Raw genomic sequence first — 57,671 nt, 5'->3', positions numbered from 1 at the left:
GAAAAATCATGGGACTCAAGCAGCTCGCTGATTTTGTTCTCCAGATGAATGACATTATCCATCGAAGATGGAACAAGCGCATTATTCTTGATTGCACTGAGGTGTTTGGTCGCAGAAAAAACGGGTGCGGTCAATACAGATGAAATTGCAGGCAATACGAAGATGCATCTTATAGCGTTTTCAAAAGATATTTGCATGATAATCCTCGCTTTAATTGATTCGGCTATTAAAATTTAGAGCGAGTAAAATATTCCCCATGGTAAAAATTTAATATCAATTATCGCTCAAAAATGTTGCTTGATTTCTGTCATACCAAACCCTATCGTTATGCATCAACCTACATAACGGTGGCTAATCGTGCGTGAATTCTCGAAAAAAAAATCCAATAAGAAATTAAAGAATCTCGGTTCCGGGCTGTTATTAGCCTCACTCATTCTGGGTAGCGCATCGGCTGTTGCGGCGGATAATATTAACGTCACTTATGCCGGTTCGATGGGCGTGGTGATGGATAAATATCTGGGGCCTACCTTCGCCAAACAGCATAACCTTAATTACCAGGGCCAAGGTCAAGGGGCTTACGGAATGGCGAATCTGCTGGCTTCAAAAAAAGTGGTCGCTGACGTATTTGTTTCTATTACACCCGGCCCGATTGAGGTCTTGAAGAAGGCTGGTTTGGTCGATACTTCGATGCCGGTTGCCAGCACGCGCATGGTGATCGCCTATAACCCAAAAGGGAAATTTGCGCAGCAGTTCGAGGCTATTAAAGATAACAAAGCCGGGGCTGCACCTTGGTGGAAAGTGCTGCAAACGCCGGGCCTGCATTTTGGTCGCACCGACCCGGCGACCGATCCGCAGGGTCAAAATATTATTTTCACCATGATGCTGGCCGAAAAGTACTATCATCAGCCGGGCTTGACCAAAAAAGTGCTGGGCGAGACGACCAATCCTCAGCAAGTTTTGGCTGAAGGGGGCTTGCTGACGCGTCTTGAGGCAGGGCAGGTCGATGCTGCTTCGGGCTACGAAAGTGCCACCCGTTCCGCTAAACTGCCTTATATCGTGTTGCCGGATGAAATTAACCTCAGTAACCCGGACATGTCGGCGCAGTGGTACGATACGGTAAGCTTCACCATCAAAGACAGCGCGGGCAAAGATAAAACACTGCATACTCAACCGCTGGTGTTCTATGCTGCGGTGTTGAAAAATGCCCCTAACCCTGCGGCCGCGAAAGAGTTTATCTCGTTTATGAAGAGCGCCGAAGGGCAGAAAATATTCCGGGAAAATGGCTACGACAAACCCAAGGGCCATGATTACTAAGCAAAACAGCCTAAACATAAGGTAACGCCGGATGATCAGTCTGTGGCTGGCCATTCCGGCCCTTGCCCTATTAGCTATTCCATTTATCACGCTTATTTCCATTACACCATGGCGAGGTTTCCATCTCGCCTATGGTGACTGGCATTCGGTCAGCATTTCATTGGGGCTGAGTGCGGTTTCCATCCCGATTATCATCATTTTGGGCATTCCGCTGGCCTTGTGGATGGCGCGTAGCCAGAGCCGCTGGCGTTCGTGGGTTGAGGTTGCCGTCATGGTGCCTCTGCTCACTCCGCCACTGGCGATGGGCATCTTGCTGGTCTCAGTTTATGGACCTTATGGCAGTGTTGGCGAGGGGCTTTCCCGTATTGGTGTGTCGCTGACCAATAACGCGGGCGCTTTTGTGTTGGCGCAGGTCTATGGGGCATTGCCGTATTTTGTGATGTCGGCCCGCGCTGCGTTTGAAGGCGTCCCGGCAGATGTTGAAGAAGCCGGCAAAACGCTGGGTGCCTCGCGCTGGAATATTCTGACTAAACTCACATTGCCTATTGCTGGCAGAGGGTTAGCCACCGGATTGGCGATCGCCTGGGTCAGAGTGATCGGCGAATTTGGTATTGTGATGGTGTTCTGCTATTTCCCACAGGGCATCCCGGTAAAACTGTTTATCAACCTACAGAATGACGGCGTTAACTCTGTATACACACTCATGTGGATATTACTGATCACTACCTTGCCTTTCCCGCTGTGGTGTTTTTCTCGCATGGGTAATCGCCGTAAGGGGAATATGACTCTGGCCGAATAAATTAATGTGAAATAATATTAATTAATAAGATTCCTATTCTCGGCTTCATTAGGGTTGATTTTTTTAAATGTTAAGCGACCTGTATTTTTAAGGCATTTCACCTTAATTTATTATTAATTTCCTTAATTACCTCCCCATTAAAGTCTTCCATATCAATTACTTATTTAAAAGGTTTTCTTTATTAAGCCGACGTTTAATATTTCATAACGAAAGTTGCGTTATTATTGCTCATCGAAATTATTTTACTAAATATAAAGAAGACTGTTTTATGCGTAACTTTAGAAAAACACCTCTGGCTCTGATTATTGGGCTTTGCCTGCTCGCATCTCCGGTATTGGCAGAAAATTCCCTACCCGGTGTCACATCCGAGAACTCTATTGAACAACCCTCCGGATTCAGCGGCTGGTGGTCATCATGGAAAAATGATGTCTCCACTACCTGGAGTGCGCCGCAACGGCACGACCTGTATTTGCCAGTCATTACCTGGCATAACCGATTGACCTACGATCGTGCTCATACAGACAACTATAATGAGCGGCCGTGGGGCGCAGGCTACGGTATTTCTCGCTACGACGAGAAAGGCGACTGGCATGGCCTTTATATTATGGCGTTTAAAGACTCTTTCAATAAATGGGAGCCGATTGGCGGTTACGGTTATGAGAAAATCTGGCGACCGTTACAGGATCAGGGATTTAAATTAGGTCTGGGATATACAGCTGCGGTTACCGCGAGGAATAATTATAATTATATTCCGATACCGCTGGTGCTGCCGCTTGCCTCAATCGGCTATGAGCGTTTGACCTTACAGGCGACCTATATTCCGGGAACCTATAATAACGGCAACGTGTTCTTTGCGTGGCTACGATTCGATTTTTGATCATGTCTTCTGTTAATACAGCGCTGTGAGCTAGATCCCTCTCTGCCACAGCCTGATCCCTTATGCTTGATTTTCCTTGTTTTACTTAGCTTTAACCCGTTATAAACATGAGAAGTCATTTATAACATCAGGAGAATCATGTGAAAAGATCGACCCGTCTTGCACTTTTAACTACCCTGGCATGCGTAATCTCATCCACTCTGCCTGTGATGGCGGCAGAAAACAATCTCGAGCTGGAACAGGTACTTATCTTCAGCCGTCATAGCATTCGTGCTCCTTTGGCCAATTATAATAATGCGCTGGGTAACGCGACCACGCACACTTGGCCGGTGTGGAGCACTGAAGGTGGCCTGCTAACGCCGAAGGGCGGTAAGGTCGAAGAGCACGTGGGTCAGTATTATCGTCTGTGGCTTGCGCAGAACAAACTGTTGCCAGCCAAAGGATGTCCACAGGCGGGTGAAGTCTTTACCTATGCCAACAGCCTGCCGCGGACCATCGATACCGCGAAGCATTTCCTGGTCGGGGCGTTTCCCGGCTGTGAACTTCCGGTGGTTAATCGCGTCGAGGTCGGCAAGATGGACCCCGTGTTTAACCCGATTGTTACCGCTGAAGTTACTGATCAATTTAACCAGGCAGCGATCGATGCAACCAATAAGTCTGCCGGTGAAGGTGGGCTAGATGGGATGAATAAGCGCCTGAAAGCCAATTACGCGCTGATTGAAAAGATCCTCGATTATAAAAACGGGAAAACCTGCCAGCAGGATAAAGTCTGCGATTTGGCCTCTCAGCCTTCAAAACTGGTGCTCAGTCAGGGTAAAGAGCCAGGTATTTCTGGTCCGCTAGGTTTAGGTAGCGGCGTCAGTGATGCCTTCATGCTGCAATACTATGAAGGCTTGCCAGAGAAGGACGTTGCCTGGGGGCAGGTTAAAACCCCAGAGCAATGGCGTCAGGTAGAAGAATTCAAGAATGCCGCGCAGAAAGCCCTGTTTAGCTCGCCGCAAGTGGGAAGAAACACTTCTGCCACCACGCTGCAATTTATCTCTGGCGTGCTGGATAAGTCGCAGGCGAAAACTGCCGATCAGCAGGCTGGGCAGAAAGCTCGTGTGACTCTGATGGTTGGACACGATTCAAATATTGCAGCCTTTGTCTCGGCGCTGAAGATTAAGGATTTCACTCTGCCGGGCCAGTATGAGCGCACGCCAATCGCCGGAGCAGTGGTTTTCCAGCGTTGGCATGACAAGAAAACGGATAAAGATCTGATTAAGATCGAGTATGTTTATCCAACGGCGAAACAAATTCGCAACAACAGCACGTATAGCTTAAAGCAGCCGCTGCACAGAACTGTTTTACAATCTGCAGGCTGTCCTATTGATAATAAAGGTTTTTGTTCATTTGACACCTTTAATCAATTGTTGCAGGAAACTTTAAAAAACCAAGTTGTTAACTAATAAATCATAAGAGGTCTTATTTTATTACATTTTAATAACAATCTTATGGGCAATTAGATCTACACTGGTTCCAGTGATACCCCAGAAGAAATAAAGAAAGACTCTCTCTGATAGACCAGTTTGTTCTGCCCGTACCTCTGTGCGGGCTTTTTTTTGCCTGTCGATCAGGCCATGCTCTGCGCCTTTATTACCCCAGATAACAATATCCTGCGAGCCTTTACCGCTTAAATCTTCATCTGAAACTGCAGCAGTTTCATCACGGTGGGCAGCAAGCGCGAAAGTCATCACAGCCGTTGCGGAAAGGCTGACCGATTACTGAGTTTCGATCGGGTAATCTTCGTTAATATCACCCCATTCAGCCCAGGAACCGTCATAAATCAGCACATCTTCGAACCCAATAAGATGCAGGCCGAACAGCAGTGCGGCGGCGGTAACGCCAGAACCACAGCTGGCAATGGTCGGCTCGGCGATATTCACACCCAGACGATCGAAAGTTTCTTTTAGCGCCTGAGGCGATTTAATCTGGCCATCCTGCGTCAGTTCGGTAAACGGCACCGATAGGCTGCCAGGAATATGGCCGCCGTGCAGGCCCGGACGCGGTTCAGGCTGCTCGCCTTTAAATCGGCCCAGCGAACGCGCATCGATAATCTGCGTTTTGCCCAACGACTGTTTAACCTGCGCCGCAGTGACGATAACTTCACGCTCAAGTTTCGCGTGGAAAGAGGCTGGTTCGAGGGTGTTTATGCCACTTTCAGTGATTTTCTGTTCTTTTACCCAGGCGTTTAGGCCGCCGTCGAGAACTCGCACGTTAGTTGCGCCAAAGCGGGTCAGCATCCACCAGACACGTGGTGCGCTGAACAAGTCACCTTCGTCATACAAAATAATCGTGCTGTCATTGCTGATACCGCGCTCACTCATTGATAGGGTGAATGCTTCGGCGCTTGGCATCATATGCGGCAAGCCGGTGCTGCAATCCGAAATATCATCGACCTCGACGTAAATTGCTCCAGGAATGTGTGCTTCCTGATATTTACCATAAAAATCAATGGGAGGTGTGATGCCAGGTTTTGATTTACGGCAGTCGATAACGATAAGACCAGGCTCGTCGAGATGAGAAGCCAGCCAGTCGGTTGAAACGATAGATGAACTCATTAGTTCCTGATCCTGTGATAAAAGGGTTTAGGGTTAGACCAACTTTTGCGGCAAATCGCCGGGTATCAGCGAGTAAACCCAGGCATCCTCGGGCGTTCCCTGATAGTAAAGGCGATTGCGGTGACAGCCCTCGTCAAAGGCACCGGATTTTTCAGCAACTCGACGGCTGCGCTGATTTTTGGCCAACGCCACGATTTCCAATCGCGTCAGGCCCAGCTCTTGAAAAGCAAAGCGAGAAATAGCCTGCACGGCGGTCACCGCCAACGAACGGCCAGTAAAATCGCTGCGTATCCAGTAGCCTATATTGGCAGTTTTATACTCTTGAACGATACGGTTTAGCGCTATAGAGCCAATTATTTTGCCGCTGGCAACGTCAAACAGACAGAAGCGGTATTCCAGTCCACGCTGACGTTTAACATAAGATTCAATCAGATAGGTGCGGCTGTCTTCGAGACTATAGCCCGTATCGCACCAACTCTCCCAAGCGGAGATTTCCTTGACTGATGCCTGAATCGCCTCGAAATGCAGAGGCGCTTCAAGCTCGGTAGGAACGCGAATTTCAATATGCTCATCCCGAAAGATCAGACGGCTTGTCATATTATTATCTCCTGATGATCGATTCCCGCAGGGTAAGAATTAGACTCACATATTCAAGCAGATAAAGTCAATCGGGCATCGGTAAGCCAATACTCTTTTCTAAATCAAACGGTTGTTCCACCAGTATTACCAATTTTAATTCATTATTTCCGGCTGGGAAAAACGTTTGCTGGCGATAGCGTACCGCGCCTTTTATCGGATGCATAAAACGCCGTTCGCCGCCTTCACGCGACAGCACTTCCTGCTGCGCCCACCATTGATTAAATACGCTGCTTTCATCTCGCAAACTCAATACCAGCTGGCGGATGTCCTCTGAATGGGCAAAATGGCTGGTTTCGGCGCGGAACTCAGCGACAATGCGCTTGGCTCGCGCATCCCAGTTTACCAGCAGCGTGCGAGCAAGTGGATGCAAAAACATAAAACGTAGCAAGTTAGGCTGCGGATCCTGTTCCAGCCAGCCGTGGAACAGTTGCTCGGTCTGGATATTCCACGCCAGCATATTCCAGCAGCTATCCAGCAGGTAGCCCGGGCAGCCAAGCTGGTGAACACACTGTGCCAGATATTCGTCGGGATTCACGCCTGTCGCCCGGGCCTGAGGATCCTTAATCCCCGCCAGACTAAACAAATACTCCTGTTCTGCCGGTTGCAAACGCAGCGCTTGTGCCAGACGGCCCAGAGTGGCGGCAGAGATAGACACTTCGCGTCCTTGCTCGATCCAGGTATACCAAGTGGTGCTGATACCACTAATCTGCGCCAGCTCCTCGCGGCGTAACCCGCTGGTGCGTCGGCGCGGTGACTTTGGCAGCCCCACCATCTCCGGAGTGGTTCTTTCGCGATGCGCGCGTAAAAATGCGCCCAACGCCTTGGGGCCAGTTAACGGGTCAATCGTTGACATCATTACACTCGCTAATTTATCAGGGGGGTAACTCATACCAGTATAAATGGTCATATTGTACCCGTATATAACGCGGTATAAAGTTAAATTCTGTTGCCCACACGTAGAGAAAGGAAATTTGAAATGGAAAATAAAAACAGCCATGCAGAAAGTGTCAGTCAGCAATTTAGCCCGAATGCCAGTAACTATTTAACCAGCGCGGTACATGCGCAGGGGCCAGACCTGATTAAGCTGGAGGCGATACTGGCATCTTATCCGCAGGCAGTGGTGGTTGATTTGGGATGTGGTGCAGGGCATGCCAGTTTTAGCGCGGCGAAAGCGGTGAAGAAAGTAGTGGCGTATGATTTATCCGCCGAGATGCTGGCAGTCGTTAAGCAGGCTGCCGTCGATAAGCAATTAAATAATATCGAAGTAAAGCAAGGCTATGCCGAATCGTTGCCATTTGAAGATGAAAGTGCAGATATCGTGATTAGTCGCTATTCCGCTCACCATTGGCACGATGTCGGCCAGGCGCTGCGTGAAGTTCGCCGCATTTTAAAGCCCGGCGGTAAGGTAATAATGATGGACATCGCCTCGCCGGGTCATCCGATTCTGGATGTCCATTTACAGACCATCGAGAAATTGCGTGATACCTCTCACGTCAGAAATTATTCTACCGGTGAATGGCTGCAAAAATTTAATGACGCAGGATTACGAATTGAAGCCCTGAGCAGCGGCAAATTACAGCTGGAATTTAGTAGCTGGGTTGCCAGGCTGAAAACGCCTGAGCATTTTGTGATAGCCATTCGTGAATTGCAAAAAGTGTCTTCCGAAGAGGTAATAGAATATTTTTCCATTCTCGCCGATGGGACTTTCCAGGCCGATACAGTCTTTATAGAGGCAAAGAAAATCTGATAGTGGAAGATTCTGCTATTAGCGGGTTCTCAGACCGATGAAGATAAATGAAAAACGGGTCGTACTTAGACCCGTTTTAGTTATTTAACTGATGTTATTTCTTGAAAAGTTTGCTGCCCAGTGCAACGACTGCCAGCACAATCGCGCCAACCAGCATACCGACCACTAAATCGGTTGCACCGGTTATCAGCGAATTCACCCAGCCCTGATGTCCTGCTGTCAGGCTTTCAAGCAGGCTATGCATGAATGGCAGCCCGTGACTGATAATGCTGCCGCCGACCAGGAACATGGCGAAAGTCCCGACGACAGAGAGTGTTTTCATCAGCAGTGGCGCGGCGTTGACAATCCCGCCGCCGAATGCGCGTACCGCACGCATAAATCCGCTTTCACCATTGAGTTTGCTCAGATAAAGCCCGGCATCGTCGATTTTTACAATGCCAGCAACCAGCCCATAAACCCCCAGCGTCATGACGACGGCAATGGCGACCATCACCATGACCTGATCAATAAACGGCGCGGATGAAACTGTGCCCAGCGAAATTACGATAATTTCGGCCGAGAGGATAAAGTCGGTGCGCACGGCGCCTTTAACCTTTTCCTTTTCAAGTTTGGCAACGTCTTCCGGTGATTTGGTGGCGGCATTTTTTTTAGCTTTCTCTTGTTGTTCCGCAGCCTTGTCGTGAGGCATTAATTTATGCGCCACTTTTTCAAAACCTTCATAACAAAGATAGGCACCGCCGACCATCAACAGGGGAGTGATGGCCCATGGCGCAAAGGCGCTGATTAAAAGAGCTAAAGGTACCAGGATAGCTTTGTTGAGTAATGAGCCTTTCGCAACGGCCCAGACGATGGGTAACTCGCGGTCGGCCTTGACCCCCGATACCTGCTGGGCGTTAAGTGCCAGGTCGTCTCCCAGCACGCTGGCCGTTTTTTTGGCTGCTACCTTACTCATTGCCGCGACGTCGTCGAGAATAGAGGCAATGTCATCGATAAGTGCTAACAGGCTGGTTCCGGCCATAAAGTTCCCTTTGGTTAAAGAATTTGGTTATCTGTTTATTGTTGTAAAAGAATCATAACAGCGTTTGCTATAGGGAGTCGATTTGTGCGAATCTGAACGCGCAAGTCAACTGTATAGTTTCTTCATTTTCTCATTCTGCACCATTAAAGCGCCTTTTTATTACATTCTAACCAGCTGTTTCAATTTATGTAATGTTTGTTAATCTTTTCTCCTCATTTTCATCATAAATCTTAATTATCTTTACTCTCAATTACGCCGGCTTTCGATTAATGATCGATAATTAATACATGTGAACGTGAATGCACGTTCTGAAAATTAAGCATCATCGAAAATTTTATCGATAGAATAAATTCAAAAAATAAGGCGCATATCATGAAACTATTACCTCTGTTTGCAGCAGCATTGATTAGTACCGCTTCTTTTTCGGCATTAGCCGCCAGTGAAATTAGCGCAGCTCAGGTACAAACTCATAATTATCAATCATTGGGCGTTGTAGACGTTCGTCAGGACAATACTTCTGACTTCAATCTTAAAGCCGCAGTGAATGAAAAAGCCAATCAGGAAGGGGCCACACACTATCGTGTAATCGGTGTGAGTACTCCGGGTGACTCAAGCCTGGCGCGTGCCAGCGTTGAGCTTTACCGTTAATCAAGGCTTTTAAAAATACACCGTCGAGTGTGGGGATACCCTCAAATAGAAGTTGCGCCAGCGGCTTCTGTCCTCTGTGTCTCACTCGACGGTTCCCTACCGCCTAAACGTTCTGAAAATTTTCCAGATTATTAATCAAAACTCCGCTATATTTCCTTCATCTTGCCAAAATTCCAAGATTGATATTCTGTATTGCCCATTTTGTGGAAATTTCCAGCCTGAATTGGCGATAACAATTATTTAAGATTGGCTTCTCACTTCTACATTATTCCGGAATTTTCTTGTAATACAGGAATTAAGACGTTTCTTATTTGAATAAAATAATTAAAGTTTTTTTTAAAATAAACAGTACAAATAATTATTCCTTAAGAATTTTTCGGTGTGATAGTGGTCTACTTCTCCAGGGGGTTATAAACATGCTGAATGCTACAAGACTAACTATCAATGCAACGAGATTAACTATCAAAAATCAATTTTCCTACTTGCAGAAATTTATCTCTTCACCCCGCACATTCGGGACGCTCGCGCCATCATCGCCTTGGTTGTGTCAGGCTATGGTAAATCAGCTCGACTGGAGCAAGACCCTAAAGATTGCAGAATTCGGTGCGGCAGACGGCGTGCTGACCAAACGTATTCTCGATAAAATGCGCGCAGATGCGCAATTGCAGGCCTTTGAAATACAACCGAGTTTCATTCATCAGCTGAATAGAATCGACGATCGCCGTTTGCAGGTATTGGGTTATTCCGCTGAGCATCTTGAGGGGGAGTTTGACGCCATCTTCTGCTGCCTGCCTTTACTGTCTATTCCAACGCGAATTAGCATGAAAATTTTGCAGCGTGCGCAACAGCGGCTTAAAGAGAAAGACGGTACGCTGATCCTTTTCCAGTACAGCCGCCTTTCTGAAAAGATGCTGTCCCGTTATTTTACCTGGAAAAAAATTCGTGTAGTTAAAAACTTTCCACCTGCTTTGGTCTATGTATGTAAGTCTTTATAATTAAAGGAGTAAGTGGTGTAATTTTTTCTTTACATCATGTTTACAGGGATTGCCAATTTATTTTTTATCGGTATGATGCCCAGCAGGTTAAAAGATGTCCCAGGCACATAAGGATAGCGGTGATGACGCAACCCATTTTCATGATCGGCGCACGCGGCGCAGGTAAAACCACAGTCGGCAGGGCTCTCGCTCAGGCGTTGGGCTATAATTTTGTCGATACGGATATTTATTTGCTGCAAACTTCGCAACTGAGCGTTGCGGAGATCGTTGCTCGTGAAGGTTGGTCAGGCTTTCGTCGTCGTGAAACGCAGGCGCTGCAAAATATCAGCGCGCCGCATACCGTGGTTGCCACTGGCGGCGGTGTGATCCTTGCCGAGGAAAATCGTCTGTTTATGCGCGAAAAAGGCCAGGTTATTTACCTGCGTTCGCCGGCCAGCACTCTGGCGCATCGCCTTGAAGACTCTCCTCAAGAAGATCAGCGACCAACATTGACCGGCAAACCAATTAACGAAGAAATTTCTCAGGTTTTGCACGAGCGCGAAGCATTTTATCAGTCCGCTGCGCACTTTGTTCTTGACGGTACGCATCAACCTTCAGTGGTTGTTGATGACATTCTGGATGCGCTGGCGCTGCAAATCGCTCGTTAAGTTTCGCTTTATCCCGCCTTTTAGGAGGCTTCCTAGCCTCCTGCTCCCGTAATAATCCCCTGTTGTCTATACTTAAATACACGTGATTCATTACAGGAGTTCCCTATGCCGTCAAAACCACCGTATCCACGCACTGCTGAAATCATCGCAGTCGAGAAAGGTCTGCCAGGTCAGACTGAAACCTGGTATGAGCTTCGCGCCGACCATCCAAAGCCCGATACGCTAATTAGCGAGCATAAAACCAAACAAGAGGCTGAGGATTCAAAACGCCGTTATGAAGACGACAGTATCAGTTAGGTTTACAGCACTGCCGAGCCTTTCCCCGGCAGTGCTTTCTCTTTCCTGTCAATAAATCTCTCATTGCTAACTTTTTGCTTTCTGAATGAAAGCCATTAACCAGCGAAACGTTTCTCTGAAATACAGAGTAACCATCTGCCCAGACTTGGCTTGAAAACATTTTCCACTAATTTTAGGTGATTCCTTAAGCAAAATTTCCTCCAAAGCCGTGGTGTTAAATATCATCCACTGGTTTCATTGACCTGTTAAAAAATAAACAACTTGACGATAAAACGTATCAGCATTAGTTTTTAAGTTATCTTAACCAGGAACTGAGTTCCTAATAATGGAACTAGTCTGTGACAACATTAGAAAATGCTTCCGCAGTGCTTAAGCTTTTTGCGCAAAAGGGGATCAGACAGGGTCATCCCGGTCTTTCCTTCAGCGATGTTGTCGAGCAGTTGGGCCTGCCGAAAAGTACCGTGTCACGGCTGTTGATGACTATGGAGACTCAGGGGCTGCTGGAAAGAGATCCGGAAACGCGACTTTACAAGATTGGGCGATTATTGCTTGCGGTAAGCAGCCATTATCTCTCAACGCCGCTGGTCGATGCCTGCTCGCCTTATATGGTGCAGTTAAGCAAACAGACCCAGTGCACCGGCTATATTTCGTTGCTGGAAGGCCAAGACATTATGGTCATGCGTATGTTCCCGGGGCGCACTTATTTACAAGTAGTGACGCCAGCCGGAAGCCTGTTACCAGCAGCTGAAACGGCAATTGGTCGTGCAATATTAGCGCGAGAGACTGATCAGCAGATTATCGAGCGCTATCAGGCTGGCTATCAGGTTAATTCCCCAAATTCGCCGCAAACGCTGGATGAGTTACTGACCTGGTTGGCCGAAGTTCGCGAAACCGGCTGGTCATCGGCTAATAATGAAACTTTGCAGGGGATCAGTACGCTGGCCACCAGTATTGCCAACAAGCATCGCAGTGAAACGGTAGGACTGTGTTTGTCCTTCCCATCACCTTACGAGGGCGATGCTGTGCCTGCTGGAATACGCGAAGGAATAATGACTGTCACCCGACAGATTGCAGAAAAACTCGGTGATGAATATTGGCAATAGACCAATAACGGACCGATTAAAACAATAATAATAGTTTATAAAAAAGCGCAGATACTTAAAGTAATCTTCGCGCCAACACTAGGGAATCATTGCATTTTTCGCCAACATCAGGGGATTTTATGACAGGCAATACCGGCAGTGAGAATAAGGTGACAGACGGAAGTTATAATCCGTTAAAAGAAATCGGCACGCTGGCAGTAATGGTTCTACTTTCTATTCTGGGTGCGATTATTGGCGTCCAGCTTATTACCACTCTCGGCGTTACCCCCAATACTTCCATAATTGGTGCGCTGTTTGCCATGCTGTTGGCGCGCATCCCGTTAAAAGCTTTTCAGCGTTATCGCTCTATTCATACCCAGAATCTCGCACAAACCGTGATCTCTTCGGCCACTTTTGGCGCGGCTAACAGTTTGCTGATGCCAATCGCTATCCCGTACGTGATGGGGCAGCCGCAGCTGATTTTGCCGATGTTCTTCGGCGTTTCGGTCGCTATGCTGCTTGATGCCTACCTGCTATATCGCATGTTTGATACCAAAGTGTTTCCGGCGAGCAATGCCTGGCCACCGGGCGTGGCAGCGGCAGAGGCCATCAAAGCTGGTGACAAAGGCGGGCGTCAGGCGTGGTTGTTAGTGGTCGGTGTGGTTATCGGCCTTGGCGGCGCGATGCTAAAAATTCCGATGGCTGCCTTTGGTACCGCGTTTATCGGCAATATCTGGGCGCTGGGTATGTTCGGAATCGGCCTGTTGATTCGAGCCTACGCGCAACCGATTGCTGGTGTTGATATCAATGCATTGTACATTCCACACGGCATGATGGTCGGTGCAGGATTGGTGTCATTATTTCAGGTGATTCAAGTCATTCGCAGCACCCGTGCCGATGCCAAAACCACCTTTACCCAATCTGGAACTGAAGTGCGTAAGGCTCTGGGTCTTGGCGCTATTGGCTATATCGCGATTGCTGCCCTGCTGGCGTTGGCGGGGGGTATTTATACCGAAATGTCGGTGACAATGCTGGTGTGCTTTATTTTCTACGCTGCCTTTGCGGCTTTCTTCCACGAGCTAATTGTCGGCATTGCGGCAATGCACTCAGGCTGGTTCCCGGCCTTCGCCGTGGCATTGATTACCCTGATTATCGGCATCCTCATCGGCTTCCCGCCGGTCGCGCTGTGTATTTTGACCGGCTTTACCGCCGCGACCGGCCCGGCATTTGCCGATATGGGCTTTGACCTTAAAGCCGGATTTATTCTACGCGGCTATGGCAAAGACTTGCAGGCTGAATTGGCCGGACGCCGTATCCAGCTGTTTGCCGCGTTAATCGCTTTCATTATTGCCATCCCAGTGGTTTGGTTTGCCCACATCGGTTATTTCGCTCAGGATTTAGTGCCGCCGGTCGCGCGTGTTTACGCCAAAACCATTCAGGCAGGAGCACAGCCGGGCATTGCCCACAGTCTGCTGATTTGGGCGATTCCAGGTGCCATTATCCAGCTGATTGGCGGACCCAAACGCCAGCTCGGCGTTCTCTTGGCTACGGGCTTGCTTATCAACAGCGTGATGGCGGGTTATGCCGTGGTGCTGGGGATTGTGCTACGCATCTTGATTATCCGTATCTGGGGCGAAAAAGGCCGCACGCCAATGGAAATTCTGGCCGCGGGATTTATCGCCGGAGATGCGTTGTACAGCTTCTTCAGTTCGATTTTTACCACCAAAACCAAATAGATACTCAGAATATTGCGTCAACACCAGGGCTCATCAGAGCCACATAAATAAGACGGCTTTCTAAGAAAGTCGATAATACGCGGTTGTTTCGATGTTGCGCCTTGGGCGTCAGCCGCGCCGATTTAGAGGAAAATGACATGAGTTTGCTCCAGACCCTTACGGTTTTTGAATTGATCGATAACGCCCACGTCACTGGTCAGGACGTTGTGAACCTGTTTGCCGATTACCCAGGGATCACCGCCAGCACTCATCGTGTAACGGGTACAAAAGGCGCGACCGATTTCGTTCATATCACCATTCCGGGCAGCGCCGGTAAAAGTCAGGGCGGCAATGCGCCAACGCTAGGAATTATCGGCCGTCTTGGCGGGATTGGCGCACGTCCAACCCGTATTGGCGTAGTGTCGGATGCTGACGGCGCAATTGCGGCGATTAGTAGCGCGCTCAAGCTGGCAGAGATGCAGCGTAAAGGTGACATATTGGCAGGCGATGTGATAGTCACAACGCACATCTGCCCAAATGCCCCGACCCGTCCGCACGATCCGGTAGACTTTATGGACTCGCCGATTGACGACGTGACCATGAATGACAATGAAGTTGTTGCGGGTGTAGATGCAATTCTGTCGATCGATACCACCAAAGGCAACCGCATCATCAACCATAAAGGCTATGCGCTTTCTCCAACGGTGAAAGAGGGCTATATCCTGCGCGTATCTGAAGACTTGCTGCGCATTATGGAAATGACCAGCGGCCGTCCGGCAGTGACCTTCCCGATCACCACTCAGGACATCACGCCTTATGGCAACGGGGTTCATCACCTCAACAGTATTTTGCAGCCTTCGACCGCGACCACCGTGCCAGTTGTTGGCGTGGCAATTACCGCCGAGTCAGTCGTGCCAGGCTGCGGCACCGGCGCAAGTCATGAAACGGACATTGCTTTAACGGTTAAATTTGCCGTTGAAGTTGCCAAAGAGTTTGGGCGCGGCACCTGCCATTTCTACGATGCCGAAGAATATCAACTGCTGTTGTCGCTATATGGAAGTTTGCGCCACCTGCAAAGTCGAGACTAAAACCATGCTCAAATCCTTCGCTACGCTGACCATCGGGCAGGCACCGCGCACTGACATTATGCCGCTGCTCGATAAATATCTTCCTCGCGACAAAGTGACGCACACAGGGTTGCTGGATGGCTTGACTCGCGAGCAGATCGAGCAACGTTTTGCTCCCGAGCCGGGAGAGGACGTGCTGGTATCGCGCTTGCTTGATGGAACTCAGGTTCGGCTGGCGTCGTCTCGCGTCGAGAAAGCCTTACAGCTGAAGATCGACTGGTTGGAGAGTGAAGGGTGCGAGACGATTTTGCTGCTGTGCACCGGTGAATTTCATCATCTCAAGGCTGACAAGGCGATACTGCTGGAACCGGATCGAATTATCCCACCGTTAATCAATGGGATAGTCGGAACACATCTGGTTGGCATAGTCGTGCCTGTTGCTGAGCAGATTGAGCATCAGGCGGGAAAATGGCTGAAGTTGGCCAAAAAGCCGTGCTACGCCACGGCTAGCCCGTATCAGGCCAATGAACAAACACTGATCGAAGCCGCTTTATCTTTGAAAGAGCAGGGCGCTCAGGTGGTATTGCTCGACTGCATTGGCTATCACCGCCGTCATGCAGACATTATTCAGCAACATATTGATGTTCCAGTGTTGATCTCAAATTCGCTGGTGGTGAAGCTGGCAGCCGAATTATTGAAGTAGCCACAATCTTACTGGCTAACCCTGGCAAAATTATTTAACAGTTAATGGACCAGAATCGCACCTGCGCCACCTAAAATCAATCGGTCAGTACGCGCTTTGCGGGCTGTATCGACAGACGCTCATCCCGCAATAAAAATCAGTGACAGAAGCTTGCCTCTACCCATAATATGGGGCTTCTGTATTTTGAATATTTATCGCGAAGGACCAATCTTTATGTTGAAAAATAATGAGTATTTCGAAGGCAAAGTTAAGTCGATTGGTTTCGACAGCGACAGTCTTGGTGCGCTGAGCGTGGGCGTGATGGTTAAGGGTGAATACACCTTTGGTACCGGAAAACCGGAAGAAATGACTGTGGTAAGCGGTTCGTTGACCGTGCTTCTGCCAGGTTCAGACGGTTGGCAAACCTTCACGGCGGGGGAGACTTTCTACGTGCCGGGAAACAGCGAATTTAATCTGCAAGTGCCAGAAACCAGCTCCTATCTGTGCAAGTACTTGTCCAAGTAAATCTTGCGGTTGAGTTGCAGGTGTTGCGTGCAGGATTTAGCTTCGCGCAACACCTAAACTCCTAATCGGCATGAGAGCAATAAGGTGAAAGCCTTTGCTATCACCTCATCAGCCGCTGTTCATGATTCTTGCTGCATTCGATCCTTGCTGCAATCTTGCCTTAACGCTGGGCTTCGCCACCCAAAGCTTCGATCAGGTTGCTTATCAATGCCGCCAATTCGCCGGTCATCAGGATAAAGTCTGCATCGAAACGCGCCGCAAAGTCTTCACGGTCGATATCTTCATTCTGCTCGCGGATTGTATCGGCAAATTTCAAACGCTTGATACTGCCATCATCGGCCAGAACGACTTGAATACGCTCCTGCCAGTCAACCGCCAGCTTGGTGACCAGTTTGCCATTCTCGATGTGATTGGCAATTTCGTCGCTGACCAGTGCTTGCTTCTTGCAGCGGATCACGCCGCCTTCTTCCAGAATCGCCTTTAGCTCTGCTTCATCCTGCAGCGCAAAACCGGCTGGCGGTTCGCCGGAGCGCACCCATTCGGTCAGCGTCAGTTCGATCGGGCTTTCCATAGTCAGTGGTACCACCGGCAGTGAACCCAGGCTTTTACGCAGCAGCGCCAGCATGTCTTCGGCTTTTTTCGCACTACCGGCATCAACCATGATCAGGCCGTTAACCGTGTCGATCCACATAAATGTCTGGCTAAAGCGGCTAAAGGCGCGTGGCATCAGAGTGTGCAGCACTTCGTCTTTTAGCGAATCTTTTTCGGTCTTCTTCAGCTTGCGATGCTGTTCGCCTTCAATCTGATCGATTTTGGCATTCAATTCTTGCTTGACGACTGAGGAAGGCAGGATTTTTGCTTCAGTGCGCGCACAAATCAGGATCTGGCCGCCACTGCTGTGGGTCAGCGCATCGCCGCCCTGAGAACCCATTGGCGATACCCAGCCAGTTTTTGCCATATCCTGGCTGCCGCAAGGGGTAAAGGTGAACAAGCTCAGCTGTTTTTCCATCTCGTCAGCAGACAGTGAGATTTCACGGCTTAAGCGGTAAACCAGTAAATTTTTAAACCATAACATGATGTTATCCCTGTCTCGTCACGCTCGCGGCGTGCAAATAAATGGTAAGCAGGGCGGCATGATAACCAATTGAGCGGCATCAGTCCCTAAGAAAAATGCGCTTGTGCATACGGAGCCTTTTCGGAGCAGTGAACACTCTAACGGGTGAATATTGTTATAGACTTAAGAAATAAAAATAACCGGCAATGGAGAGACCCGTGCGTATTGGAATTGATCTTGGTGGCACTAAAATTGAAGTGATCGCTCTATCAGAAGAAGGCCATGAGTTGTTTCGCAAGCGCGTTGACACGCCGCGTAACGATTACCAAAAAACATTGAAGGCGATTGAAGGACTGATCCACGATGCCGAAAAAGAAACCGGTCATCGCGGCAGCGTGGGGCTGGGCATTCCAGGCACGCTTTCCCCTTTCACCGGTAAAGTTAAAAATGCCAACTCGGTGTGGTTGAACGGCCAGAAGCTCGACGAAGATCTGGCGCTGCTGCTGGGGCGCGAGGTGCGAATCGCCAATGACGCCAATTGTCTTGCGGTATCAGAAGCTACTGATGGCGCAGGCGCAGGCAAAAAAACCGTGTTTGCAGTGATTATCGGCACCGGATGCGGCTCGGGTATTGCGCTGCACGGCGAAGCGCATGCTGGCGGTAACGGCATTGCCGGCGAGTGGGGGCATAATCCGCTGCCGTGGCAGGACGAAGATGAAATTCGCTTTCAGCAGGAAGTGCCTTGTTACTGCGGCAAATCGGGATGCGTCGAGACCTTTGTTTCGGGAACCGGTTTTACCGAAGACTATTTCCGCCTGTCAGGTCAAAGGCTTAAAGGCAATGAGATCATGGGCTTAGTCGATCAGGACGATCCGATCGCCGAGTTGGCGCTGGGTCGCTATGAACGCAGGCTGGCGAAGGCACTGGCGGTGGTGATCAACACGCTGGATCCTGATGCAATCGTGCTTGGCGGCGGGATGAGTAACGTCGATCGTCTGTATAATACGCTGCCATTAATGATCAGGCAGTGGGTGTTTGGCGGTGAGTGTGAAACGCCGATCCTCAAGGCAAAACACGGTGACTCAAGCGGCGTGCGCGGTGCTGCCTGGCTATGGCCAGCGGACCGTTTCTCGCTGTAATGTCTCAACGTTATTTATGACGTGTCATGTCAACGAAAAAGGCCTGCATCGATAGCAGGCCTTTTTGTTCACAGTAAAAGTTACTCGCCTGACAGCATCGCGTCTGGCGCTGCCGCATTACGTTGTGCCTTGGTGGCACCAAAGTAAATGTAGGCAACCAGCATAAACACCACGAAAATACCGGCAATTTCCAGATTGAACCACACCATGGCAATCAGGCACACCACGGCCAGTACTAGCGCAATCCCCGGCACAATCGGATAGCCCGGCGCGCGGAAGCTGCGTGCCAAATCCGGTGCAGAGCGACGCAGTTTGAACAGGCTAAGCATGCTCATGATATACATCACAATTGCGCCAAATACCGCCATAGTAATCATCGCTGCGGTCAGAGACATGCCCTGCAGGTTAACGACTCCGTCACTGAAAATCGCCGCAATGCCGATCACGCCGCCGAGAATAATGGCGCCATGTGGCGTCTGAAAGCGTGACAGTTTTGCCAGCCCAGATGGAAGATAACCAGCACGAGCCAGTGCAAAAAACTGACGCGAGTAGCCGATAATAATGCCGTGGAAGCTGGCGACCAGGCCGAACAGACCAATCCACACCAGCATGTGCATCCAGCCAGAATGCTCGCCGACCACCATCTTCATTGCCTGTGGCAGCGGATCGTTGATGTTCGACAGCTTGCTCCAGTCACCCGCACCACCGGCCATGATCATCACGCCGATCGCCAAAACGACCAATGTCAGGATCCCGCTGACATAAGCTTTAGGAATGGTGCGTTTCGGATCTTTGGCTTCCTCGGCGGCCATTGCTGCGCCTTCAATTGCCAGGAAGAACCAGATGGCAAACGGAATGGCGGCAAAAATCCCCGATACCGCAGGCAGACCAAAATGCTCACCGCCGGACCAGCCATTGAGCACGAAATTGCTGAAACTGAAGCCAGGCGCGACGACGCCCATAAATACCAGCAATTCCAGTACCGCCAGGACAGTGACCACCAACTCAAACATCGCCGCCAGTTTTACGCCCAAAATATTCAGCGCCATAAACACGACGTAAGCGCCAAGCGCTGCAACTTTTGGATTAAGGTGTGGGAACTGCACATTGAGATAGGCACCAATCGCCAGCGCAATTGCCGGTGGCGCAAAGACAAACTCAATCAGCGTCGCCATACCGGCAATCAGGCCACCGGTCTCACCAAAGGCGCGACGACTGTAGGCAAAGGGTCCACCTGCGTGCGGGATCGCGGTGGTCAGCTCGGTAAAGCTGAAGATAAAGCAGGTATACATGGTAGCAACTAGCAGTGTGGTCACTAAAAAGCCCAGTGTACCGGCTACGCCCCAGCCATAACTCCAGCCAAAGTATTCGCCGGAGATAACCAGCCCGACGGCAATGGCCCACAGGTGTAGCGTACCGAGCGTTGGTTTAAGCTGTGTTGACATGTTGCTCTCCTGAAGATTAATGAACAGCACGCCGCCGGAATCGGCGGTGAAAGCGGCCCGTATCGCCTTGGACAGGGCCGGTAACTCGTTTTTTTGATCTTTTTTTCAGCAATTTAGAACAGCTTGCTGAGTACTTTTTCCAGACTTTCCACCAGGATCAGGCTGTGCTCGGCAGTGAAGACCAGCGGAGGGCGAATCTTCAGAATATTGGCGTGAGGCCCCGATGCGCCAATCAGAACGCCTTCTTCACGCAGCGCATTGACCACTGCCAGTGCGGTCGCAGAATCCGGTTTGCCCTCTGGGGTGGTGAAATCGACAGAAACAAACAGCCCCGCACCGCGCACGCTGCCAATGGCCGGGAAGCGGGTCGCCAGCTCGCTGATGCCGTCGAGAATCGCCTTGCCGGCTCGGCCTACGCTCGGGATCAGATTTTCCTGCTCGATCACTTCCAGCACTGCCAGACCCACCGCAGATGACACAGTATTGCCACCGAAGGTATTGAAATAGCTCGATTCACTGCCGAAACGTTCAAGAATGTGCGGCTTGATGGTGATTGCCGCCATTGGATGACCGTTGCCCATTGGTTTGCCGAGGCTGACGATATCCGGCAGTACGCCGTGGCGCTGGAATCCCCACATATGTTCACCTGAACGGCCGTAGCCTGGTTGCACTTCATCGGCAATATACAGCGCGCCAGCCTTGTGGATTTCGTCGATCGCCTCTTTAAGGAAGCCTGCCGGATCAAAGAAACCGCCGTCGCTGGTAAAGAAGGTATCGATCATCAGGGCCGCGGGTTTGATCCCGTGGCGGCGCATGTCGGCCAGAGCAGCACGAACGTCGGCGGCAAATTTTTTGCCCACCGCGGCAGGATTGGCCGGGTCATGGATTGGGGCAGGGATTACTCGCGCGTCACCATTAACTTTGACGTAAGGACCCATTGAAGCAGACAGGCCGGCAATCGCTTTGGTCATGCCGTGATAGCTGAATTCGGTGATGATTACACCAGTGCCGCCTGTAAAGTCTTCGGCGATGCGCAGCGCAAGATCGTTTGCTTCGCTGCCGGTACAGGTAAACATTACCTGGCTCAGCTCAGGCGGCATGGTCGATACTAACTTTTCGGCGAAGTTGAGCACATTATCGTGCAAATAACGGGTATGTGTGTTCAGGGTTGAGGCCTGACGAATCATTGCTTCCAGTACATAAGGATGGCAGTGGCCGACTGACGGCACATTGTTATAAACGTCAAGATAGCGGCGACCGGCGTCGTCATAAACCCACACGCCTTCGCCGCGTACCAGGTGTACCGGATTCTTGTAAAACAGCTGGTAGGCCGGACCGAGCAGGCGACGGCGGCGTTCGATCATTTCCAGCGCCTTTGGGGAAACGTCGGAACTGGCGGCGGCATCAAAAGCGTTTGTTTTCAGCATAATAGTTAATCTCCTGACGGATGCGGCTAAATTTTTTCCGGCTGACTTAAATCATCCGGCGAGTGAAGTTGATTCGATAATGCACCGCGTGCCGCCACAAAACTTGACCGCAGAGCGCTCACTCCTGCACTGCAAAGTCAACTTGACCCGCTTAAGGGGTTTTAAGTCCTCTGCAGTCAACAATTGCTGTTCCCGGGTCAAGCGCGGAAGCGTCGTCGCTCGCATTCTGATAGCACGAACTCACAATGACTTGCCCCGGAGTGAACCCTGATGAATGCAAAACAGTCTGATACCCTGGACGAACAGAGCCTGCACCAGCTCGCTGAACAGGCACTGCGTCAATATCCCCAAGAGCTACAAGGGGAAATTGCCCTGATCTGTCGTTCTGAAAATGCCACTTTTGTGGTGCGCCTGGCAGATTGCAGTCGGCTTGCGCTGCGAGTGCATCGCGATGACTATCATCAACGTAATGAAATCGAGAGCGAGCTGTCCTGGCTCGACAGCCTGCGTGAAACCGGCATTCAGGTGCCCGAAGCGCTGGTGGGCAGTAACGGCCAGCGAGTGCAGACGCTGGCGCTGGATGAGCAACACAGCCGACACGTGGTGTTATTCAGGTGGATAGCAGGTGAAATGCCGACTACCGAGGTCGATCCGCGCGCCTTTGCCCAACTCGGTGAGGTGACTGCGCGATTGCATCAACACAGCCAAAACTGGGAAAAACCTGCCGGATTCAAACGAATCGTCTGGGATCATCAGACCATGACCGGCGATAAAGGGCATTGGGGCCGCTGGCAGGATGCACCGGGCTTGCGCGAAGAAGATCATCCGCTGGTGGAAAGGACACTGGCCCGCGTAGACCGGACCCTGCAAAAATATGGTAAAAATCCTCGCCGCTACGGGCTGATCCACGCCGATCTGCGCCTGACTAATCTGCTGTTGCACAAAGGCGAGACGCGAGTGATCGATTTTGATGACTGCGGCATGGGCTGGTATATGCACGACGCGGCAGCGGCCATCAGCTTCGTAGAGCATCATCCCAGAGCGCAAGAGTGGGTAGAACATTGGCTGGCCGGTTATCAGCGTATCTGCCCGCTGAGCGAGGAATGTCTGGCGGTGATCCCGACGATGATTATCCAGCGGCGCATTCAACTTTTGGCCTGGGTAGGCTCACATGCCACTACCGAGATGGCGATAAGCCTGGGCGATCGCTGGGTTGCCGACAGTATCAAACTCTGTGAAGCCTATCTGGCGACAGAAGAGTGCGCACTGGCGGTGATTTAGGCGCGACTTAATGACACACTGCACGTCGGTATGCACGCTTTACGTGCAGTGTGTTTCTTGCGGTGTTTAGCCCTGAGGCGATGCTTAACTCACGGTAACGCCTCGCTTCATTCCTTAAAGTCTGTGATTTTTTCCTGATAATCTCCTGATTTTTACCCCTCTGGTACAAAACTTGCAGTAATGACCTACCTAAAATAATCACAGTGGAAGCTTTGATGCAGACTGACGTATTACGGCAATCATTTATGTCCGGCCATCGCGAGACGGAAACCTACAGCAATCGTGGCGTATTGGCGGCGGCGGCCAGCGGGCTGAGCGATTTTATTATTACTAAAGGGGCAGACGTTGATCGCGTACTCGGGCTTTGTCATATCGACCCCGAGCTTTTGCAGCGACCGACTCTGAGTCTGGGGCTGACCAACTATTGTCAGGTGCTGGAAGAGGCGGCCAGACAGTCGGGTTGTGATAACTTCGGTTTGCATTACGGCAAGCAATTCAAACCACAGTCATTAGGCCTGATCGGCTATATCGGTCTCTGCTCGTCATCGGCGGAAACTGCTTTGCAAAATGTCGTTAATGCCTTTCCTTTTCATCAACATAACACGCTTACTCGCCTGATTGATAAAGGCGAATACTATCGCTTTGACTATCAGGTGCGTCACGGCGGTATTTTATGTAAACGTCAGGATGCCGAGCTGACACTAGGGATGATCCTGAACCTGCTGCGCCACGGTTTAGGTAAAAATTGGGCGCCGCGTGAGGTGCATTTTGAGCATCCGCGCCCCGAGCAGTGGCATGAGCACTGCAAGATCTTCGATGCACCGGTCTATTTTGATCAACCCTTCAACTCGCTACTGATCGCCAAGCGCGATCTCCAGCGATCGATGCCGGAGCAAGATCAGACTTTGCTGCTAGTGATGCAGGATGCGATCCGCCGGCTGAATACCGACAGTCACTCGCAGCAGTCTGTAGTCGATCGCGCGCGATCGCAGGTTCGCCAGGTGTTAACAATGGGTGAGCCGGTTCTTGATGACGTCGCCGATAAGATGGGCATGTCGGTAAGTTCGCTCCAGCGCAGGCTGCGTGAGCAGAATCTGACCTTTACCGTACTGGTGGATAAAGTGCGCTGCGAGTTGGCTACCCACTATCTGCAGCAACAGCAGCTACCTATTTCAGAGATGGCCCTTTTGCTGGGTTATTCAGAGGTTAGCGCCTTTTCGCGCGCCTTCCGCCGCTGGTTTGGCGTCAGCCCTCGTCAATGGCGTCAGGAGCGACAACATTAATAAATACCTAGATAAGTTACGAAATTTTAACCGGGGACAAATTAAATCGATTAACCCCCACGATTATGGCAGTCTACTGGGTTTTACAGCTTAAAATTTGATAGTTGCACGGGAAACGAGCATGGCGTCAGGCTTAATTGGACGGGAAAAATTTAATCACTATCTGTTTATTTTCGTAGTTGCGCTTTTAATCTTTATTTTGCCTTACGGTTATACGCATGAAAAAACCAGCAGAGAACTTTTTTACTTCTGTAGCTATTTGTCTATAACGGGCATCGTTATAAATTATAGAGAATTTAAAAGGATATTTAGCTCCACGCGATTTGCCATGCCTATGATTGCATTGGCCATCCTCTATTTTGCCTGGTCACTTTTCGCGACGGTTGCCACCCCGGATAAAGCGAATGAATGGGTACTGTTTACCGCCAGTAAACGCTGGTTTCTTAGTGGCATTATAGCCTTCTACGTTTGCTGGGCAGCGCAGGAGCACCGTTTATCGGCGAGTTCTTTAAAGCGCCTGGCTTTGGCCTCTCTATTTGCCGCCTTTGTTGCCGCCAGTGTCTATGGAGTTTGGCTGCATTTCACCAAGCCTGATCGGGTCGTTTTGGGTATTAGCCGCGCCACGCTGACGGCTTACGCCTATAGCGCCCTTGCGCTGTCGATCATGACGCTTATCGCCCGTAACTGCACTTCAGGCAAAAAGTATCTCGGCATTCTGCTGATGACGCTAGTGTCGCTATACATTATTTTTCTCACCGAGACGCGTTCTTCGATGGTATTGCACCTGATACTCTCAGTGCTTCTGGTGCTGGCAACGTTGTGGCAGGATAAAAAATTGACCCCAAAATCGCTTGGCATACTGATATTGCTGGTGGTGGTGGTGGTGGGCGGCGGCTCGCAATCGAAGATAGTTCAATCACGCTTTGATCTCACGTGCAGTGAATTGCAGATGTATAAACAAGGCGACGATCAGTCCTCCCTAGGTTCGCGATTTACGATGTGGAAAATGGGGATTATTGCCTTTAAAGAGTACCCATTTGGGCAAACCGAGACCGGGCGCAACCAGCGTATTCGGCAGTATCTAGATAGCCACAACCAGTCTCATTCATTTGCATTACGTTACATCGATGTTCATTTGCATAATGAATTTATTCAGTTAGCCTCTTTGTCCGGAATTTTTGGCATCCTGGCGCTGCTGTATTTCTTTATCGCACTGATGTTCCGCAACGGCATTTCCGGATTCTTGTTGAATCCTGTGTCGATGGTAGCATTATCGGCCTTCCTGTATGGCTTAACCGATGTGTTATTAATTTCCGAGCAATATATCGTGTTGTTCTCGATGATTATTCTCCTGTCATGGATTTGCACACGCTCAGAAAAACGGCCTGACTAAATAGAAACGGGCCGTTGAATTTTTCAGCGGCCCGTTTCTATTGTAATAAATAAGACTCTATTTATTTTTCGTCATTTATTACTGCTTCTTTTCCATCGCATCTCTGACCTTTTTCACCTGATCCACCGTTACCGCTGGCGCGTTATTACCCCATCCTTGACGTACAAAAGTCGTCAAATCAGCAACCTGCTGATCGGAAAGTCTGCCCGCGAACCCTGGCATAAACAGTACCGATGGCGCGTTTTGCGTCGAAGGTGTTGCCGCGCCGTTCAGTACGGTACTGATTAATCCGGTAGGATTATCGGCCTGCACAATTGCGGCTCCGTTAAGGCGAGGGAATATGCCTTTGGCACCATTGCCGTTAGTCCAGTGGCAGGCTTCACAGTTATTGAGATACAGCAGTTGTCCCTGACTCAAGCCTTTGCCCGCCGTGAGGAATTGCGCTGTGTCTGCGGTGGCTTTTGCCACATCAGGTTTCTGATTTACGGCGGTTTTCTCCGCGGGCAGCGACTGTAGATAAACGGCGATGGCTTTGAGATCGTCGGGCGTCATATATTGCATACTGTGCTCGACAACGCTGGTCATTTCCCCGCCCACTGAGGCAAAGTGGTTACGTCCGGTTCCCAGATAGTCAACAATATCCTGCGTTGTCCAGCCGTCCGGGCTGCGAATCGCGGGCACTGGCCAATCATTCAGTTCACTGCCGGACAGGAATGCCGGGTCGGAATCATTCAGCGCTTTTTCCTGCATCGCAACACCGCGTGGCGTATGACAGCTGCCGCAGTGGCCGAGTGTTTCAACCAGATATTTTCCTCTATTCACCTCTGCAGGCGCATTGCTGGCCGGTGCAAACGTTTTATCCGAAGTAAACATCATATTCCAGAAACGTATACCCCAGCGCTGGCTGAACGGGAAACTCAGCGACGTTTCAGGGGCAGATTTAGCAACAGGTTTGACCCCTTTCATGAAATAGGTATAAAGCGCGTGAATATCCTCATCGCTAATCCCCTGATAATCCGGATAAGGCATTGCTGGGTAAAGATAACTACCGTCCGCACGAACCCCTTTACGCACTGCATCAGCAAATTGCTGTTCGGTGTATTGACCTATGCCATGGTCCGGGTCGGGAGTGATATTGGAGGAGTAGATCACGCCCATCGGACTTTTGATCTGCAAACCGCCGGCGAAAGAGTCGCCCCCTTTGGACGTGTGGCATGCAGCACAGTCTCCGGCGCGGGCCAGATAGGCGCCTTTGCTAATCAGTGCATCGACATCATTGCTCTGTGCAGCCTGAACGCTGTGCATAAAAATCCCGGACAGCATGGTGAGAGATAACAGGCTAATGGCCTTTAGTTTCATGCTGCCTCCTCTATGCCTGAACCAATGGGCCAGGATTTTTAAGATACTGTTCACGAATGGCCTTGGCTGACCAGTAGGCTAAGGCGCCGACCAGTGCCGTTGGATTCGCCTGGAAGTTTTGTGGGAAAGCGCAGGCTCCCTGAACAAAGACGTTGTGAACATCCCAGCTTTGCAAATAGCGATTCACTGCTGAGGTTTTCGGGTTGTCGCCCATCACTGCGCCGCCGGTATTATGGGTTGAGCTGTATGCTGGCGAAATATTGAAATGACTGTCGTAATCCGGAACGCTTTCCGTGTAGCTATCTGGATTTAGATTCTTGACAATTCCGAGCATATTTCCGCGCAGGAAGCGCATCAAACGCACGTCATTTTTGACAAAGTCATAGGTCATGCGCAGCAGCGGCATGCCGTGTTCGTCTGTATAAGTGGGGTCCAAATCCAGGAAATTGCCTCGTGTCGACATATTGGAGACGGTCATTTTCATGCCCATAGAATGCCCGTAGCTGTCTTTCAGACCTTTCTTCCAGCCATTGCCCCACTTGGGCGTACCGCCTTTGAGTGCAGTGGCCAGCGGTGTGCCGGTTGCCTGTGAGCTGTGGACTTTTGCGCCGCCAATAAAGCCTAAATGCGAAGCATCGAAATTGCCTGGTCCAAAGTCGTTAAACATCACGCCGGTTGGGCCGGCAGCAGCAAACGGATTAAACTCCATTTTGTCGAAGAACAGAGTAAAACCGCCACCGTATTGGTAGGCGTAATTTCTTCCCACCACGCCTTCTTCGGTTATTGGGTTATACGGTTTACCAATTTGCGAATTAAGCATCAGTCGCACGTTATTAAGTGCAAAGGAGGCGAGGATGACAATTTTGGCAGGCTGGAAAACTTCATTGCCATCGGCATCAATATAAGTGACACCGGTCGCTGTTTTGCCATCAGGCGACTTTTCAACACGAATTACGTTAGCCTGAGTGCGATAATCGAAATTAGGATAAAGTTTAATCGCATCCAATATAGTGGTCTGTGGAGAAGCTTTAGAATAGTTTATGCAGGAATAGAACTGGCAAAATCCGCAATAGTTACAGGGTGCGATCTGCTGTTTGTATGGATTAGTCCAAGGCTCAGTAATAGCAGCGGAAGGGTTGGAAAACGGATGATAGCCCATTTCGCTTGCTACCTTTCTAAACATCGCGCCATTCAGCGTATCTTCCAGCGGTTTAGTAGGAAATAGATTGGATCTCGGGCCTTCAAACGGGTCGCCATTGGCCAAAATTTTGCCGTTTAAATTCCCTGTTGCGCCAGAAGTGCCACAAACCTGATCAAAGAAATCAAAATGCGGTTCAATTTCTTCCCATGAGAAAGGGAAGTCCATGACCCGCAATTCCGCGTCGAGCGCATTTTTATCGTAATGCTGGTCAACAAAAGTTTTTAACTTCAAGTCCGTCGGTGAAGGGCGAATTAACATCGCCGTCCAGTGCAGGCCAGCACCGCCAACGCCGTCCCCGACGCGAAAAGCGCCGAGTTCACGCATGGGTAGTGCGGTCTCAGTCGCATTATGTCGAACCGTGTAGGTTAGCGTCGAGGCCTGCTGCATCAGGACGTGGCGCTTGGTATTTGCCAGTTCATCTGCCGGAATAGGGTAACCCATTTCAGAACTTGGGCGGTCGTGACCCCGTTCTAGCGCTCTGACCTTAAGCCCGGCTTTCGCCATTTCTATACTTAATATCGATCCGGCCCATCCAAGGCCGACAACAACAACATCAACTGCATCATTGGTTTTTTTCATTGTCTTATTTCCAATATGTCAGAATATCAAGCCTGCTCGCCACTGATCGAAACAGGCCCTAATGGATATTTAACGTTGTGAATTTTTATCCATTCAGGAAAGCTTGCTCGTGCGCCGGGAAAACCAATCATTACCCACGAAGCCATATTTTTATTTCCGCCATATTGTGGATCGGATAAATACCCTTCTTTGGTATTATCCATGACGCGGGTAAAGAAATAGCCGGATGTAAGATCCTTTTCCCCTAATTGCGAGAAGTCTATTTTGTTATTCTCAAGTGCGGTAATAACCTCATCCTTCTGCGAAGCGGATAATGAAGAGAAAGATTGGTTATATTTGGCTTTTACATATTGTTCTGTAGCGGCAATACCTTTGCGGTAAAGCGTTTGTAGACTAAAAGGCAGTTGATAACCGAATAAATGACTGGCTTGGCTATTAAAAGGACCGTGCATATACCAGCTTTCGCCTTTGCCATATTTGGTCAGCATTTGTTTATCAATAAATATCGGGACATGAGTTTCCAAAGCTCCCGGACCATCACTGCTGGAGGGAATTAGGCGATCGCATAAGGAGTTCAAAAAAGTCCATTCATCAGCATTGAAATACTGAGGTTTATATTCTGATAGTTCCTTCATGGGTGCCGAAACAGCAGCAAATACGTTTGATAACCCTCCTTTGGCAGTAAACGATCCTATTACGACTAACGATCCAAAAATAAAACGCCTTCTGTTTAATGGAATACTGTTCATATTTTGCTCACATGTTATACGAAATCGTACAAACACTCCCTGGCGGAAGTTAGCTAGTGGTAGGGTGAGGCCGAGTGCCAGCCTGGGCGGCTGATCGAATTTCACTCAAGATACAATGGCTAACCTTTGTCTCCGTGTGGGTTTTGGTAAACAAATGTGTTTAAAATACATAACAAAATTTTAACTATTTGATTTTAAATTATTAACTTGTCAGTAAATTTATTTCAGAAGTGAATTTTTTCTTTCAAATTAAAAAGTCATTGTTAAAAAGTGCTGTGCATTGCGCGCAGCACTTGGAGTTCATTGCTAATTACCACTGACCGTTTTCGGAGTGTTTTCCATGAATAACAGGCGCGGATTAATCAGAGTCAGCCGTTGACCCTGAAGATACTGTCCAGTCTGCTAATGCCCAGCCCGTTAACTTTTTTCACTTTGATCTGCACCGGTATGCGGTCTTTCATTGCCTCAACGTGGCTGATTACGCCAATGGTCTTGCCGCTGGCATTCAGGCTGTCCAGTGCATCTAGCGCGGTGTCCAGCGTGTCAGCATCGAGGGTGCCAAAACCTTCATCGAGGAACAGTGAGTCGATGCGCGTTTTATCGCTGACCAGATCTGACAAAGCCAAAGCCAGCGCCAGACTGACCAGGAAACTTTCGCCGCCTGAAAGTGTGCGAGTGTCGCGCACGGCATCTGCCTGCCAAGTGTCTACCACCTCCAGCTCCAGCGCCTCGCTGGTTTTTCTTTGCAGGAAATAGCGGCCGTGGAGTTTCTCCATTTGCCTGTTAGCCAGATAAACCAGATGTTCCAGCGTCAGCCCCTGAGCAAACTTGCGGAATTTTGCGCCATCGCTAGAGCCGACAATCTGATTGAGGTAGCTCCAGTCGTCATAGGTTTCCTGTGATTCGGCAATCAGCTGCCACAGCGCCTGTTGACCGCTTTGACGCTGAGTATCACTGGTTAGCTGGCTACGCAGCTCGCCCTGGCGCTGTTGTAGCGTCCTCAGCTGGACGTTGAGTGCGGCGATCTGTTCGGCGAGCGTTTCGACATGACTTGTATGCTCGTTGAGCCCGGCCGGGCGTGATTGTAGATGTTGTTCCAACTGCTCGCTGGCCTGTTGCAGCAGAATTTTGCTCTGGGTCAGCTGTCGCTGCACGCTTTCTTTAAGTTGTTGCAGCTGCTGGCGTAGGGTCTCTTCGATTAATGCATCAATCACTGCCTGCTCATCGTTGAAATCACTGTTTTGCAGCGCCTGTAACCAGGCCAGCTCAGCCTGATGTAAATCAGTTTCGCCCAGCTTGTGACTGTGATGCAGGGTGACCAGTTGACCGCCGAGCTGGTCGAGCTGCTGCTGCACCGTCTGCAATTTTTCATAGGCTTGTTGACGTGTTTGCTCAGCCATTTGCAGCTGTTGGCGCAGCTGTTCACGAACCTGTGCCACCTGTCGATCACCAAACAGTTCAATGCGAGAGCTGCGCTGCTGAGTAAGTAATTGCTCACTTTCGGCTAACAGTTTTGCCTGCTGTTCCACCAGTTGCCGACACTCACTGTGCTGTTTATGCAGCGTGAGACTGCGCTCGTTTTGAATTACTACCTGCTGTTGCAAGTGATTCTGTTCAGCCTGCGCCGCATAAAGCGTTTCTTTGGCTTTCTGGACTGCCTGAGCGGCCTCATCGTGCTGGCGGATAAGCTGCTGGCAGCGCTGCTCTTGCTGTTCAGATTCTTGCAGCCAGTTTTGCAGCGCCTCGCTGTCTTGCAAGGTGAAACCTAATGAAAGCTGTCCACAGGCCTGTTGCCACTGTTCGAGATATCCCGCTTGCTGTTTTTGATCTTGTTGCAGCGCAGTTTGCAGCCGTTGTTGCTGTTCTTTTAATCCTTCGGTACGAGTCCGTAACTGTGTGCCATTGGTATGCAACTTTTCAGTTTCTTCACGCATGTGCTGCACCCGCAGCGCGGTCTCGGACGGACTGACGGCCTGATAGGATTCGATAGCCGGATGTGTCGTCGAACCGCACAGCGGGCAAGGCTGACCGGTTTGCAGGCGAGAGCGTTCTGCTTCAAGACTGACAATCAGCTGCTCCTGCGCCAGCAGTTTTTCGACATCGTTCAGATGCTGTTTTTGCTGCTTGTACTTTTCACGCGTCTGGTTAAGATTTTTTTCAGCCTCGAGCAGCTCTCCCTCGCGTGCGTCAAATTCCAGATGCTGCTGGCTAATCCGCTGGGATACTTGCTGAAACAGCGGCTGAAGGGTGGAGAGTTGCTGGCGAACGGGGCGCAGTCCGACCAGTTCCGAATGTTGACTGCGTAAAGCGGTCTGCGGCGACTGTGCTTCCAGCGCGCTTTGCTGCTGCGTTTGGCTATTCAACTGTGCAACAAGTTCGGCCTCTTTAGCCTGAAATTGCTGATTTCTTTGCGCCGAGGCAGTTTGCTCGCTAGCCAATTTTTGTAGCTCTTCAGCCAATTCCCGCTGCTGGTTTTGCTGTTTAAGATGCCTTTGCCGATCGTCGCTCAGCTTTTCCTGCAAATGATGGATTTTGCTGTCCAGCGGCTGGACTTGCTCCTCGATTAGCTTCTCTAGCCGCAGTTGTTCGGCGGCCTGTTGCTGCTGATGATGCAGCGCTTTTTCCAGAGCCTCATTTAAAGGGGTTTTGGAATGTTGCAACTGTTGCTGCTGCTCACCGAGCTGCGTTAGCTGCCGCTGTAAATCAGCCTGCTGCTGTTGATAGCGCTGGCGATCTTTTAACAACGGGCGAAGCTTTTCCGCCGGTTCGCTGCGCGCCAGCTGCTTTAATTGCGGCTCGGCCTGTTGCGCCTGACTTTCGGCATCGACAAGCTGTTGTTGGTATTGTTGCTGTTTTTGCTGAATGTTTTTCCACTGTTGCAGCCAGTTTAGACCTTGCTGTTGTTCCACTGTTTGCTGGCTGAGCGTGGTTTCCTGCAATCCCAGCTGAGTTAATTCTTGTTCGAGCAGTTGGCGTTGTTCCTCGCTGAGTAATTCAATACCGGCGGCGCGCTGGTGCAGCAGATCGAGGTCGATCTTCGCCTGTTTATGACGATCGAATACCTGTGCAGACAGTCGTCCATAAATCTCGGTGCCGGTCAGCTCTTCCAGCAGTTCGGCTCGTTCGTTGGCCCTGGCGTTAAGGAAGGCGGCAAACTGCCCCTGAGAGAGCATCATCGATTTGGTAAAACGGCCAAAATCCAGCCCCGTCAGCTCGGCAATCGCCGGAAGCTTATCGCGTACTTTGTCGGCGAGAATTTTGCCGTCGGCCAGTTGTGCCAGCTCGACCTTTGGTGCCTGCAAATTACCGGTTGGCGAGTTACCCGCCCGGCGCTGGCTCCAGAAGGCGCGATAGCCTACGCCCTTAACCTCAAACTCGACCTCGGCCAGCGATTCTGCGGTATGGCGGGTCATCAATTCGTTCTGGCTCGGAGACACATCCAGGCGCGGCGTTTGGTGATACAGCGCCAGGCAAATTGCGTCGAGTAGGGTGGTTTTACCGGCCCCGGTTGCGCCAGTAATAGCAAAAAGTCCATTACTGGCGAAGGGTTCGGCGGTGAAATCAATTTTCCATTCACCTTCCAGTGAATTGATATTTTTTAATCGTAATGACAGGATCTTCACTGGCTGGTTTCTCCGGCAGAATGGCCGTTTTCGACCTGTTCCAGCACCTGCGAGAACAGGGTGCGTATCCGCTGCTGGCGGCCCTCTTCAGGGGTATTTTCCTGCGCCAGTCGGCGTTCAAACACTTCGCTGACGCTAAGCTCTTTCAACGTTTCTTTCTCTTGCTGTAACAGACCGCTCAGACGCTGCTCTTTACTGCGCCGAAGTAGCACGACCTCCACCGGCAACGGATCGGTAAGCTGCTGGATACGCCGTTGGATATCGCTGAGATAATCCTGCGTCGCGACTTCAATATCGAGCCAAACCGGCAGCGTTTCCTGATTTTTTTCATAGGACTGCAGCTGTTTTTCAATCTCGGCCAGTGTGCCCTTAATGATTTCCATCGGCTGAGAGCGCGGGATCGCCAATGTTTCAATACTGTTAAGTTGATCGGCGGTGTAATCCAGCAGATAAACGCTTTTTTCATTGCTGGCTTCGTCAAAACTCAGGGGGATTGGCGAGCCGCTGTAGCGAATATGCTCGGTCCTGGCGATTTTCTGCGCTTTGTGAATGTGCCCCAACGCCACGTAATCTACCGGCGGGAAGGCCTGAGCGGGGAAGGCGTCTAAGGTACCGATATAAATGTCTCGCACCGAGTCGGAAGTGGTTACACCGACAGTGGTCAGATGGCCGGTAGCGATAATCGGCACCGCCACGCCGAGATGCTGGCGATGATCGCAGGCTGCCTGATAAAGCGCTGAATAATGTCCGGCGATAGCTTCTTGTAATGCAAGCTGTTTTTCGCTACCGGATTGCCCTGCCTGACTAGCCAGCAGATCGCGCGGGCGTAAAAACGGGATTGCACAAAGTATTGCCCCCGGCTGACCCTCGCGGTTTTTCAGGGTAATCACCTGGCGAGAAATATCCTCACCGACAGTCGCGATCACCTGAGTATTGAGGCAGGAAAGCAGCTCGCGAGATTCGTTCAGCGTAGCGACTGAGTCATGGTTTCCCGCCAGCACAATCAGCTGGCAGCCTGTCTGCTGTAAGTTCACCACAAAGCGGTTATACAGTTCGCGCGCATAGCTTGGCGGCGAGCCGGTATCGAAAATATCCCCCGCGACAATCACCGCATCGACCTGATGCTGTTCAACCTGTCCGATTAGCCAGTCAAGAAAAGCCTGATGTTCAGGCGCACGGCTTTTGGTAAAAAAGTACTGGCCGAGATGCCAGTCAGAGGTGTGAATCAGTCGCATGGGGGTCTCGCGGTGGCTGTAACAGGCGGCAAGTATAAACGCCCACGACCTTCTCTGTCCCCGAAAAATCATAACCATGTCATGTGCCTGAACTTAATATGACGGCTTGGCTACACTTAATTACACTCGAAATTGTTTTTCATAAATCTGTCACAAAACTGACGCATAATGGCGCCCGAAATCAAAATTAAGTTCGCTAACTTATTTGGCAGGCTATCAAAATGGCTAGACGCATATTAGTTGTGGAAGATGAAGCACCGATCCGTGAAATGGTTTGTTTTGTGCTTGAGCAAAATGGTTATCAAGCCATTGAGGCTGAAGATTTCGATTCGGCGGTCAATCGTTTGATTGAACCTTACCCGGAATTAATTTTACTCGATTGGATGTTGCCCGGTGGATCCGGAATTCAGTTTATTAAACATCTAAAACGCGAAGCGCTGACCCGCGATATTCCGGTGATGATGCTGACCGCCCGTGGCGAAGAAGAAGACCGCGTTCGCGGGCTGGAAGTTGGCGCGGATGACTATATTACCAAGCCGTTTTCGCCTAAAGAGTTAGTGGCGCGCATTAAAGCAGTTATGCGTCGTATCTCACCAATGGCGGTCGAAGAAGTTATTGATATGAAAGGGTTAAGCTTGGATCCATCCTCGCACCGTGTGATGGCCAACGAGCTTGCGCTGGACATGGGGCCTACCGAATTCAAGCTTCTACACTTCTTTATGACCCATTCCGAGCGCGTTTACAGCCGTGAACAGTTGCTCAATAACGTCTGGGGCACTAACGTATACGTCGAGGATCGTACAGTGGATGTACATATCCGCCGCCTGCGCAAAGCACTGGAAACCAGCGGTCATGACCGTATGATCCAAACGGTGCGTGGAACGGGTTATAGATTCTCAACCCGCTATTAATTAATACCTCAGCTATTTCACGTTGCACCTTTACGGGCATCGTGAAATATATTGGGTATGAATTGATGATGTTATATCTTTCACTCACAGCGGAGATACTGTGTGCTAGAACGATTATCGTGGAGTCGGCTGGCCGGCGAATTATTTATGTTTTGCTGTCCGGCGCTGATATTAGCCATTTTTATTGGCTATTTGCCCTGGTTATTGCTGGCTTCTTTAGTGGCGGCTCTGGGCTGGAATTATTTTAATCAGCTTAAACTTTCACACTGGCTGTGGCTTGACCGAAGTATTACTCCTCCCAGCGGATTATGGAGCTGGGAACCGCTATTTTATGGCCTTAATCAGATGCAGATGCGTAACCGGCGCAGAAGGCGCGAACTGGCGCTGCTGATTAAACGCTTCCGCAGCGGAGCTGAATCCCTCCCTGACGCCGTGGTACTGACGACGGAAGAAGGCAATATCTTCTGGTGCAACGGCCTGGCACAGGAACTGCTTGGTTTCCGCTGGCCGGAAGACAACGGCCAACACCTGTTTAACCTGCTGCGTTATCCCGAACTACGCGTCTGGATCCAGAGCCGCGACTTTACCCGTCCGCTTAACTTGCACCTTAATAACAATCACTACGTTGAATTTCGAGTCATGCCGTATTCGGAAGGGCAGCTATTGATTGTGGCGCGTGATGTCACCCAGATGCGCCAGCTGGAAGGCGCTCGTCGAAACTTCTTTGCCAATGTCAGCCATGAACTGCGCACACCGCTGACAGTGTTGCAAGGGTATCTTGAGATGATGGACGACGAGGCGCTGAAGGAGCCGTTCCGCAGTAAAGCGCTGGATACTATGCAGGAACAGACGCGGCGCATGGACGGGCTGGTTAAACAGTTGCTGACTTTATCGCGTATCGAGGCGGCAACCAACATTGATTTGCAGGAGAAAGTCGACATGCCAGGAATGTTGGGCATGCTGGAGCGCGAGGTGCAGACGCTAAGCAATGGTCGCCATGAAATTGTATTCAAAATCAATGAACAGCTTAAAGTTTATGGCAACGACGAGCAGCTGCGCAGTGCGGTTTCGAATCTAGTGTATAACTCGGTCAATCACACGCCAGCGGGCACGCGCATTGAAGTTAGCTGGCAGCAGACCGCGCAGGGCGCACAGTTTCAGGTCAGCGATAACGGCCCGGGCATTGCACCACAGCATATTCCCCGGCTGACCGAGCGTTTCTATCGTGTAGACAAGGCGCGTTCACGGCAGACCGGTGGCAGCGGGCTGGGGCTGGCTATCGTCAAACATGCGCTCAGTCATCATCATTCAAAGTTGGATATAGAAAGCGAAGTCGGGGTAGGGACGCGGTTTCTATTCACATTGCCTTATCGACTGATTGTCGATGCTCCTCAATTGCCTCACCATCACCGCGTTAAGCATTAAATCTTCACGATAAACGGATCAGCGATGGTCCGTTTTAATCTTATTTAATCAGTTCACACTTTGGGCAACGTGAAATTGTGACGCCCGATCATGAATTTATTTCATGTGATGTGAGAATTCCTCGTTTGGTGATGAACACTATTCATGGCAGCATAGATTTAAAGCCGTTTAGACATCCAGATGTCTAATGTAACTTCTCGGTATTATTAACATTGTTAACTAATCTCCGGGATGTCGTGCTACCCATTAATCAATGTCACGGCGACAGGTTCGTCGGGGCTTTTGCCAGGAGTTCATAATGTCAGTATCAAACCCAATTTATCGCGCCGAAGTCGTTGGTAGCTTTTTGCGTCCAGAAGCGCTAAAGCAAGCACGTCAGCAGTTTAAAGCCGGTGAAATCGATGCTCAGCAGCTGCGTGCGGTTGAAGACAGCGAAATTCGCCGCGTGGTTGAGCAGCAGCGCGAAGCCGGTTTGCAAGTGGTCACTGATGGTGAATTCCGCCGCGCGTGGTGGCACTTTGACTTCTTCGAGGGTCTGCAGGGCGTTGAAGGTTATGATGCAGAGCAGGGCATTCAGTTCAACGGCGTGCAGACCAAATCTCGCAGTATCAAAGTGGTTGATAAGATTGCCTTTGGCGATCACCCGATGATTGAACATTTCAGCTTTCTGAAAAGCATCAGTGGCGATGCGGTAGCTAAAATGACTATCCCTAGCCCAAGCGTGATGCACTTCCGTTTCAACCGTGATGCGGTTAAAGGCGTGTATCCAAATCAGGAAGACTTTTTCAACGATTTAGCTCAAGTTTACCGCGACGCTATCCAGGCGTTTTACGCCGCCGGTTGTCGTTACCTGCAACTGGATGACACCGTTTGGGCGTACCTGTGCTCAGAAGACCAGAAAAAGCAGATCATTGCCCGTGGCGATAATCCGGAAGAGCTGGCGAAAACCTACGCTCGGGTGCTGAATCAGGCTATCGAAGGCAAGCCGGAAGACCTAATCATCGGTCTGCACGTGTGCCGCGGTAACTTCCGTTCAACCTGGATTTCAGAAGGCGGCTACGAGCCTGTGGCAGAGATCCTGTTCGGTACTGTAAATATCGACCGTTTCTTCCTGGAATATGACAACCAGCGTGCCGGCGGTTTCGAGCCACTGCGCTTCATCAAGCCCGGCCAGCAGCAGGCAGTTCTGGGCCTGATTACCACTAAAACCGGCGATCTTGAATTGGCAAAAGACGTGGAGGCGCGACTCGCCGAAGCGGCTGAGTTCTTGAATATCAACCAGATCTGCCTAAGCCCGCAGTGTGGTTTTGCGTCCACCGAAGAAGGCAATAGTCTCAGCGACAAGCAGCAGTGGGACAAACTCAAGTTAGTTGTCGATCTGGCTGAACGCATTTGGTAAAAGCTTGATCTTTCGGGCTACAGCGACGTTCGCCTCCCTCGCTCACCCCAGTCACTTACCTGTGTAAGCTCCTGGGGATGAACTCGGTTGCTGCCTTGCTCTAACTCGAAATCTCTTCGCTTTGGTAAAAGCTTGATTTTTCGAGCTATAGCGGCGTTCGCCTCCCTCGTTCACCCCAGTCACTTACCTGTGTAAGCTCCTGGGGATGAACTCGGTTGCTGCCTTGCTCTAACTCGAAATCTCTGCGCTTTGGCAACAGTTTGATCTTTGATGCTATAGCGGCGTTCGCCTCCCTCGTTCACCCCAGTCACTTACCTGTGTAAGCTCCTGGGGATGAACTCGCTTGCTGCCTTGCTCTAATTCGAAATCTCTGCGCTTTTGGTGTTGAGAATGAAAATATTCCAAACCTGAGTGACTTATTTCTAAAAGTCGCTCGGGTTTTTGTTTTTAAGCATCTTCAAATCTGACTATCAGATTTATAAGAGACTCAAGCTCTTTGTGCATTTAATAGTGCTGCAAGATCATTAATTTAGCGCTTACAAAGCTGACTGTTGCTATTTAGTTAAAAATAACCCGCATTTTTGTGCGTGAAACGTCCATTTCACGGCAGTTTCACGCACTTTTCATTTAATTAAAGCGCAAAGTTGGCATTGATTGCTCAAATATCATACGTATCATGTGGTGATTTTTTAGCTAAATCCAGTGAATTTTACTGCTCAGCGTTTCAAATCCAGTTTAAGATTCTGCTTTTAGGATCGAGACTTGCCTTCATGCACTATAAAAGCGTACCTTAACGCCGCTGCACTCGCATTCCCCCTGCATAAAAAAGTCATTTTCATATCGTCAGGCAACTTCCTCAAGTTTATGCCGAGTGCCAGCAGCGGACACTTTTATTCATTTTGCACAGGCATCACGACATCATCATGAGTCATCAGTTAAAAACCAAAGATATTCTGGCATTGGGCTTTATGACCTTTGCCTTATTTGTCGGTGCGGGAAATATCATTTTCCCTCCGATGGTAGGATTACAGGCCGGTCACCACGTATGGTGGGCCGCACTCGGTTTTATGATCACTGCCGTCGGTCTACCGGTGATGACCGTGATTGCTCTTGCTCGTGTCGGTGGCGGTATTGATGCGCTGAGCACCCCAATTGGCCGCAAGGCGGGTCTGTTATTGGCGACTGTCTGCTACCTGGCCGTTGGTCCGCTTTTCGCCACGCCTCGTACCGCAACGGTTTCTTTTGAAGTTGGGATTGCACCGTTAACCGGTGACGGCGCAACTCCGCTCTTGGTGTACAGCCTGATTTACTTCGTGCTGGTGATCGGAATTTCGCTTTATCCGGGCCGCCTGCTCGATACTGTAGGCCATATTCTGGCTCCGCTGAAAATTGTTGCGCTGGCAATCCTGGGTATTGCTGCCGTGCTGTGGCCTGCCGGTCAACCGCTGCCAGCCACTCAGGCTTACGAAACCCAGCCGTTCTCCAACGGTTTCGTGAATGGTTATCTGACTATGGATACGCTGGGCGCATTGGTGTTCGGTATTGTCATTGTTAACGCAGCACGTTCTCGCGGAGTAAGCGACGCCAGGCTGCTGACTCGCTACACTGTTTTAGCCGGTTTGATTGCCGGTCTGGGCCTGCTGCTGGTTTACCTGAGCCTGTTCAAGCTCGGCGTTAACACCGCATCGCTGGTACCACAGGCGCAAAATGGTGCTGTTATTCTGCACACCTACGTACAGCAGACCTTTGGCGGTGTCGGTAGCTTCTTCCTTGCAGCGCTTATCTTCATCGCCTGTATGGTGACGGCGGTTGGCCTGACCTGCGCCTGCGCCGAGTTCTTCTCGCAATATCTGCCGCTGTCTTACAAGACGCTGGTATTTATTCTGGGCCTGTTCTCGATGCTGGTTTCTAACCTTGGCCTGAGCCACCTGATTCAGATTTCAATCCCGATTCTGACCGCTATTTATCCACCGTGCATCGCCTTGGTTGTTCTGAGCTTTACCCTGCGCTGGTGGAATAGTACCGCCCGTATTATCGCGCCGGTGATGCTGGTCAGCCTGATTTTCGGTATTATTGACGGTATCAAAAGCTCCAACTTTGCTGCCAGCCTGCCGGAATGGACTGCTCATTTGCCGCTGGCCGAGCAAGGTTTGTCCTGGCTTCCACCGTCAGTGTTGATGCTGCTGCTGGTTGGGATTTACGACAAAGTGAGTGGTGCGCGCAGCGTTACAGCACACCAGTAATGAAAACGCCAGAAAGGTGCCCTCGGTGAGTGGCACCCGCGTTGATTAAGCATTCGCCAATCAGGGCCACGGACACGTTTCCGTGGCTTTTTCGTTGGCAGAGGATAGCGGCGATCATTCCGTTATCTCGTTTTTAGACCGCGCTTTATGATTTGGAATTTTTAAATGCAACAATCTCTAGATACACAGTCGGCCGAGAAACCCTCGACTTCGCTCAAACGCGGATTAAGTACCCGACACATTCGCTTTATGGCTCTCGGCTCGGCGATTGGTACCGGCCTGTTTTACGGTTCGGCAGATGCGATAAAAATGGCGGGGCCAAGCGTGCTGCTCGCCTACCTCATTGGCGGGATTATTGCCTTTATCATCATGCGTGCGCTGGGAGAGATGTCGGTAAACAACCCACAGACTGGCTCGTTTTCACGCTATGCACAAGACTATTTAGGACCATTGGCAGGCTATATCACCGGCTGGACCTACTGCTTTGAAATTTTGATCGTCGGTATCGCCGACGTGACAGCGTTCGGCATCTACATGGGCGTCTGGTTCCCCGACGTGCCGCACTGGATGTGGGTTCTGAGCGTGGTGCTTATCATCGGCGGCATTAATATGATGAGCGTTAAAGTGTTCGGCGAGCTGGAATTCTGGTTCTCGTTCTTCAAAGTATTGACCATCATCGTGATGATCCTCGCCGGTTTGGGCATCATCATCTGGGGCATTGGCAACGGAGGACATCCGACCGGCATAAGCAACCTGTGGAGCCACGGCGGCTTCTTTAGTCATGGTTTGATGGGCACCATTCTTTCACTGCAACTGGTGATGTTTGCCTATGGCGGCATCGAGATTATCGGTATTACTGCCGGCGAGGCCGAGGATCCAAAAACCACCATTCCGAAAGCCATTAACTCTGTGCCTTGGCGTATTCTGGTGTTCTACATGGGCACGCTGTTTGTGATCATGTCCATTTTCCCATGGAATCTGGTGGGTACTCAGGGCAGCCCGTTTGTTCTGACTTTCCAGCACATGGGCATTGCCGCTGCTGCAACTATTCTTAATTTTGTAGTGATTACTGCTTCGCTTTCGGCTATTAACGCCGATATCTTTGGCGTCGGCCGCATGCTGCACGGCATGGCCAATCAGGGGCAGGCACCAAAAGTGTTTGCTAAAGTATCCCGTCGCGGCACGCCATTTATGACCGTGATTGTGATGATGGTTGCCCTGCTGATTGCGGTGTATCTGAACTACATCATGCCGGAAAACGTGTTCCTGGTCATTGCCTCACTTGCGACCTTTGCCACCGTTTGGGTATGGATTATGATCCTTTTCTCGCAGATTGGTTTCCGCCTCAAGTTAAGCCGCAAACAGATTTCTGAGCTGGAATTCCCGATGCGCGGCGGCATCTTCACCTCGATTGTCGCTATCATTTTCCTGTTCTTTATCATCGGGCTGATTGGCTACTTCCCGGATACCCGCATGTCATTGTATGTTGGGGGAGTATGGATTCTTGCACTGGTGGTCAGCTATTGGATTAAAACCCGCAGGCAGGCCTGATAATCAATAACCTGCAGCAATAAGAAAGGGAGGTAAGCAAGCGCTCACCTCCCTTTTGATTTCTATTTACTTAATCACTTTATGGGCGAGTATCTCGGTCAACAAGGTTTAAATATTAATAACCTATTGCCGCCCCGGCAGGACGACGAACGTCATTGGCGCCGTAAAGATATCCCTCTCGCACCTTGCCCGATACCGCCGCGTCATTTCCAGAACTTTGTGGCGTAACACCCACCGCGCCCGGCAACCCAACCATAATCAGCTCAGCAGCCCCCCACGGCGTCTGCTCAACCATTTTGTAACCCATCTTCTGCAACAAATTCAAACTGTCAGCCGAGACACCGCGCTGCTCGTAATACACCTCATCCGGCAACCACTGATGGTGAATACGCGGCGCATTTACTGCTTCCTGCGGAGGCATGCCGAAATCGATCACATTCAACGCGGTTTCCAGCGTAATAGTGATGATACGAGACCCCCCCGGCGACCCCAGAACCATAAAGGTTTTGCCGTCTTTAGTGATTAAACTCGGGCTCATCGACGATAGTGGGCGCTTACCGGGGGCGATGGCATTTTTACTGCCCTGCACCAGCCCGTACATGTTTTTCTCGCCGACCTTGCTGGTAAAATCGTCCATCTCATCATTCAAGAAGAACCCTGTACCCGGAGCAATCTCGATGGAACCAAACAGCCCATTGATTGTATAAGTGGTCGAAACTGCATTGCCGTCTTTGTCTACGATAGAATAATGCGTGGTTTCCGGCTTCTCGTGCGGCTCCATACCAGGCTGAACCTGCGAAGAAGGCGTGGCCTTGTCAGCTTCGATTTTCTTACGGATATCAGCAGCGTAGCTCTTGCTCAACAAACGATCGACAGGATTGTCAACAAACGCCGGATCGCCAAGGAAGGTGTTGCGATCCATATAAGCATGGCGCATTGCCTCAGTCAGATAATGAATAGACGCCGCCGAGTTAAAGCCCATGCTCTTCAGGTCATAACCTTCAAGAATATTCAGCGTTTCACACATCGTCACACCGCCCGAGCTTGGCGGAGGCGCAGAAACAAACTTGTAGCCACGATAACTGCAGGTTACTGGCGCGGTTTCAGTCACCTTATAGTTGGCAAAATCAGCCGCGGTGATAATACCGCCGCCTTTTTTCGAGGCCGCCTCGACCGCAGCAGGAATTTTGCCCTTATAGAAAGCATCAGGGCCGTGCTTAGAAATTGCCTCAAGCGTCTTGGCCAGATCCATTTGAACCAGCTTGTCGCCCGGTTGCAGCGGAGTGCCGTCCTTGCGCAGGAAGATTTTCGCCACGTCGGGCTGGTCTTTAAACTTTGCGGTCTTGGTGTCGAGAATATCGGTGTCGGCGCGAGTCAGCACAAAACCATTGCGCGCCAGCTTGATTGCCGGAGCCATTACCTGAGCGCGAGTCAGCTTGCCGTAAGTGCGCTGAGCGTGATCCAGACCCATCACCGTACCCGGTACGCCTACCGCCAGATAACCATACAGACTGGCACCTTTTTTGATATTACCCTGTGCGTCGAGATACATATTGGCGCTGGCCGCAGCGGGCGCCATCTCACGGAAATTGATGAAAGTGTCTTTGCCGTTGGCCAGATGCACCGTCATGAAGCCACCGCCGCCAATGTTGCCACAGCATGGGTTGACCACCGCCTCGGCGTAGCCCACCGCTACTGCGGCATCAATCGCGTTACCACCTTTCTTGAGAATATCGACGCCCACCTGAGAGGCGAGGTATTGGGAGGTCACCACCATGCCGTTTTTGGCTTCTACCGCCGGGTTAGAGGCGGCATATAGAGAACCGCTGACTAGCAGCGCGGCCAAGGTCAGAGGTACGGTTAACGGCTTCGTCCATTGTTTTAAAAACATAAAAGCTCCTGGTTACACCCTGTAGTGTGATTTTTTGTCGCGTTAATAATGCAAAGCGCAGGCCATTTATTGAAACAAAAATTCAAATGCTGCAATAACATACATCAGCTTAGATGTTATTTAACATATGAGATACAAAGGCAGGCAGGAGTATGAGCTTGGTCGAAAAAAATTGAGTTGGAGAGAGGGTTTAAAAATGCGAGGCAAAAAAAAACGGCCAGCATAGGCTGACCGTCGGGCAATTCTGTTTTAGCTAACGCCAATAATCAAATGTGATTACAGGCTGATAGCATGCTCAGACAGGTATGCAGCAACGCCGTCTGGTGATGCGCTCATGCCTTTTTTGCCTTTTTCCCACTGTGCAGGACAAACTTCGCCGTGCTCTTCGTGGAATTGCAGCGCGTCAACCATACGCAGCATTTCATCGATGTTACGGCCCAGCGGCAGGTCGTTAACAACCTGGTGGCGCACGATACCTTTATCATCGATCAAGAAAGAACCACGCAGAGCAACACCAGCGTCTGGATGTTCGATGCCGTAGGCTTTCTGGATTTCACGTTTGATATCAGCAACCATCGCGTATTTCACTTTGCCGATGCCGCCGTTTTCAACAGGGGTGTTACGCCATGCATTGTGAACAAACTCAGAGTCAAAAGAGATACCGACTACTTCAACGCCTTTTGACTGGAAGTCTTCGTAACGCTTGTCGAAAGCGATCAGCTCAGATGGGCACACGAAAGTGAAGTCCATTGGCCAGAAGAAAACAACGGTAGCTTTACCTGCAGTGTGTTTTTTAAAGTTGAAGTTTTCAACAACTTCGCCGCTGCCAAGAACAGCTGCTGCGGTAAAATCTGGGGCCGGACGAGTTACCAGAACCATAAAAACTCCTTTCTAGTATTAGGTAAATGGAGGGATTAACAAATCGCAGCCAGTATAAGTGCAACGACTAGGGGAATAAACCCCATGGGACCAATCGATCAGATAGCATTCGGCTATCAAATGTGATCTAGATCTGCTTATTCTTGGCCTGTTGCATCATTTGCGGGTAAAACTGCCAGAACTGTCGCTCTAAATGCTCGTATTGGAGACTAACGTCGTAAAACGAGCCAGCGAGAGCCGCCAGTCGTGGCCGCCGATTGGCCATACCTTGTAACACATCGCCTATGAAGGGGAGTTCGGCATAACGCTCCATCCATCGTTGAGGCCAAAGATAGGTATTGAGACTTTGAAATCGCTCGGGAGTTTCTGCCAGATGAGGTTCAATCGTTTCACGACACTGATTGATAAACACTGCCAGCGGCATCTCCGGGCAAAGCTTGTCCCAGTGCAGCGACAGGAAGTGATCCCAAACGACGTCGAGCGTTATGGAGGACACTCGTCGAAATTCGGGGCGGAAAAAGTCACGGGCAACTTTTACTTCCGGCAGTGAATCGGTCATCACGTCAACTCGCCGATGCATGCGTATTCCGCTGACTACAGCAGCAGAATACAGGCCCTCGGGATTGCCGCGAACGAAATCCGCCATCAGGTTGCCCATCAGCGAACTGTCGGCCAGTTTGGCCAGATGAAGGTGTGCGAGAAAATTCATTTGCGCAGTATAACGCCTTTATGCCGCAAGTTGCAGCGCCATTGGCTTCGCTGTCCACTTGACGTACCGTCAGGAAGCATCATTTATTAAGGGTAAAACTTGCAGCCACAACGCGCGCACTCTAGACTAAGCCGCCTGTTTTTTTATCCTGCGTGCAGCCGTTCGCGGCAAAAAGCGGGATAAACGATTTTATATCTTCAGTTTAAGTGGAAATATCAGCTATGCGTGTTGCCGATTTTACGTTCGAACTCCCCGAGTCCCTGATTGCCCGCTATCCGCAGAGTCAGCGCAGCGGTTGTCGTTTATTGTCTCTGGACGGGCCGACCGGCGAACTGACTCATGGTATTTTCACCGACGTTTTAGACAAGCTGAACCCGGGCGATCTGCTGGTATTCAACAATACCCGCGTTATTCCTGCCCGCGTATTTGGTCGCAAGGCTAGCGGTGGAAAAATTGAAGTGCTGGTTGAGCGCGTGCTGGATTCAAAACGCGTGCTGGCCCACGTGCGAGCCTCCAAATCACCCAGGCCGGGCGCAGAATTGCTGCTGGGCGACGCCGAAAACATCAAGGCGACCATGGTGGCGCGTCACGATACTTTGTTCGAGCTGGAATTCAATGAAGACCGCGATGTCTTTACTCTGCTCGACGAGATCGGCCATATGCCGTTGCCTCCTTATATTGATCGTCCTGACGAAGACGCCGACCGCGAGCTGTATCAAACAGTTTACAGCGAACGCCTGGGGGCGGTTGCTGCACCGACGGCGGGACTGCATTTTGATCAGCCGCTGATGGATGCGTTGCAGGAAAAAGGCATCGAATTTGCGTTTGTGACCCTGCACGTTGGCGCAGGCACCTTCCAGCCGGTACGTGTCGATACTATCGAAGAGCATGTAATGCACGCCGAATACGCCGAAGTACCGCAGGAAGTCGTGGATGCGGTAATCGCCTGTAAAGCGCGCGGTAATCGCGTGGTGGCGGTGGGAACCACCTCGGTTCGTTCGCTGGAAAGCGCGGCCAAGGCCTGTAAAAACGGGCTGATTGCGCCATTCTTTGGTGACACCAGTATCTTTATTTTCCCTGGCTATGAATATGATGTGATCGACGTGCTTATCACTAATTTCCATCTGCCTGAATCGACGCTGATTATGCTGGTCTCGGCTTTCGCCGGTTATAAAAATACTATGAACGCCTATCATCAGGCGGTGGCAGAGCAGTATCGTTTCTTTAGTTATGGTGATGCGATGTTCATCCACCGTAACCTACTGGCTTCACAGGAAATTGTGGGACAGTAATTTTTGCTGGCTCTTATCGTCCAGGGCCTTACTTTTCAGGTTTAACCTGAATCTTACCAAGCATTGGACTGTTTTTCCGGTGTGGAGAATTGATTGAAAATGAAGTACGAACTATCTACCACTGATGGCCGCGCACGTCGCGGTCGTTTGGTGTTCGAGCGCGGTGTTGTTGAAACTCCAGCCTTTATGCCCGTGGGTACTTACGGCACCGTAAAAGGGATGACCCCGGAAGAAGTCAAAGAAACCGGCGCGCAAATCCTGCTCGGTAACACCTTCCACCTGTGGCTGCGCCCTGGGCAGGAGATCATGAAACTGCACGGCGATCTGCACGATTTCATGAATTGGCATGGCCCGATCCTCACCGATTCAGGCGGCTTCCAGGTGTTCAGTCTGGGAGCGATGCGCAAGATCAAAGAAGAGGGCGTGCATTTCCGCAATCCTATCAACGGCGATCCGGTATTTCTTAGTCCCGAGAAATCCATGGAGATCCAAAACGATCTCGGCTCGGATATCGTGATGATTTTTGACGAATGTACGCCTTATCCTGCTGACTGGGATTACGCCAAGCGTTCGATGGAAATGTCACTGCGTTGGGCCAGGCGCAGCCGCGACCGCCACGACGAACTGAAAAATAACAACGCCTTATTCGGAATTATTCAGGGCAGCGTTTACGAAGATTTACGAGATGTATCGATAAAAGGGCTGGTAGATATCGGCTTTGATGGTTACGCTGTGGGCGGTTTGGCTGTCGGCGAACCAAAAGAAGACATGCATCGTATCCTTGAGCACGTTTGTCCGCAGATTCCAGAGGACAAACCTCGTTATCTGATGGGCGTCGGAAAACCAGAAGACCTGGTTGAAGGCGTTCGTCGCGGCGTTGATATGTTCGACTGCGTTATGCCGACGCGTAACGCGCGTAACGGCCATCTTTTTGTGACCGACGGCGTGGTGAAAATCCGCAATGCCAAGCATAAAGATGATACCTCGACGCTGGATGAGCACTGTGATTGCTATACGTGTCGCAATTATAGCCGTGCCTACTTGCATCATCTCGACCGTTGCAACGAAATACTGGGTGCGCGCTTAAATACGATCCACAACCTGCGTTATTATCAGCGTTTGATGGCCGGTTTACGCCAGGCTATCGAAGAAGGTAAGTTAGAGCAGTTTGTGGCCGATTTTTACGAGCGACAAGGCAAGGCAGTTCCGCCTTTAAACTTCTGATTTTGCAAAAATTAAACGTGGCTCTAAGTCATGTTCAATAATGCGAAATCAAAGATTTTTGTGTTTCAATAACTTGTTTTATAACAACAATGAGGGAATTTAAATGAGTCTTTTCATTTCTGATGCCGTCGCAGCAACTGGCGCCACGTCACAGGGAAGTCCTTACTCTCTGGTTATCATGCTGGTGGTATTTGGTCTGATTTTCTATTTCATGATCCTGCGCCCGCAGCAAAAGCGTTCTAAAGAGCACAAAAAACTGATGGACTCCATCGGTAAAGGTGATGAAGTCATGACAACCGGCGGCCTGATCGGTCGTGTGAGCAAAGTAGCTGATACCGGTTACGTTGTTATCGCACTGAACGAGACCACCGAAGTAATGATCAAGCGTGACTTCGTAGCTGCCGTTCTGCCGAAAGGTACGATGAAGGCGCTTTAATTTTTGATTTTCCCGAAGGGAACTGCCGTGTTAAACCGTTATCCTTTGTGGAAGTATCTGATGCTGATCTTCGTGATCATCGTCGGTCTGCTATATGCGCTTCCCAACCTTTATGGTGAGGATCCGGCTGTTCAAATTACTGGCGCCCGAGGTTCGGACGCCAGTGTTGCAACGCTGGACCAAGTCAGAGATCTACTGAATAAAGATAAACTTGTCAGCAAGTCCATTGCGCTGGAAAACGGCTCAATCCTTGCTCGCTTCAACGACACCGACGTTCAGCTGCGCGCCCGCGATGCTCTGACCGCGGCGCTGGGCGACAAATTTGTTATCGCATTGAACCTGGCTCCTGCGACGCCTTCCTGGCTGACCATGCTGGGTGCCGAGCCTATGAAACTGGGTCTCGACCTGCGCGGCGGCGTGCACTTCCTGATGGAAGTCGACATGGACACTGCGCTGGGCAAACTGCAAGAACAGACCATGGACAACATGCGTAGCGACCTTCGTGACCAGAGCATTCCTTATGCCACGGTTCGCAAGGCTGATAACTACGGCGTTGTACTGAGTTTCCGTGATTCTGCTACCCGCGACAAAGCCTCAAGCTACCTTTCGCCGCGCCATCGTGATCTGGTATTCAGCAACAGCGGTGACACCGATCTTCGTGTCGTGATGACTGACGATCGCATCAGCGAGGCCAAAGAATACGCAGTACAGCAGAACATCAATATTCTGCGTAACCGTGTGAACCAGCTGGGTGTTGCCGAGCCAGTGGTACAGCGTCAGGGTTCTGACCGTATCGTGGTAGAGCTGCCAGGTATTCAGGACACCGCTCGCGCCAAAGAAATTCTGGGTGCAACCGCAACGCTGGAATTCCGCCTGGTTAACACCAACGTTGATGCGACAGCGGCGGCCAGCGGACGTGTTCCTGGCGACAGCGAAGTCAAGAATATGCAGGATGGACAGCCAGTTGTGCTGTACAAGCGCGTGATTCTGACTGGTGACCACATTACCGATTCTACCTCGAGTCAGGACGAATATAACCAACCACAGGTTAATATTTCCCTCGACAGCGCGGGTGGTAACATTATGTCCAACTTCACCAAGGACAACATCGGCAAGCCGATGGCGACCCTGTTTGTAGAGTATAAGGACAGCGGTAAGAAAGATGCCAATGGCCGTGCGATTCTGGCCAAGCAGGAACAGGTTATTAACGTCGCGACCATTCAGTCTCGTCTGGGTAACAGCTTCCGTATTACCGGTGTGAACGATCCGAACCAGGCTCGCCAGCTGTCTCTGCTGCTGCGTGCCGGTGCGCTGATTGCGCCAATTCAGATTGTTGAAGAGCGGACCATTGGTCCAACCATGGGAGCTCAAAACATCTCTCAGGGTCTTGAAGCCTGTCTGTTTGGCCTGCTGGCATCGATTCTGTTTATGGTAGTGTTCTACCGTAAGTTTGGTTTGATTGCGACTTCGGCACTGATCGTTAACCTGGTACTGATTGTCGGGATTATGTCCCTGCTTCCGGGTGCAACGCTGACCATGCCAGGTATTGCAGGTATCGTACTGACGCTGGCGGTGGCGGTTGACGCCAACGTACTGATTAACGAGCGTATCAAGGAAGAGCTGCGTAACGGGCGTTCCGTTCAGCAGGCGATCCACGAAGGCTACAGCGGTGCGTTCTCCAGTATCGTCGATGCAAACATCACGACGTTGATCACGGCAATTATTCTGTATGCGGTCGGTACGGGATCGATTAAAGGTTTTGCAATCACCACGGCTATCGGTGTTGCGACCTCTATGTTTACGTCGATCGTCGGTACTCGTGCCATCGTCAACATGCTTTACGGCGGCAAACGCATCAAAAAGCTGTCTATCTGAGGAGTGCGTTGTGGCACAGCAAGAATATACTGTTGAACAACTAAACTACGGCCGTAAAGTCATCGACTTTATGCGCTGGGACAACGTGGCCTTTTGTCTTTCAGGCCTGTTGTTAATCGCCTCCGTGCTGATTATGGGTGTTCGCGGGTTTAACTGGGGTCTGGACTTTACCGGTGGTACGGTCATTGAAATTACCCTGTCTCAGCCTGCCAACCTCGATGATATGCGCGGTTCGCTGGAGAAGGCCGGGTTCCAGGATCCGATCGTGCAGAACTTTGGCAGCAGCCGCGACGTGGTAGTTCGTTTACCACCACCGAAGTCTGACACTGCCGGTCAGGAATTAGGTAACAAGGTTATCAGCCTGATTAACGCCGATGTCGATAAAACCGCTACCGTTAAACGTATCGAGTTTGTTGGTCCAAGCGTGGGGAGCGATCTGGCACAGGCTGGAGGCATGGCGCTGTTGATCGCGCTGATTTGTATCCTGATTTATGTCGGTTTCCGTTTTGAGTGGCGTTTGGCGCTGGGTGCCGTATTGGCATTGGCGCATGACGTTGTCATCACCATGGGCGTGCTGGCACTGTTCAAGATTGAAATTGATTTAACCATCGTCGCCTCTTTGATGTCAGTTATTGGTTATTCACTGAACGACAGTATCGTGGTATCGGACCGTATTCGTGAAAACTTCCGCAAGATTCGTCGCGGTAACTCTTACGAAATCATGAACGTGTCGCTGACCCAGACGCTAAGCCGTACCATCATGACCTCAGCGACCACGCTGATGGTGGTGTTGATGCTCTACATCTTCGGGGGGCCTCTGCTTGCAGGGTTCTCACTGACCATGTTGATTGGTGTCTCAATCGGTACTGTCTCTTCAATCTATGTCGCATCCGCCCTGGCTCTGAAGCTGGGTATGAAGCGCGAACATATGTTGCAGCAGAAGGTCGAGAAGGAAGGGGCGGATCAACCGTCTATCCTGCCTTGAGCCTGATCGGGTGCTCTCTGTAGCGCCCGATTAAGTGAAAAAACCTTATGGAAAAGGCCTCAAAGTATTTAGCTGTGAGGCCTTTTTTTACGCCTGCGATCTGCTCTGGATGCTACAAGTGAAGTTACTTCTGTGCGCTAATCGGCGTCAGCTGATGCAGGTGGACAAAGCCCAGCGTTTCTGGAGTGACATGGCTAAACCGCACTTCGGTCGTTTGCTCGCTTGAAGGTAACAGACGTGGTGTAACGGTAATAATTTGAGATTGCATATCCACAGTCAGCGGTTTGCCGGTGACCTGATCCAGCTGTCCCCACTCAACGACTGCGCTAAACGACGGCAGCGGTTTGCCAGAGGTAGCCTTAATTTTCAATATCGCGCTGGTGCCGGTGCTGTCTGGCGAAACTGAGTCCAACTCGAGACTCAACTGACCGAATTCAGTATTCAGCAAGGCTGCCGTTTTAGCCTGTGGCAACAAATAAACGCCGCTGGTGGATTGGCGGTTCAGCAAGGTCTGACGTTCCAGCGCGCCAGCAAGATCCGTCAGCCTGTCGAGTTTCTGATTAAGCTGGCTGACTTCGCTAGTCAGTGCTGGCGTGGCAGGTTTCTGCTGGGCGCAACCCGCCAAACCAAGCAGGGCGGTAACGGCGAAAATAGCGCGAGAATAGGAAGTCATTGACCTGATGTCCTTATAGGTTTTATGAAGAATTAATGCCCAAGTTTATCATGATAGTGCGTTGGTTATCTGACAGCCTTTGTTGTCGGGTCAGTTCGCGGTAAACTACTGTCCAGATAATATCCGAGCAGGAAGTTCTATGCATTGTCCATTTTGTGCAGCCGTTGACACCAAGGTTATCGATTCACGTCTGGTAGGCGATGGATCACAGGTCCGCCGTCGTCGCCAGTGTCTGGTGTGCAGCGAACGTTTCACCACTTTCGAAGTGGCAGAACTGGTTATGCCTCGCGTGATCAAAAGCAATGAAGTCCGTGAGCCATTCAACGAAGACAAACTGCGTAGCGGTTTTTTAAAAGCACTCGAGAAACGCCCTGTCAGTTCCGATGACGTGGAAATGGCGATCAGCCATATTAAATCGCAACTTCGCGCCACCGGTGAACGTGAAGTTCCCGCCAAGATGATTGGCAATTTGGTGATGGATGCTTTGAAAGGGCTGGATAAAGTGGCGTATATACGTTTTGCGTCGGTGTACCGCAGTTTTGAAGATATCCGTGAGTTCGGTGAAGAAATTGCCCGGCTTCAGGACTAACACTTCTTTCTAACTCCACAGGGAAGGCCATGTTCAGCGACGATTACTACATGGCGCGAGCTTTTGAGCTTGCGCGCAAGGGACGCTTTACCACCACTCCAAACCCTAACGTAGGCTGTGTGATAGTTCGCGACGGCGAGATAGTCGGCGAAGGTTATCATATCAAAGCCGGAGGACCGCACGCCGAGGTTCATGCCCTGCGCATGGCCGGTGAGCAGGCTCGCGGCGCAACTGCCTATGTGACGCTGGAACCCTGTAGCCATCATGGCCGCACGCCGCCCTGTGCTGATGCTTTGCTCAACGCCGGTATTATCCGTGTCGTGGCCGCAATGCAGGACCCAAATCCCGAGGTCGCCGGTCGTGGTCTTTATCGCCTCAGGCAGGCAGGGGTAGAAGTCAGCAATGGTTTGATGCTTAGCCAGGCCGAAGCGGTGAATCTCGGCTTCCTGAAACGTATGCGCACTGGTTTCCCTTACGTGCAGCTTAAGATGGCCGCCTCGCTAGATGGCAGAACCGCAATGGCCTCGGGGGAAAGTCAGTGGATTACTTCCGCTGCCGCGCGTCAGGACGTTCAGCGTTTTCGCGCCGCCAGCTCGGCGATTCTGAGTTCCAGCGCTACCGTCCTGGCCGACGATCCGTCATTAACTGTGCGCTGGAGCGAGCTGGATCAAGATACGCAGGATCAATACAACCAGGCGTTGTCAGCGATTGGCAGTACCGCACCTGATGCTCTTCGCCAACCGTTGCGGGTGATTGTCGATAGCAAAAACCGGGTAACCCCGCAGCACAAATTGGTGCATCAGCCGGGCGAGACCCTGCTGGCCCGTTTGCAGGCCGACGGGCAGAGCTGGCCAGAAAATCTCCGGCAGCTCGTGGTGCCGGCAACCGCCGACAACCGCGTTGATCTGGTAATCCTGATGATGCAGCTGGCTAAACAGCAGGTGAATTCCGTCTGGGTCGAAGCCGGATCAGAGCTGGCAGGTGCGCTGTTGCAGGCCGGTTTAGTCGATGAGCTTATTATCTACATGGCACCAAAGTTGCTGGGTGAAAACGGTCGTGCGCTTTGCGTATTACCTGGGCTGGAAAGCCTGACCGATGCTCCAGCCTTTGAATTCAGTGATGTCAGGCAGGTCGGCCCGGATCTGCGTTTGCGTATGAAACCGGTCTATTAAGAGCTAAAGAACGGCCAATATTTGGTACTGTCTGAGCAGGTTTACAAAACCGTGTGTCCAGGCAGGTGAATAATATGATAGAATCCGCCCCCCTGCGGCTAAGCATGGGCTGGGTCGATGCTTTAACTTAAAAGCTTTGTCATAAAAAACATAACGATTTAACCCATTCTAAGGAAACTTTATGAACGTTATTGAAGGTGTTGTAGCAACTCCTAACGCGAAAGTAGCCATCGCGATTGCCCGTTTTAACAATTTCATCAACGACAGCCTGCTTTCCGGCGCGATTGATGCGTTGAAACGTATTGGCCAGGTTGCAGACGACAACATCACCGTTGTATGGGTTCCTGGTGCTTATGAGCTGCCTCTCGCGGCTCGCGCGTTGGCTAACAGCAAGAAATATGATGCTGTTATCGCGCTGGGCACCGTTATCCGTGGGGGTACCGCCCATTTTGAATTCGTTGCTGGCGAATGCAGCTCTGGCCTGTCCAGCGTTGCGATGAACAGTGAAATCCCGGTTGCCTTTGGTGTGCTGACAACAGAAAGCATTGAACAAGCCATCGAACGCGCGGGAACCAAAGCCGGTAATAAAGGTGCAGAAGCTGCCCTGACCGCGCTTGAAATGATCAATGTTATCAAGGCCATCAAGGCCTGAATCTAGTTAAGGGGAATTCCGTGAAACCTGCTGCTCGTCGCCGCGCCCGTGAATGTGCCGTACAGGCGCTTTACTCTTGGCAGTTGTCTAAAAACGACATCGCCGATGTTGAATTACAGTTCCTGACCGAGCAGGATGTCAAAGATGTCGACATTACCTATTTCCGTGAGCTGCTGTCAGGTGTTGCCACCTCGGCCGACAAGCTCGACGCGCTGATGGCTCCGTATTTGTCTCGTCAGCTCGAAGAATTGGGTCAGGTTGAACGTGCGATCTTGCGTCTGGCTCTTTTTGAGCTGAGCAAGCGCCAGGACGTCCCTTACAAAGTGGCTATCAACGAAGCAATCGAATTGGCGAAAACCTTCGGTGCCGAAGACAGCCACAAGTTTGTTAACGGTGTGCTGGATAAAGCAGGCCCGCACATTCGTAAGAAGTAACGTTCCTTGTTAAAGAACGCGTTTCATTAAGGCCGGATCTCCGGCCTTAATGCATTGTGAAACGCAGGATCGTCAATTTTTGGAATAATACTATGGCATGCGGCGAATTTGATTTAATTGCGCGCTATTTTAATCGCTACAGAACGGCTCGTCAGGACGTTCAGTTAGGCATTGGCGACGATTGCGCCCTGCTGACTGTTGCCGACAAACAGCAGATAGCGGTGAGTACTGACACCCTTGTCGAAGGCATACACTTCCTAAAAACGATTTCACCTGCCGACCTCGGCTATAAAGCACTGGCGGTCAATCTCAGTGATTTAGCCGCTATGGGGGCAGATCCTGCCTGGGTTTCCCTGGCGTTAACATTGCCGGAAGTGAATACCGACTGGTTAGAGGCGTTTAGTGACAGCCTGTTTGAGCAGCTTGATTATTATGGCATGCAGCTGATTGGCGGCGACACCACGCGCGGTCCGTTGAGTATGACTTTAACGATTCAGGGGCTTATCCCCGCCGGTCGCGCCTTGTTGCGAAGTGGCGCAAAGGTAGGGGACTGGATCTATGTCACCGGGACTTTGGGTGACAGCGCGGCGGGTCTGGCTATTTTGCAGGACCGCCTTATCATTGATGACGAAAAGGCCTCAGATGTATTGTGCAAGCGCCATCTCCGTCCCAAGCCGCGTGTGTTACAGGGACAGGCGCTGCGCCAACTTGCCACTTCGGCGATTGATATTTCCGATGGCCTGATTTCCGACCTCAAACATGTTCTCAAGGCCAGCGAATGCGGTGCACGTCTGGATCTCGATTTGCTGCCATACTCCTCTGAGTTGCAACAGCACGTCGAGCCGGAGCAGGCGCTGAAGTGGGCGCTTACCGGGGGAGAGGATTATGAACTGTGCTTCACGGTTCCAGAAATCAATCGCGGGGCATTAGACGTTGCCTTGGGCCATTTAGGCGCGCAGTTTACCTGTATCGGCCAAATCGCACCGCTTTCTGAAGGCATCAAATATCAGCGTTCAGGCGAGACCGTTGAGCTTGAATGGCAGGGATTCGATCATTTCGCACAGGAGAATGGCTCGTGACCATCGAGAACAATACCCGCGGTAATGCAGGAAACAAAAAACGGCCGATGCGCCACAAAGGCAGAACAGGTAACGATGCTGCCGATATGGCGGCGGCGAAGAAGCGACTTGACTTGCGTAATCCGTGGCACCTGCTGGCAACTGGCTTCGGCAGCGGATTATTTCCAGTCGGACCAGGTACCGCAGGCTCTATCGCCGCGATCCCTTTCTGGATAGTGCTGACTTATCTGCCGTGGCAGGTCTATTCGCTGGTGGTAATGTTCTCCATCTGTATCGGGGTTTATCTCTGCCGCCAGACGGCAAAAGATATGCGCGTACACGATCACGGCAGTATCGTGTGGGACGAATTTGTCGGCATGTGGATAACCCTGATGGCGTTGCCGACCAATGACTGGCAGTGGGTAGTTATCGGCTTCGTGGTGTTCCGTATTTTAGATATCTGGAAGCCGTGGCCTATCCGCTGGTTTGACCGCAACGTGCAGGGCGGCATGGGTATCATGATTGATGATGTAGTGGCCGGGGTATTTGGCGCGGCGATTATCTATCTGATTGGTCATCACTGGCCGACCGGGCTGTTCTGATAGATGTAAATGTGATCCGATTGGCAAAGCCAATCCGCGATTCGAGCATTCTAAGCTAGACCACGACAAAACGGGCGTCAGGGAGAATATCCCGACGCCCGTTTTATATTTCAGCAACTTATCAGATTACTTCGCAGTTCCCGTAGCAAAAATCAGGAAAAAATCAGGTGACTAAAGGGAAACTGCCTTACTTGAAGCCGGTGGCCTGATGAGGAACATAGGCCATTTCCAACTCGGCAATCTCTTCAATGCTCAATCTGATATCCAGAGCGGCAATCGCATCTTCTAGGTGCCCAGCCCGCGAGGCGCCAATAATCGGCGCAGTCACCGCCGGTTTGCTCAAGATCCACGCCAGCGCAATTTGCGCGCGCGGCACACTGTGGTCTTCGGCGATTTTAGCTACGCGTTCGGCAATTTTGGCATCTGCCTCTTCGGTTTCACCATAAAGTGCCGGGATCACCTCGTCAGAAACCGAGCGTGCAGTCGTTTCACCCCATGGACGAGTCAGGCGGCCGCGCGCCAATGGGCTCCACGGCAACACAGCAATATTCTTTTCCAGGCAAAGCGGGTGCATCTCTTTTTCTTCTTCGCGTTGGATCAGGTTGTACTGGTCCTGCATTGAGACAAACGGGGCAAAGCCGTGCAGTTTCTGCAAATCCAGCGCCTGTTTAAACTGTGAGGCGTGCATGGAAGAAGCGCCTATAAAGCGCGCCTTGCCGGCGGTAACCACTTCATTCAAGGCCTCTAACGTTTCCTCGATCGGCGTTTCATAATCCCAACGATGGATTTGCAGCAAATCTACATAATCGGTGCCGAGGCGGTTCAGGCTGTCATCGATAGATTGTAGAATCGAGGCGCGAGAAAGGCCCCCTTTGAGGTTCGACAGCGGGAAAAATACCTTGGTTGCCAGCACGAACTGGTCGCGTGGTAGAAATTCGCGCAGTACTTTGCCGACAATTTCTTCGCTGCTGCCGTCAGAATAGCTGTTGGCAGTATCGAAAAAGTTAATTCCGGCGTCGACAGCCTGCTTAATCAGTGGGCGGCTGCTCTCTTCGGGCAGTGTCCAGGCGTGTTTCCCCCGCGATGGCTCACCATAGGTCATACAGCCGAGGCACAGGCGTGACACTTTCAGCCCGGTAGTTCCTAATTGGGTATATTGCATGATTTCTCCGGCATCAACTTATTGAACAGAAGTTCGCTATCTCCGCGACGAGCGCAAAGTGAACTTCTTAAAAACGTGGGTAACGTTAA

Annotated in this window: 53 protein-coding genes (1 of these 53 only partly in view); 34 read left to right on the top strand and 19 right to left on the bottom strand. The window is 50.7% G+C overall.

The genetic code is table 11. The annotated features are described in order from the left end of the window. Positions 1-197, bottom strand: the start of a protein-coding gene (locus AB3G37_RS19945) for a hypothetical protein (protein WP_369788883.1). Its footprint begins 718 nt before the window's first position; 197 of the gene's 915 nt are visible here — the first part of the coding sequence; it begins with the start codon at positions 195-197; its stop codon lies off the left edge, out of view. Positions 198-357: 160 nt separating this feature from the next. Here AB3G37_RS19945 and AB3G37_RS19940 point away from each other — a divergent pair, with 160 nt between their 5' ends. The 4 genes from AB3G37_RS19940 (at position 358) to agp (ending at position 4,438) form a co-directional block, all read left to right on the top strand. Further along, the gene (locus AB3G37_RS19940) at positions 358-1,314 is read left to right on the top strand and encodes an extracellular solute-binding protein (protein WP_369788882.1); all 957 of its coding nucleotides are present in this window, start codon (positions 358-360) and stop codon (positions 1,312-1,314) included. Positions 1,315-1,345: 31 nt separating this feature from the next. Beyond that, entirely contained in the window at positions 1,346-2,113 is a 768-nt protein-coding gene (locus tag AB3G37_RS19935; RefSeq protein WP_009637022.1) for a molybdenum ABC transporter permease, read from the top strand. Between the two features lie 268 nt (positions 2,114-2,381). Continuing rightward, positions 2,382-2,990 (top strand): lipid IV(A) palmitoyltransferase PagP, encoded by a 609-nt coding sequence (pagP, locus tag AB3G37_RS19930; RefSeq protein WP_369788881.1) that lies wholly within the window; start codon positions 2,382-2,384, stop codon positions 2,988-2,990. Positions 2,991-3,130: 140 nt separating this feature from the next. Continuing rightward, positions 3,131-4,438, top strand: coding sequence for a bifunctional glucose-1-phosphatase/inositol phosphatase (gene agp, locus AB3G37_RS19925; protein ID WP_369788880.1), 1,308 nt, complete (start codon positions 3,131-3,133; stop codon positions 4,436-4,438). Positions 4,439-4,462: 24 nt separating this feature from the next. Here agp and AB3G37_RS19920 read toward each other — a convergent pair whose 3' ends face one another. From AB3G37_RS19920 to AB3G37_RS19905, 4 genes are all read right to left on the bottom strand, one after another. Beyond that, complete coding sequence (locus tag AB3G37_RS19920; RefSeq protein ID WP_369788879.1) at positions 4,463-4,723, bottom strand: hypothetical protein; 261 nt, start codon at positions 4,721-4,723, stop codon at positions 4,463-4,465. A gap of 27 nt (positions 4,724-4,750) precedes the next feature. Next, positions 4,751-5,590 carry a 3-mercaptopyruvate sulfurtransferase gene (gene sseA, locus AB3G37_RS19915; RefSeq protein ID WP_369788878.1) on the bottom strand — a complete coding sequence of 280 codons (840 nt, stop codon included), beginning with the start codon at positions 5,588-5,590 and terminating at the stop codon, positions 4,751-4,753. A 33-nt stretch (positions 5,591-5,623) separates the two neighbouring features. Continuing rightward, positions 5,624-6,187 carry a GNAT family N-acetyltransferase gene (locus AB3G37_RS19910; protein ID WP_369788877.1) on the bottom strand — a complete coding sequence of 188 codons (564 nt, stop codon included), beginning with the start codon at positions 6,185-6,187 and terminating at the stop codon, positions 5,624-5,626. 67 nt (positions 6,188-6,254) lie between these two features. After that, a complete protein-coding gene (locus tag AB3G37_RS19905) occupies positions 6,255-7,082 on the bottom strand; it encodes a helix-turn-helix transcriptional regulator (RefSeq protein ID WP_369791001.1) in 828 nt (275 codons plus the stop codon). Positions 7,083-7,205: 123 nt separating this feature from the next. On the opposite strand from AB3G37_RS19905, the gene AB3G37_RS19900 reads away from it, so the two are divergent. Then, the gene (locus AB3G37_RS19900) at positions 7,206-7,976 is read left to right on the top strand and encodes a class I SAM-dependent methyltransferase (protein ID WP_369788876.1); all 771 of its coding nucleotides are present in this window, start codon (positions 7,206-7,208) and stop codon (positions 7,974-7,976) included. A 94-nt stretch (positions 7,977-8,070) separates the two neighbouring features. Here AB3G37_RS19900 and AB3G37_RS19895 read toward each other — a convergent pair whose 3' ends face one another. Beyond that, positions 8,071-8,994, bottom strand: a complete 924-nt coding sequence (locus tag AB3G37_RS19895) for a DUF808 domain-containing protein (protein ID WP_369788875.1) — start codon at positions 8,992-8,994, stop codon at positions 8,071-8,073. Between the two features lie 372 nt (positions 8,995-9,366). On the opposite strand from AB3G37_RS19895, the gene AB3G37_RS19890 reads away from it, so the two are divergent. The 9 genes from AB3G37_RS19890 to ppnP all read left to right on the top strand — a co-directional run bounded on the left by AB3G37_RS19890 (position 9,367) and on the right by ppnP (position 16,652). Further along, positions 9,367-9,642 (top strand): DUF1471 domain-containing protein, encoded by a 276-nt coding sequence (locus AB3G37_RS19890; RefSeq protein ID WP_009637031.1) that lies wholly within the window; start codon positions 9,367-9,369, stop codon positions 9,640-9,642. 416 nt (positions 9,643-10,058) lie between these two features. Further along, positions 10,059-10,637: a class I SAM-dependent methyltransferase gene (locus AB3G37_RS19885; protein ID WP_369788874.1), complete on the top strand. Its 579-nt coding sequence runs from the start codon at positions 10,059-10,061 to the stop codon at positions 10,635-10,637. Between the two features lie 122 nt (positions 10,638-10,759). Next, on the top strand, positions 10,760-11,284 hold the full coding sequence (aroL, locus tag AB3G37_RS19880) for a shikimate kinase AroL (protein ID WP_369788873.1): 525 nt from the start codon (positions 10,760-10,762) through the stop codon (positions 11,282-11,284). Positions 11,285-11,389: 105 nt separating this feature from the next. Continuing rightward, a complete protein-coding gene (locus AB3G37_RS19875) occupies positions 11,390-11,581 on the top strand; it encodes a YaiA family protein (RefSeq protein ID WP_009637034.1) in 192 nt (63 codons plus the stop codon). Positions 11,582-11,919: 338 nt separating this feature from the next. Continuing rightward, positions 11,920-12,684, top strand: coding sequence for an IclR family transcriptional regulator (locus AB3G37_RS19870; protein WP_369788872.1), 765 nt, complete (start codon positions 11,920-11,922; stop codon positions 12,682-12,684). Positions 12,685-12,803: 119 nt separating this feature from the next. Further along, positions 12,804-14,399, top strand: coding sequence for an OPT/YSL family transporter (locus tag AB3G37_RS19865; protein ID WP_369788871.1), 1,596 nt, complete (start codon positions 12,804-12,806; stop codon positions 14,397-14,399). Between the two features lie 137 nt (positions 14,400-14,536). Then, positions 14,537-15,466, top strand: coding sequence for a DUF1177 domain-containing protein (locus AB3G37_RS19860; RefSeq protein ID WP_009637037.1), 930 nt, complete (start codon positions 14,537-14,539; stop codon positions 15,464-15,466). A 4-nt stretch (positions 15,467-15,470) separates the two neighbouring features. Further along, complete coding sequence (locus AB3G37_RS19855) at positions 15,471-16,148, top strand: AroM family protein (protein ID WP_369788870.1); 678 nt, start codon at positions 15,471-15,473, stop codon at positions 16,146-16,148. A gap of 213 nt (positions 16,149-16,361) precedes the next feature. After that, a complete protein-coding gene (gene ppnP / locus AB3G37_RS19850; RefSeq protein ID WP_009637039.1) occupies positions 16,362-16,652 on the top strand; it encodes a pyrimidine/purine nucleoside phosphorylase in 291 nt (96 codons plus the stop codon). A 160-nt stretch (positions 16,653-16,812) separates the two neighbouring features. Here ppnP and rdgC read toward each other — a convergent pair whose 3' ends face one another. Continuing rightward, entirely contained in the window at positions 16,813-17,727 is a 915-nt protein-coding gene (rdgC, locus tag AB3G37_RS19845) for a recombination-associated protein RdgC (RefSeq protein ID WP_009637040.1), read from the bottom strand. A 197-nt stretch (positions 17,728-17,924) separates the two neighbouring features. On the opposite strand from rdgC, the gene mak reads away from it, so the two are divergent. Next, positions 17,925-18,845, top strand: coding sequence for a fructokinase (gene mak / locus AB3G37_RS19840; protein WP_369788869.1), 921 nt, complete (start codon positions 17,925-17,927; stop codon positions 18,843-18,845). 80 nt (positions 18,846-18,925) lie between these two features. Here mak and eat read toward each other — a convergent pair whose 3' ends face one another. Next, on the bottom strand, positions 18,926-20,290 hold the full coding sequence (gene eat / locus AB3G37_RS19835) for an ethanolamine permease (protein ID WP_369788868.1): 1,365 nt from the start codon (positions 20,288-20,290) through the stop codon (positions 18,926-18,928). A gap of 113 nt (positions 20,291-20,403) precedes the next feature. Beyond that, complete coding sequence (locus AB3G37_RS19830; RefSeq protein ID WP_009637043.1) at positions 20,404-21,717, bottom strand: aspartate aminotransferase family protein; 1,314 nt, start codon at positions 21,715-21,717, stop codon at positions 20,404-20,406. A 270-nt stretch (positions 21,718-21,987) separates the two neighbouring features. Here AB3G37_RS19830 and AB3G37_RS19825 point away from each other — a divergent pair, with 270 nt between their 5' ends. The 3 genes from AB3G37_RS19825 to AB3G37_RS19815 all read left to right on the top strand — a co-directional run bounded on the left by AB3G37_RS19825 (position 21,988) and on the right by AB3G37_RS19815 (position 25,674). Beyond that, positions 21,988-22,998: a phosphotransferase enzyme family protein gene (locus AB3G37_RS19825; RefSeq protein WP_369788867.1), complete on the top strand. Its 1,011-nt coding sequence runs from the start codon at positions 21,988-21,990 to the stop codon at positions 22,996-22,998. A gap of 245 nt (positions 22,999-23,243) precedes the next feature. Continuing rightward, positions 23,244-24,281 (top strand): AraC family transcriptional regulator, encoded by a 1,038-nt coding sequence (locus AB3G37_RS19820; protein WP_037378370.1) that lies wholly within the window; start codon positions 23,244-23,246, stop codon positions 24,279-24,281. 328 nt (positions 24,282-24,609) lie between these two features. Then, entirely contained in the window at positions 24,610-25,674 is a 1,065-nt protein-coding gene (locus tag AB3G37_RS19815; protein ID WP_369788866.1) for an O-antigen ligase family protein, read from the top strand. 78 nt (positions 25,675-25,752) lie between these two features. Here the strand turns inward: AB3G37_RS19815 and AB3G37_RS19810 are convergent, their stop codons facing one another. The 5 genes from AB3G37_RS19810 to sbcD form a co-directional block, all read right to left on the bottom strand. Next, positions 25,753-27,033: a cytochrome c gene (locus tag AB3G37_RS19810; RefSeq protein ID WP_009637047.1), complete on the bottom strand. Its 1,281-nt coding sequence runs from the start codon at positions 27,031-27,033 to the stop codon at positions 25,753-25,755. A 10-nt stretch (positions 27,034-27,043) separates the two neighbouring features. Beyond that, entirely contained in the window at positions 27,044-28,813 is a 1,770-nt protein-coding gene (locus AB3G37_RS19805; protein WP_369788865.1) for a GMC family oxidoreductase, read from the bottom strand. A gap of 26 nt (positions 28,814-28,839) precedes the next feature. Beyond that, complete coding sequence (locus AB3G37_RS19800) at positions 28,840-29,562, bottom strand: gluconate 2-dehydrogenase subunit 3 family protein (RefSeq protein WP_369788864.1); 723 nt, start codon at positions 29,560-29,562, stop codon at positions 28,840-28,842. 368 nt (positions 29,563-29,930) lie between these two features. Further along, positions 29,931-33,185, bottom strand: a complete 3,255-nt coding sequence (gene sbcC / locus AB3G37_RS19795; protein WP_369788863.1) for an exonuclease subunit SbcC — start codon at positions 33,183-33,185, stop codon at positions 29,931-29,933. After that, the gene (gene sbcD, locus AB3G37_RS19790) at positions 33,182-34,420 is read right to left on the bottom strand and encodes an exonuclease subunit SbcD (RefSeq protein WP_369788862.1); all 1,239 of its coding nucleotides are present in this window, start codon (positions 34,418-34,420) and stop codon (positions 33,182-33,184) included. Before sbcD ends, sbcC begins: the two co-directional genes overlap by 4 nt. A gap of 221 nt (positions 34,421-34,641) precedes the next feature. Between sbcD and phoB the strand changes: the two genes are divergently transcribed. The 5 genes from phoB (at position 34,642) to proY (ending at position 41,949) form a co-directional block, all read left to right on the top strand. Next, positions 34,642-35,331, top strand: a complete 690-nt coding sequence (phoB, locus tag AB3G37_RS19785) for a phosphate response regulator transcription factor PhoB (protein ID WP_009637052.1) — start codon at positions 34,642-34,644, stop codon at positions 35,329-35,331. A gap of 102 nt (positions 35,332-35,433) precedes the next feature. Next, positions 35,434-36,756 carry a phosphate regulon sensor histidine kinase PhoR gene (phoR, locus tag AB3G37_RS19780; RefSeq protein ID WP_369788861.1) on the top strand — a complete coding sequence of 441 codons (1,323 nt, stop codon included), beginning with the start codon at positions 35,434-35,436 and terminating at the stop codon, positions 36,754-36,756. 298 nt (positions 36,757-37,054) lie between these two features. Further along, positions 37,055-38,155, top strand: coding sequence for a cobalamin-independent methionine synthase II family protein (locus tag AB3G37_RS19775; RefSeq protein WP_369788860.1), 1,101 nt, complete (start codon positions 37,055-37,057; stop codon positions 38,153-38,155). 923 nt (positions 38,156-39,078) lie between these two features. Next, positions 39,079-40,398 (top strand): branched-chain amino acid transport system II carrier protein, encoded by a 1,320-nt coding sequence (gene brnQ, locus AB3G37_RS19770; protein ID WP_369788859.1) that lies wholly within the window; start codon positions 39,079-39,081, stop codon positions 40,396-40,398. Between the two features lie 165 nt (positions 40,399-40,563). Beyond that, positions 40,564-41,949: a proline-specific permease ProY gene (gene proY / locus AB3G37_RS19765; RefSeq protein WP_009638671.1), complete on the top strand. Its 1,386-nt coding sequence runs from the start codon at positions 40,564-40,566 to the stop codon at positions 41,947-41,949. 115 nt (positions 41,950-42,064) lie between these two features. On the opposite strand, the gene ggt is transcribed toward proY, so the two are convergent. The 3 genes from ggt to AB3G37_RS19750 all read right to left on the bottom strand — a co-directional run bounded on the left by ggt (position 42,065) and on the right by AB3G37_RS19750 (position 45,428). After that, the gene (gene ggt / locus AB3G37_RS19760) at positions 42,065-43,840 is read right to left on the bottom strand and encodes a gamma-glutamyltransferase (RefSeq protein WP_369788858.1); all 1,776 of its coding nucleotides are present in this window, start codon (positions 43,838-43,840) and stop codon (positions 42,065-42,067) included. Between the two features lie 276 nt (positions 43,841-44,116). Continuing rightward, positions 44,117-44,719 carry a peroxiredoxin C gene (locus AB3G37_RS19755; RefSeq protein ID WP_369788857.1) on the bottom strand — a complete coding sequence of 201 codons (603 nt, stop codon included), beginning with the start codon at positions 44,717-44,719 and terminating at the stop codon, positions 44,117-44,119. Between the two features lie 127 nt (positions 44,720-44,846). Then, a complete protein-coding gene (locus AB3G37_RS19750; protein ID WP_009638668.1) occupies positions 44,847-45,428 on the bottom strand; it encodes an ACP phosphodiesterase in 582 nt (193 codons plus the stop codon). A 221-nt stretch (positions 45,429-45,649) separates the two neighbouring features. Here AB3G37_RS19750 and queA point away from each other — a divergent pair, with 221 nt between their 5' ends. The 5 genes from queA to secF all read left to right on the top strand — a co-directional run bounded on the left by queA (position 45,650) and on the right by secF (position 51,240). After that, positions 45,650-46,720: a tRNA preQ1(34) S-adenosylmethionine ribosyltransferase-isomerase QueA gene (queA, locus tag AB3G37_RS19745; RefSeq protein ID WP_369788856.1), complete on the top strand. Its 1,071-nt coding sequence runs from the start codon at positions 45,650-45,652 to the stop codon at positions 46,718-46,720. Between the two features lie 99 nt (positions 46,721-46,819). Next, a complete protein-coding gene (gene tgt / locus AB3G37_RS19740; protein ID WP_009638665.1) occupies positions 46,820-47,944 on the top strand; it encodes a tRNA guanosine(34) transglycosylase Tgt in 1,125 nt (374 codons plus the stop codon). Between the two features lie 103 nt (positions 47,945-48,047). Next, positions 48,048-48,380, top strand: a complete 333-nt coding sequence (gene yajC / locus AB3G37_RS19735; RefSeq protein WP_009638664.1) for a preprotein translocase subunit YajC — start codon at positions 48,048-48,050, stop codon at positions 48,378-48,380. 27 nt (positions 48,381-48,407) lie between these two features. Continuing rightward, positions 48,408-50,255, top strand: a complete 1,848-nt coding sequence (gene secD / locus AB3G37_RS19730) for a protein translocase subunit SecD (protein ID WP_009638663.1) — start codon at positions 48,408-48,410, stop codon at positions 50,253-50,255. Positions 50,256-50,325: 70 nt separating this feature from the next. Continuing rightward, entirely contained in the window at positions 50,326-51,240 is a 915-nt protein-coding gene (gene secF, locus AB3G37_RS19725; protein ID WP_050956193.1) for a protein translocase subunit SecF, read from the top strand. Between the two features lie 124 nt (positions 51,241-51,364). Here secF and AB3G37_RS19720 read toward each other — a convergent pair whose 3' ends face one another. Then, a complete protein-coding gene (locus AB3G37_RS19720) occupies positions 51,365-51,913 on the bottom strand; it encodes a DUF3251 domain-containing protein (RefSeq protein ID WP_009638661.1) in 549 nt (182 codons plus the stop codon). Positions 51,914-52,052: 139 nt separating this feature from the next. On the opposite strand from AB3G37_RS19720, the gene nrdR reads away from it, so the two are divergent. From nrdR to pgpA, 6 genes are all read left to right on the top strand, one after another. Further along, positions 52,053-52,502, top strand: a complete 450-nt coding sequence (gene nrdR / locus AB3G37_RS19715; protein WP_009638660.1) for a transcriptional regulator NrdR — start codon at positions 52,053-52,055, stop codon at positions 52,500-52,502. Between the two features lie 29 nt (positions 52,503-52,531). Next, a complete protein-coding gene (gene ribD, locus AB3G37_RS19710) occupies positions 52,532-53,674 on the top strand; it encodes a bifunctional diaminohydroxyphosphoribosylaminopyrimidine deaminase/5-amino-6-(5-phosphoribosylamino)uracil reductase RibD (RefSeq protein ID WP_369788855.1) in 1,143 nt (380 codons plus the stop codon). Between the two features lie 181 nt (positions 53,675-53,855). Beyond that, entirely contained in the window at positions 53,856-54,326 is a 471-nt protein-coding gene (ribE, locus tag AB3G37_RS19705) for a 6,7-dimethyl-8-ribityllumazine synthase (protein ID WP_009638658.1), read from the top strand. A gap of 20 nt (positions 54,327-54,346) precedes the next feature. Next, positions 54,347-54,760 (top strand): transcription antitermination factor NusB, encoded by a 414-nt coding sequence (gene nusB / locus AB3G37_RS19700; RefSeq protein ID WP_009638657.1) that lies wholly within the window; start codon positions 54,347-54,349, stop codon positions 54,758-54,760. A 92-nt stretch (positions 54,761-54,852) separates the two neighbouring features. Further along, positions 54,853-55,839, top strand: coding sequence for a thiamine-phosphate kinase (gene thiL, locus AB3G37_RS19695; RefSeq protein WP_369788854.1), 987 nt, complete (start codon positions 54,853-54,855; stop codon positions 55,837-55,839). Between the two features lie 86 nt (positions 55,840-55,925). Next, positions 55,926-56,420, top strand: coding sequence for a phosphatidylglycerophosphatase A (gene pgpA, locus AB3G37_RS19690; RefSeq protein WP_009638655.1), 495 nt, complete (start codon positions 55,926-55,928; stop codon positions 56,418-56,420). 187 nt (positions 56,421-56,607) lie between these two features. Here pgpA and AB3G37_RS19685 read toward each other — a convergent pair whose 3' ends face one another. Next, entirely contained in the window at positions 56,608-57,582 is a 975-nt protein-coding gene (locus AB3G37_RS19685) for an aldo/keto reductase (RefSeq protein WP_369788853.1), read from the bottom strand. Between the last annotated feature and the right edge of the window lie 89 nt (positions 57,583-57,671).

The organism is Rouxiella sp. WC2420 (assembly GCF_041200025.1).
GTDB lineage: Bacteria > Pseudomonadota > Gammaproteobacteria > Enterobacterales > Enterobacteriaceae > Rouxiella.
This window is presented reverse-complemented; position numbering and strand designations above follow the sequence as displayed.

What these genes read in the sequence shown, in the direction of transcription:
- AB3G37_RS19935 (WP_009637022.1), top strand. Translation starts at nt 1,346, where the DNA reads ATGATCAGTCTGTGGCTGGCCATTCCGGCCCTTGCCCTATTAGCTATT.
- ggt (WP_369788858.1), bottom strand. Translation starts at nt 43,840, where the DNA reads ATGTTTTTAAAACAATGGACGAAGCCGTTAACCGTACCTCTGACCTTG.
- ribE (WP_009638658.1), top strand. Translation starts at nt 53,856, where the DNA reads ATGAACGTTATTGAAGGTGTTGTAGCAACTCCTAACGCGAAAGTAGCC.
- AB3G37_RS19905 (WP_369791001.1), bottom strand. Translation starts at nt 7,082, where the DNA reads ATGTCAACGATTGACCCGTTAACTGGCCCCAAGGCGTTGGGCGCATTT.
- nrdR (WP_009638660.1), top strand. Translation starts at nt 52,053, where the DNA reads ATGCATTGTCCATTTTGTGCAGCCGTTGACACCAAGGTTATCGATTCA.
- AB3G37_RS19920 (WP_369788879.1), bottom strand. Translation starts at nt 4,723, where the DNA reads ATGACTTTCGCGCTTGCTGCCCACCGTGATGAAACTGCTGCAGTTTCA.
- proY (WP_009638671.1), top strand. Translation starts at nt 40,564, where the DNA reads ATGCAACAATCTCTAGATACACAGTCGGCCGAGAAACCCTCGACTTCG.
- rdgC (WP_009637040.1), bottom strand. Translation starts at nt 17,727, where the DNA reads ATGTTATGGTTTAAAAATTTACTGGTTTACCGCTTAAGCCGTGAAATC.
- AB3G37_RS19890 (WP_009637031.1), top strand. Translation starts at nt 9,367, where the DNA reads ATGAAACTATTACCTCTGTTTGCAGCAGCATTGATTAGTACCGCTTCT.
- pgpA (WP_009638655.1), top strand. Translation starts at nt 55,926, where the DNA reads ATGGCGGCGGCGAAGAAGCGACTTGACTTGCGTAATCCGTGGCACCTG.
- sbcD (WP_369788862.1), bottom strand. Translation starts at nt 34,420, where the DNA reads ATGCGACTGATTCACACCTCTGACTGGCATCTCGGCCAGTACTTTTTT.
- AB3G37_RS19885 (WP_369788874.1), top strand. Translation starts at nt 10,059, where the DNA reads ATGCTGAATGCTACAAGACTAACTATCAATGCAACGAGATTAACTATC.
- AB3G37_RS19685 (WP_369788853.1), bottom strand. Translation starts at nt 57,582, where the DNA reads ATGCAATATACCCAATTAGGAACTACCGGGCTGAAAGTGTCACGCCTG.
- secF (WP_050956193.1), top strand. Translation starts at nt 50,326, where the DNA reads ATGCGCTGGGACAACGTGGCCTTTTGTCTTTCAGGCCTGTTGTTAATC.
- tgt (WP_009638665.1), top strand. Translation starts at nt 46,820, where the DNA reads ATGAAGTACGAACTATCTACCACTGATGGCCGCGCACGTCGCGGTCGT.
- AB3G37_RS19895 (WP_369788875.1), bottom strand. Translation starts at nt 8,994, where the DNA reads ATGGCCGGAACCAGCCTGTTAGCACTTATCGATGACATTGCCTCTATT.
- phoB (WP_009637052.1), top strand. Translation starts at nt 34,642, where the DNA reads ATGGCTAGACGCATATTAGTTGTGGAAGATGAAGCACCGATCCGTGAA.
- ribD (WP_369788855.1), top strand. Translation starts at nt 52,532, where the DNA reads ATGTTCAGCGACGATTACTACATGGCGCGAGCTTTTGAGCTTGCGCGC.
- AB3G37_RS19900 (WP_369788876.1), top strand. Translation starts at nt 7,206, where the DNA reads ATGGAAAATAAAAACAGCCATGCAGAAAGTGTCAGTCAGCAATTTAGC.
- AB3G37_RS19820 (WP_037378370.1), top strand. Translation starts at nt 23,244, where the DNA reads ATGTCCGGCCATCGCGAGACGGAAACCTACAGCAATCGTGGCGTATTG.
- aroL (WP_369788873.1), top strand. Translation starts at nt 10,760, where the DNA reads ATGACGCAACCCATTTTCATGATCGGCGCACGCGGCGCAGGTAAAACC.
- AB3G37_RS19810 (WP_009637047.1), bottom strand. Translation starts at nt 27,033, where the DNA reads ATGAAACTAAAGGCCATTAGCCTGTTATCTCTCACCATGCTGTCCGGG.
- AB3G37_RS19860 (WP_009637037.1), top strand. Translation starts at nt 14,537, where the DNA reads ATGAGTTTGCTCCAGACCCTTACGGTTTTTGAATTGATCGATAACGCC.
- AB3G37_RS19755 (WP_369788857.1), bottom strand. Translation starts at nt 44,719, where the DNA reads ATGGTTCTGGTAACTCGTCCGGCCCCAGATTTTACCGCAGCAGCTGTT.
- yajC (WP_009638664.1), top strand. Translation starts at nt 48,048, where the DNA reads ATGAGTCTTTTCATTTCTGATGCCGTCGCAGCAACTGGCGCCACGTCA.
- AB3G37_RS19750 (WP_009638668.1), bottom strand. Translation starts at nt 45,428, where the DNA reads ATGAATTTTCTCGCACACCTTCATCTGGCCAAACTGGCCGACAGTTCG.
- pagP (WP_369788881.1), top strand. Translation starts at nt 2,382, where the DNA reads ATGCGTAACTTTAGAAAAACACCTCTGGCTCTGATTATTGGGCTTTGC.
- queA (WP_369788856.1), top strand. Translation starts at nt 45,650, where the DNA reads ATGCGTGTTGCCGATTTTACGTTCGAACTCCCCGAGTCCCTGATTGCC.
- sseA (WP_369788878.1), bottom strand. Translation starts at nt 5,590, where the DNA reads ATGAGTTCATCTATCGTTTCAACCGACTGGCTGGCTTCTCATCTCGAC.
- brnQ (WP_369788859.1), top strand. Translation starts at nt 39,079, where the DNA reads ATGAGTCATCAGTTAAAAACCAAAGATATTCTGGCATTGGGCTTTATG.
- AB3G37_RS19775 (WP_369788860.1), top strand. Translation starts at nt 37,055, where the DNA reads ATGTCAGTATCAAACCCAATTTATCGCGCCGAAGTCGTTGGTAGCTTT.
- ppnP (WP_009637039.1), top strand. Translation starts at nt 16,362, where the DNA reads ATGTTGAAAAATAATGAGTATTTCGAAGGCAAAGTTAAGTCGATTGGT.
- AB3G37_RS19875 (WP_009637034.1), top strand. Translation starts at nt 11,390, where the DNA reads ATGCCGTCAAAACCACCGTATCCACGCACTGCTGAAATCATCGCAGTC.
- thiL (WP_369788854.1), top strand. Translation starts at nt 54,853, where the DNA reads ATGGCATGCGGCGAATTTGATTTAATTGCGCGCTATTTTAATCGCTAC.
- AB3G37_RS19865 (WP_369788871.1), top strand. Translation starts at nt 12,804, where the DNA reads ATGACAGGCAATACCGGCAGTGAGAATAAGGTGACAGACGGAAGTTAT.
- AB3G37_RS19830 (WP_009637043.1), bottom strand. Translation starts at nt 21,717, where the DNA reads ATGCTGAAAACAAACGCTTTTGATGCCGCCGCCAGTTCCGACGTTTCC.
- AB3G37_RS19825 (WP_369788867.1), top strand. Translation starts at nt 21,988, where the DNA reads ATGAATGCAAAACAGTCTGATACCCTGGACGAACAGAGCCTGCACCAG.
- AB3G37_RS19855 (WP_369788870.1), top strand. Translation starts at nt 15,471, where the DNA reads ATGCTCAAATCCTTCGCTACGCTGACCATCGGGCAGGCACCGCGCACT.
- AB3G37_RS19800 (WP_369788864.1), bottom strand. Translation starts at nt 29,562, where the DNA reads ATGAACAGTATTCCATTAAACAGAAGGCGTTTTATTTTTGGATCGTTA.
- AB3G37_RS19805 (WP_369788865.1), bottom strand. Translation starts at nt 28,813, where the DNA reads ATGAAAAAAACCAATGATGCAGTTGATGTTGTTGTTGTCGGCCTTGGA.
- AB3G37_RS19910 (WP_369788877.1), bottom strand. Translation starts at nt 6,187, where the DNA reads ATGACAAGCCGTCTGATCTTTCGGGATGAGCATATTGAAATTCGCGTT.
- AB3G37_RS19720 (WP_009638661.1), bottom strand. Translation starts at nt 51,913, where the DNA reads ATGACTTCCTATTCTCGCGCTATTTTCGCCGTTACCGCCCTGCTTGGT.
- eat (WP_369788868.1), bottom strand. Translation starts at nt 20,290, where the DNA reads ATGTCAACACAGCTTAAACCAACGCTCGGTACGCTACACCTGTGGGCC.
- AB3G37_RS19815 (WP_369788866.1), top strand. Translation starts at nt 24,610, where the DNA reads ATGCCTATGATTGCATTGGCCATCCTCTATTTTGCCTGGTCACTTTTC.